The 57671-nt window shown below is 61.7% G+C and carries 44 protein-coding genes; 31 read left to right on the forward strand and 13 right to left on the reverse strand.

All coding sequences use genetic code 11. The annotated features are described in order from the left end of the window. The 5 genes from CDPAHKCJ_RS11485 to CDPAHKCJ_RS11505 form a co-directional block, all read left to right on the forward strand. The coding region (locus CDPAHKCJ_RS11485; RefSeq protein ID WP_205700858.1) for a VCBS domain-containing protein at positions 1-4875 on the forward strand (4875 nt) is incomplete at its 5' end. A 126-nt stretch (positions 4876-5001) separates the two neighbouring features. Then, positions 5002-6633 (forward strand): TolC family protein, encoded by a 1632-nt coding sequence (locus tag CDPAHKCJ_RS11490; RefSeq protein WP_166019926.1) that lies wholly within the window; start codon positions 5002-5004, stop codon positions 6631-6633. A gap of 37 nt (positions 6634-6670) precedes the next feature. Beyond that, positions 6671-7483: an efflux RND transporter periplasmic adaptor subunit gene (locus tag CDPAHKCJ_RS11495; RefSeq protein ID WP_166019927.1), complete on the forward strand. Its 813-nt coding sequence runs from the start codon at positions 6671-6673 to the stop codon at positions 7481-7483. A gap of 74 nt (positions 7484-7557) precedes the next feature. Beyond that, positions 7558-8856, forward strand: a complete 1299-nt coding sequence (locus CDPAHKCJ_RS11500) for an HlyD family efflux transporter periplasmic adaptor subunit (protein WP_166019928.1) — start codon at positions 7558-7560, stop codon at positions 8854-8856. 3 nt (positions 8857-8859) lie between these two features. Further along, a complete protein-coding gene (locus CDPAHKCJ_RS11505) occupies positions 8860-10962 on the forward strand; it encodes an HlyD family efflux transporter periplasmic adaptor subunit (RefSeq protein WP_166019929.1) in 2103 nt (700 codons plus the stop codon). A gap of 329 nt (positions 10963-11291) precedes the next feature. Here the strand turns inward: CDPAHKCJ_RS11505 and CDPAHKCJ_RS11510 are convergent, their stop codons facing one another. Further along, positions 11292-14531 (reverse strand): EAL domain-containing protein, encoded by a 3240-nt coding sequence (locus CDPAHKCJ_RS11510; RefSeq protein ID WP_166019930.1) that lies wholly within the window; start codon positions 14529-14531, stop codon positions 11292-11294. A 229-nt stretch (positions 14532-14760) separates the two neighbouring features. Here CDPAHKCJ_RS11510 and CDPAHKCJ_RS11515 point away from each other — a divergent pair, with 229 nt between their 5' ends. The 6 genes from CDPAHKCJ_RS11515 to CDPAHKCJ_RS11540 all read left to right on the forward strand — a co-directional run bounded on the left by CDPAHKCJ_RS11515 (position 14761) and on the right by CDPAHKCJ_RS11540 (position 20457). Then, positions 14761-15282: a CidA/LrgA family protein gene (locus CDPAHKCJ_RS11515; protein ID WP_166019931.1), complete on the forward strand. Its 522-nt coding sequence runs from the start codon at positions 14761-14763 to the stop codon at positions 15280-15282. Continuing rightward, entirely contained in the window at positions 15279-16007 is a 729-nt protein-coding gene (locus CDPAHKCJ_RS11520) for an LrgB family protein (protein WP_166019932.1), read from the forward strand. The genes CDPAHKCJ_RS11515 and CDPAHKCJ_RS11520 overlap by 4 nt, the downstream gene beginning before the upstream one ends. A 336-nt stretch (positions 16008-16343) precedes the next feature. After that, entirely contained in the window at positions 16344-17234 is an 891-nt protein-coding gene (locus CDPAHKCJ_RS11525; protein WP_166019933.1) for a hypothetical protein, read from the forward strand. Positions 17235-17382: 148 nt separating this feature from the next. After that, positions 17383-18045 carry a response regulator gene (locus tag CDPAHKCJ_RS11530; protein WP_107334631.1) on the forward strand — a complete coding sequence of 221 codons (663 nt, stop codon included), beginning with the start codon at positions 17383-17385 and terminating at the stop codon, positions 18043-18045. Continuing rightward, positions 18042-19460 carry an ATP-binding protein gene (locus tag CDPAHKCJ_RS13540; RefSeq protein WP_166019934.1) on the forward strand — a complete coding sequence of 473 codons (1419 nt, stop codon included), beginning with the start codon at positions 18042-18044 and terminating at the stop codon, positions 19458-19460. Before CDPAHKCJ_RS11530 ends, CDPAHKCJ_RS13540 begins: the two co-directional genes overlap by 4 nt. A gap of 223 nt (positions 19461-19683) precedes the next feature. Next, positions 19684-20457, forward strand: a complete 774-nt coding sequence (locus CDPAHKCJ_RS11540; RefSeq protein WP_166019935.1) for a 3-hydroxybutyrate dehydrogenase — start codon at positions 19684-19686, stop codon at positions 20455-20457. 152 nt (positions 20458-20609) lie between these two features. On the opposite strand, the gene CDPAHKCJ_RS11545 is transcribed toward CDPAHKCJ_RS11540, so the two are convergent. The 5 genes from CDPAHKCJ_RS11545 to CDPAHKCJ_RS11565 all read right to left on the reverse strand — a co-directional run bounded on the left by CDPAHKCJ_RS11545 (position 20610) and on the right by CDPAHKCJ_RS11565 (position 24954). Continuing rightward, on the reverse strand, positions 20610-21146 hold the full coding sequence (locus CDPAHKCJ_RS11545) for a response regulator transcription factor (protein ID WP_166019936.1): 537 nt from the start codon (positions 21144-21146) through the stop codon (positions 20610-20612). Positions 21147-21178: 32 nt separating this feature from the next. Next, positions 21179-22450, reverse strand: a complete 1272-nt coding sequence (locus CDPAHKCJ_RS11550) for an ATP-binding protein (RefSeq protein WP_166019937.1) — start codon at positions 22448-22450, stop codon at positions 21179-21181. 169 nt (positions 22451-22619) lie between these two features. Continuing rightward, positions 22620-24167 (reverse strand): DASH family cryptochrome, encoded by a 1548-nt coding sequence (locus CDPAHKCJ_RS11555; protein ID WP_166019938.1) that lies wholly within the window; start codon positions 24165-24167, stop codon positions 22620-22622. After that, a complete protein-coding gene (locus CDPAHKCJ_RS11560) occupies positions 24154-24321 on the reverse strand; it encodes a DUF2256 domain-containing protein (protein WP_084589600.1) in 168 nt (55 codons plus the stop codon). Before CDPAHKCJ_RS11560 ends, CDPAHKCJ_RS11555 begins: the two co-directional genes overlap by 14 nt. Positions 24322-24435: 114 nt before the next feature. Continuing rightward, complete coding sequence (locus CDPAHKCJ_RS11565; protein WP_166019939.1) at positions 24436-24954, reverse strand: MarR family winged helix-turn-helix transcriptional regulator; 519 nt, start codon at positions 24952-24954, stop codon at positions 24436-24438. A gap of 247 nt (positions 24955-25201) precedes the next feature. On the opposite strand from CDPAHKCJ_RS11565, the gene hmgA reads away from it, so the two are divergent. The 3 genes from hmgA to maiA all read left to right on the forward strand — a co-directional run bounded on the left by hmgA (position 25202) and on the right by maiA (position 28431). Further along, on the forward strand, positions 25202-26539 hold the full coding sequence (gene hmgA / locus CDPAHKCJ_RS11570) for a homogentisate 1,2-dioxygenase (protein WP_166019940.1): 1338 nt from the start codon (positions 25202-25204) through the stop codon (positions 26537-26539). Positions 26540-26615: 76 nt separating this feature from the next. Continuing rightward, the gene (locus CDPAHKCJ_RS11575; RefSeq protein WP_166019941.1) at positions 26616-27635 is read left to right on the forward strand and encodes a fumarylacetoacetate hydrolase family protein; all 1020 of its coding nucleotides are present in this window, start codon (positions 26616-26618) and stop codon (positions 27633-27635) included. Positions 27636-27780: 145 nt separating this feature from the next. Beyond that, positions 27781-28431: a maleylacetoacetate isomerase gene (maiA, locus tag CDPAHKCJ_RS11580; protein ID WP_166019965.1), complete on the forward strand. Its 651-nt coding sequence runs from the start codon at positions 27781-27783 to the stop codon at positions 28429-28431. Positions 28432-28488: 57 nt separating this feature from the next. Here the strand turns inward: maiA and CDPAHKCJ_RS11585 are convergent, their stop codons facing one another. Beyond that, complete coding sequence (locus tag CDPAHKCJ_RS11585) at positions 28489-29388, reverse strand: LysR family transcriptional regulator (protein WP_166019942.1); 900 nt, start codon at positions 29386-29388, stop codon at positions 28489-28491. Between the two features lie 88 nt (positions 29389-29476). Between CDPAHKCJ_RS11585 and CDPAHKCJ_RS11590 the strand changes: the two genes are divergently transcribed. From CDPAHKCJ_RS11590 to CDPAHKCJ_RS11600, 3 genes are all read left to right on the forward strand, one after another. Further along, complete coding sequence (locus tag CDPAHKCJ_RS11590; RefSeq protein WP_166019943.1) at positions 29477-30496, forward strand: TAXI family TRAP transporter solute-binding subunit; 1020 nt, start codon at positions 29477-29479, stop codon at positions 30494-30496. A 144-nt stretch (positions 30497-30640) separates the two neighbouring features. Then, positions 30641-32479, forward strand: coding sequence for a TRAP transporter fused permease subunit (locus CDPAHKCJ_RS11595; RefSeq protein ID WP_166019944.1), 1839 nt, complete (start codon positions 30641-30643; stop codon positions 32477-32479). Positions 32480-32482: 3 nt separating this feature from the next. Further along, a complete protein-coding gene (locus tag CDPAHKCJ_RS11600) occupies positions 32483-34054 on the forward strand; it encodes a sulfatase-like hydrolase/transferase (protein ID WP_166019945.1) in 1572 nt (523 codons plus the stop codon). Positions 34055-34261: 207 nt separating this feature from the next. Here the strand turns inward: CDPAHKCJ_RS11600 and CDPAHKCJ_RS11605 are convergent, their stop codons facing one another. Continuing rightward, the gene (locus CDPAHKCJ_RS11605) at positions 34262-35011 is read right to left on the reverse strand and encodes a cation diffusion facilitator family transporter (protein WP_166019946.1); all 750 of its coding nucleotides are present in this window, start codon (positions 35009-35011) and stop codon (positions 34262-34264) included. Positions 35012-35195: 184 nt separating this feature from the next. On the opposite strand from CDPAHKCJ_RS11605, the gene CDPAHKCJ_RS11610 reads away from it, so the two are divergent. After that, on the forward strand, positions 35196-35591 hold the full coding sequence (locus tag CDPAHKCJ_RS11610) for a helix-turn-helix domain-containing protein (RefSeq protein WP_166019947.1): 396 nt from the start codon (positions 35196-35198) through the stop codon (positions 35589-35591). A gap of 71 nt (positions 35592-35662) precedes the next feature. On the opposite strand, the gene CDPAHKCJ_RS11615 is transcribed toward CDPAHKCJ_RS11610, so the two are convergent. Then, positions 35663-36403, reverse strand: a complete 741-nt coding sequence (locus CDPAHKCJ_RS11615; RefSeq protein WP_166019948.1) for an aspartate/glutamate racemase family protein — start codon at positions 36401-36403, stop codon at positions 35663-35665. 107 nt (positions 36404-36510) lie between these two features. Then, positions 36511-37986, reverse strand: coding sequence for a Na+/H+ antiporter NhaC family protein (locus CDPAHKCJ_RS11620; protein WP_166019949.1), 1476 nt, complete (start codon positions 37984-37986; stop codon positions 36511-36513). A 204-nt stretch (positions 37987-38190) separates the two neighbouring features. On the opposite strand from CDPAHKCJ_RS11620, the gene CDPAHKCJ_RS11625 reads away from it, so the two are divergent. The 5 genes from CDPAHKCJ_RS11625 to CDPAHKCJ_RS11645 all read left to right on the forward strand — a co-directional run bounded on the left by CDPAHKCJ_RS11625 (position 38191) and on the right by CDPAHKCJ_RS11645 (position 45437). Continuing rightward, positions 38191-39021 (forward strand): helix-turn-helix transcriptional regulator, encoded by an 831-nt coding sequence (locus CDPAHKCJ_RS11625; RefSeq protein ID WP_166019950.1) that lies wholly within the window; start codon positions 38191-38193, stop codon positions 39019-39021. Positions 39022-39153: 132 nt separating this feature from the next. Beyond that, the gene (locus CDPAHKCJ_RS11630) at positions 39154-40743 is read left to right on the forward strand and encodes a peptide chain release factor 3 (RefSeq protein ID WP_153635928.1); all 1590 of its coding nucleotides are present in this window, start codon (positions 39154-39156) and stop codon (positions 40741-40743) included. A 398-nt stretch (positions 40744-41141) separates the two neighbouring features. Further along, a complete protein-coding gene (mscL, locus tag CDPAHKCJ_RS11635) occupies positions 41142-41624 on the forward strand; it encodes a large conductance mechanosensitive channel protein MscL (protein ID WP_166019951.1) in 483 nt (160 codons plus the stop codon). A 148-nt stretch (positions 41625-41772) separates the two neighbouring features. Next, positions 41773-42540: a TatD family hydrolase gene (locus CDPAHKCJ_RS11640; RefSeq protein WP_166019952.1), complete on the forward strand. Its 768-nt coding sequence runs from the start codon at positions 41773-41775 to the stop codon at positions 42538-42540. Positions 42541-42614: 74 nt separating this feature from the next. After that, complete coding sequence (locus CDPAHKCJ_RS11645; protein WP_166019953.1) at positions 42615-45437, forward strand: EAL domain-containing protein; 2823 nt, start codon at positions 42615-42617, stop codon at positions 45435-45437. 92 nt (positions 45438-45529) lie between these two features. Here CDPAHKCJ_RS11645 and CDPAHKCJ_RS11650 read toward each other — a convergent pair whose 3' ends face one another. Next, the gene (locus CDPAHKCJ_RS11650) at positions 45530-46666 is read right to left on the reverse strand and encodes a folate-binding protein (RefSeq protein ID WP_240916787.1); all 1137 of its coding nucleotides are present in this window, start codon (positions 46664-46666) and stop codon (positions 45530-45532) included. Between the two features lie 283 nt (positions 46667-46949). Here CDPAHKCJ_RS11650 and CDPAHKCJ_RS11655 point away from each other — a divergent pair, with 283 nt between their 5' ends. From CDPAHKCJ_RS11655 to CDPAHKCJ_RS11690, 8 genes are all read left to right on the forward strand, one after another. Continuing rightward, positions 46950-47141, forward strand: a complete 192-nt coding sequence (locus tag CDPAHKCJ_RS11655) for a hypothetical protein (protein ID WP_054557000.1) — start codon at positions 46950-46952, stop codon at positions 47139-47141. 87 nt (positions 47142-47228) lie between these two features. Next, the gene (locus tag CDPAHKCJ_RS11660) at positions 47229-47663 is read left to right on the forward strand and encodes an OsmC family protein (RefSeq protein WP_166019954.1); all 435 of its coding nucleotides are present in this window, start codon (positions 47229-47231) and stop codon (positions 47661-47663) included. A gap of 66 nt (positions 47664-47729) precedes the next feature. After that, positions 47730-49757 carry an excinuclease ABC subunit UvrB gene (gene uvrB, locus CDPAHKCJ_RS11665; RefSeq protein ID WP_166019955.1) on the forward strand — a complete coding sequence of 676 codons (2028 nt, stop codon included), beginning with the start codon at positions 47730-47732 and terminating at the stop codon, positions 49755-49757. A gap of 648 nt (positions 49758-50405) precedes the next feature. Continuing rightward, positions 50406-51509, forward strand: a complete 1104-nt coding sequence (locus CDPAHKCJ_RS11670; RefSeq protein ID WP_166019956.1) for a branched-chain amino acid ABC transporter substrate-binding protein — start codon at positions 50406-50408, stop codon at positions 51507-51509. Between the two features lie 293 nt (positions 51510-51802). Beyond that, positions 51803-52723 carry a high-affinity branched-chain amino acid ABC transporter permease LivH gene (livH, locus tag CDPAHKCJ_RS11675; RefSeq protein ID WP_043336883.1) on the forward strand — a complete coding sequence of 307 codons (921 nt, stop codon included), beginning with the start codon at positions 51803-51805 and terminating at the stop codon, positions 52721-52723. Continuing rightward, the gene (gene livM, locus CDPAHKCJ_RS11680) at positions 52723-54048 is read left to right on the forward strand and encodes a high-affinity branched-chain amino acid ABC transporter permease LivM (RefSeq protein ID WP_166019957.1); all 1326 of its coding nucleotides are present in this window, start codon (positions 52723-52725) and stop codon (positions 54046-54048) included. The genes livH and livM overlap by 1 nt, the downstream gene beginning before the upstream one ends. A gap of 82 nt (positions 54049-54130) precedes the next feature. Continuing rightward, positions 54131-54886, forward strand: coding sequence for a high-affinity branched-chain amino acid ABC transporter ATP-binding protein LivG (gene livG / locus CDPAHKCJ_RS11685; RefSeq protein ID WP_277343459.1), 756 nt, complete (start codon positions 54131-54133; stop codon positions 54884-54886). Between the two features lie 74 nt (positions 54887-54960). Next, on the forward strand, positions 54961-55662 hold the full coding sequence (locus CDPAHKCJ_RS11690; RefSeq protein WP_043336899.1) for an ABC transporter ATP-binding protein: 702 nt from the start codon (positions 54961-54963) through the stop codon (positions 55660-55662). A gap of 153 nt (positions 55663-55815) precedes the next feature. Here the strand turns inward: CDPAHKCJ_RS11690 and CDPAHKCJ_RS11695 are convergent, their stop codons facing one another. Further along, positions 55816-56175 (reverse strand): hypothetical protein, encoded by a 360-nt coding sequence (locus CDPAHKCJ_RS11695; protein WP_166019958.1) that lies wholly within the window; start codon positions 56173-56175, stop codon positions 55816-55818. 179 nt (positions 56176-56354) lie between these two features. Next, positions 56355-57332, reverse strand: coding sequence for an N-acetylmuramoyl-L-alanine amidase (locus CDPAHKCJ_RS11700; protein WP_205700859.1), 978 nt, complete (start codon positions 57330-57332; stop codon positions 56355-56357). Positions 57333-57671: the final 339 nt, after the last annotated feature.

Below are 57671 nucleotides of genomic sequence, written 5' to 3' on the forward strand. Positions count from 1 at the left end.
GTCGACGCCGATGCCATCATCGATGGCGTCAGCAACGACGGCACCCTGAACTGGACCTTCGATAGTTCCAGCGTCGAAGGCGAGGCGTTCGATCACCTCGCGGTGGGCGAGAGCCTGGTGCTGGATTACACCGTGTTTGTCACCGACAGCCAGGGGGCCACTGCCGAGCAGGTTGTCAGCATCACCATCAACGGCACCAACGATGCACCTGTCATTGCCATCGAAGGCGACGACAGCGCCTCCGAGTCACTGACCGAGACCGACGACACCCTGACCACCGCTGGCACGTTGTCCGTCAGCGATCTGGATACCACCGACGAAGTCACGCCGAGCGTCACCGCCGTGACCACCGACGGCGATGCCGATGGCTTGAGCAACGATCAGCTGCTGAGCATGCTCTCCGTCGATGCCGATGCCATCATCGATGGCGTCAGCAATGACGGCACGCTGAACTGGACCTTCGATAGTTCCAGCGTCGAAGGCGAAGCCTTCGATCACCTCGCCGTCGGCGAAAGCCTGGTGCTGGATTACACCGTGGTCGTCACCGACAGCCAGGGTGTGACCGCGGAGCAGGTCGTCCAGATCACCATCAATGGCACCAACGATGCGCCGGTGCTTGTGGATGGTGAGCAGCCAGTCAATCAAAGCGGTAATGATGGCGACCCCATCACACCATTCTCTGTCGCGGATGCCTTCACTGATATTGATAACGGAGCAGAGTTGAGCTTCTCTGCTGACAACCTGCCGGATGGCCTGGTAATCGATCCGACCACCGGCGAGATCAGTGGCACGCTGTCCCCGGATGCCTCCACCGGCGGTGATAACGCTGACGGCATCTACACCGTCACGCTGACCGGCACCGATGAGAATGGTGCTGGGGTCACCACGACCTTCACCTGGACCGTGGCCAACGTTGCACCGCAAGCCTTCGACAACACTGCCGAGCTGGAAGAGGGCGTCGCGATCAGCGACACCAGCACTACGACCGGCAATGTCCTGAGCGATGGCGATACCAATGGTGACGTCGATGTCGACGGCGGCAACGACACGGATACGCTGGTCGTTAGCGGCATCGGTGCTGGCGCCAATGCCGACACTGGCATCGCCGCAGGCACGCCGGTTACCGGCACCTACGGCAGCGTCACCATCGCCGAAGACGGCAGCTACACCTACACGCTGGACAACATCAATGCGGAAGTTCAGGCGCTCGCCGAAGGCGAGGTGATCACCGAGACCTTCACCTACGAGATCTCCGATGGGCAGGGCGGCACCGACACGGCGCTGCTCACCGTCACCATCAACGGCACCAATGATGCGCCAAGGGCGACCCTTCGAGCTCCGCAGGTAGAGACGGGAAGTGACGGGGAAGAAATTGCACCGATCAGCCTTCAGGATGCCTTCCAAGACGTCGATAGCGGCGCTCAGCTGAGCTATACGGCCGAAAATCTGCCAGATGGTCTGGTCATTGATCCGGTGACGGGTGTCATCAGCGGCACAATTGCCAACGATGCCTCCCAGTCAGGCAACACCCCGACGGACGGTCGCTACACCGTGACCGTGACAGCCACGGATGAGCAAGGCCAATCGGCTGACGTCACATTGAACTTCTTCGTGGCCAACGTCGCGCCTGAAGCCTTCGACAATACCGCCGAGCTGGATGAGGGCATCGCCACCAGCGACACCAGTACCACGAACGGCAATGTGCTCAGCGATGGTGACACCAATGGTGACGTCGATGTCGACGGCGGCAACGACACGGATGCGTTGCTCGTCAGTGGTATCGGTGCTGGCGCCAATGCCGGGACTGACACCGCCGCAGGCACGCCGGTCACCGGCACCTACGGCAGCGTCACCATTGCCGAGGACGGCAGCTACACCTATACGCTGGATAACAGCAATCCAGCGGTTCAGGCGCTCGCCGACGGGGAAGTGCTCACCGAGACCTTCACCTACGCGATCTCCGATGGTCAGGGCGGTACCGACACGGCGCTGCTCACCGTCACCATCAACGGCACCAACGATGCGCCGGTGCTGGTCGATGATGCTCAGCCGGCGGATCAGGTGGCCAATGACGGCGATACCATCACGCCGTTCACCATTGCCGATGCCTTCACCGACGTTGACGACGGAGCGGTACTGACCTACAGCGTCGACAACCTGCCGGACGGTCTGGTCATCGACCCGACCACCGGCGAGATCAGCGGCACGCTGTCTCCGGATGCCTCCACCGGCGGTGATAACGCTGACGGCATCTACACCGTCACGCTGACCGGCACTGACGAGAACGGCGCCGAGGTCACCACGACCTTGACCTGGACCGTGGCCAACGTCGCGCCGGAAGCCTTCGACAATACTGCCGAGCTGGATGAGGGCGTTGCGACCAGCGACACCAGCACCACGACCGGCAATGTGCTCAGTGATGGCGATACCAATGGTGACGTCGATGTCGATGGCGGCAACGACACGGATGCGCTGGTCGTCAGCGGCATCGGTGCCGGCGCCAATGCCGGTACTGACACCGCCGCAGGCACGCCGGTTACCGGCACCTATGGCAGCGTTACCATTGCCGAGGACGGCAGCTACAGCTACACGCTGGACAACAGCAACGCAGCGGTTCAGGCGCTCGCCGACGGGGAAGTGCTCACCGAGACCTTCACCTACCAGATTGACGATGGCCAGGGCGGTACCGACACGGCGCTGCTCACCGTCACCATCAACGGCACCAATGATGCGCCAAGGGCGACCCTTCGAGCTCCGCAGGTAGAGACGGGAAGTGACGGGGAAGAGATTGCACCGATCAGCCTTCAGGATGCCTTCCAGGACGTCGATAGCGGCGCTCAGCTGAGCTATACGGCCGAAAATCTGCCAGATGGTCTGGTCATTGATCCGGTGACGGGTGTCATCAGCGGCACAATTGCCAACGATGCCTCCCAGTCAGGCAACACCCCGACGGACGGACGCTACACCGTGACAGTGACAGCCACGGATGAGCAAGGCCAATCGGCTGACGTCACGTTGAACTTCTTCGTGGCCAACGTCGCGCCGGAAGCCTTCGACAACACTGCCGAGCTGGATGAGGGCGTTGCGACCAGCGACACCAGCACTACGACCGGCAATGTGCTCAGCGATGGTGACATCAATGGGGACGTCGATGTCGATGGCGGCAACGACACGGATGCGCTGGTCGTCAGCGGCATCGGTGCTGGCACCAATGCCGGAACTGACACCGCCGCAGGCACGCCGGTCACCGGCACCTACGGCAGCGTCACCATTGCCGAGGACGGCAGCTACACCTACACGCTGGACAACAGCAACCCAGCGGTTCAGGCGCTGGCCGAAGGGGAAGTGCTCACCGAGACCTTCACCTACGTGATCTCCGATGGCCAGGGCGGTACTGACACGGTGCTGCTCACCGTCACCATCAGCGGCACCAACGATGCGCCGGTGTTGGTCGATGACGCACAGCCGGCTGATCAGAGTGCCAATGACGGCGACACGATCACACCGTTCACCATTGCCGATGCCTTCACCGACGTCGACGACGGGGCGGTACTGACCTACAGCGTCGACAACTTGCCGCAAGGTCTGGTCATTGACCCGATCACCGGCGAGATCAGCGGCACGCTGTCCCCGGATGCCTCCACCGGCGGTGACAACAACGATGGTATCTATACCGTCACGCTGACCGGCACCGACGAGAATGGCTTGGATGTCACCACGACCTTCACCTTCGAGGTAGGGAATCCGGCGCCGCAGGCATTGGATCAGAGCGCGGACGTCTCCGAGGACGGAGTGACGACAGCTGAGGGCAGCCTGCTGGTCGATGCTGATGGCGAGCCGGTGACTGTCGATGGCGATGGTGATTCACTGCTCATTGCGAGCGTCAATGGTCAGGCCGTCGCTGGCAGCGATACCGTAATCCAGGGCACCTACGGTCAGTTGATCATCTCTGTCGATGGCACCTGGAAGTATGTGCTGGACAACGACAGTGATGCCGTCCAATCCCTCGATGATGGTCAGCAGGTGACGGATGACTTCAGCTTCGTGGTCAGTGATGGAGAAGGGGGCACGGCAGCCGGTGAGTTGACGATCCGGGTGGCTGGTCTCAGCGACAACGTCGTTCCGGAACCCGTGGTGCCGGTGACGCCAGTCGAAGGCTCCTCCGGTAATGGTTACCCGGCGGGCAGAGCAACAGCTGGATCTGATGAAGGTGGAGCAGGCTTCCTGCCGGAAGGTGACGAGGAGCTTTTCCAACCGCTCAGCGATTCCACCTTGGTGGATATTCCGAGCATTCAGCCGGTTCAGTTGACCATCATCCTGCGTGATGTCGTGGCCAATGAAGCCGTGTATGAATTTGCGCTGCCGGCGGGCGCATTTGAAAGCACCAACAATGAAGAGATCAAGGTTGAAGCGACGAGAACCGATGGGTCGCCGTTGCCCGACTATGTCGCTTTCGACAGTGATTCCCTCAACTTCCGTGTCAATAGGGCGCTGGCCTTGTCTTTGGGCGTTGAGCGAGTCGACGTCAAGGTCATCGGTCGCGACGAATCCGGCAATGAGGCCAGTACCACCTTCGTCATCTACCTGACGCCTGAGCAGGAAGAGGAAGAGAGTCTCGAGTATTACCGCAACCTCGCCAACGACGGTGAAGAGCAGCCGCCGGCAGAAGGGCAGCAGGAAGACGAAGCAGAGCCGAGCACTGAAGTCACAGGCACACCTGATCTCGAAAATGGTGAGGATCAGGCTAGCGTATCTGGTGCCGTGCCACTGTCCGAGATGCTCAAGGTGGCCGGACGTGACGGGTTCAGTCACGACCATGCAGACGTGCTGGCCGATCTGATGGCGTTGTTGAGTGATGATTCAGAAATTTCTTGATTATCGTTAACAGAATAAACCGCAATGAGCTCTCGATAGCGAGAAAGTGAGCTTATCCAATACAAGGTGTCCGCCTGCCCCATATCAAGGGGTGGGTGAACAAGAGCAAGGGAACGAGGCGAGATCATGACGGGAAACAAAACAACGGAAACCGCCCGGGCGTTGTCTGAGTCGCGCGGGCGGGGTCGCCTCAAGACTCTGGCGACGATGGTTGCCATCAGCGCCGCGGGCATTGCCTTGTCGGCATGTGGCACCGTGCAACCTGAGCCTCTGGATCGTCAGGATATCGCGACCGCCATCCAGAGCGATGAAATGCTCTTCGAGCAGATGACACCGGCCATCACCGAGCCGCTGGATCTCAACCATGCGATGGCGCGCGCGCTGAAGTACAACCTCGACAATCGCGTCAAGCTGATGGAGCAGGCGTTGGCCGAGCAGAGCTTCAATCTGGCCAAGATGGACATGCTGCCGGTATTGGCGGCTAATGCCGGTTTCACCAGCCGAAACAATGAAGATGCCTCCTCGAGCGAGAACGTGCGTACTGGCGTGCAGAGTCTTGCCCAGTCGACCTCTGTCGACAAGGATCGGACGGATGCCGATCTGCGCCTTTCCTGGAACGTGCTGGATTTCGGTGTCAGCTACCTGAAGGCCAAGCAGGAGGCGGACCGCTTCCTGATCGTCAAGAACGCCCGGCGTGACATCATGGCCAAGCTGCTTCAGCAGACGCGCAGCGCCTATTGGAAGGCTGCGGTGACGCAGAAGTTGAAGCCGCGCATCGATGCCTTGCTGATAGATACCGAAAAGGCGCTTGCGCAGCTGGATCAGATCCAGCGCGAACGATTGCGGGCGCCGTTGGATGTCCTGCAGGAGCAGCGCCAGCTGCTCTCCATCATGCGCAATCTGAAAAGCTTGCAGCGTTCCGTCGAGACTTCGCAGATCGAACTGGCGAGCCTGATTAATCAGGCGCCCAATGTCGAGATCCCCTTGCAGGCGCCGAGTGAGTTGCCGGAACTTCCTCCGTTGCCTTCCAATGACCTGGATGTGTTGGAGCGTGTCGCGCTGGCCAACAGCGGAGAGTACGTCGGTCAGCTCTACAATGCGCGCATCGCGCAACGTGAAGCGCGCAAGAGCATGGTGCGACTGCTGCCGGGGCTGGAGTTCTCCTACAGCGCCAATTACGACAGCAACAGCTATCTCTACAACGACACCTGGGCACAGGCGGGTGTGCGAGTCAGCTGGAATATCTTCCGTCTGTTCGCGATCGATGAGATCAAGGCTCAGAACGAGGCGCGTGACCAGATGGTCGAAGCGCGTCGTCTCGCCAGCAACATGGCGACGCTGGCACGGGTGAATCTGGGCTGGCAGCAGTACCACAACTCGCTGGATAGCCTGGCGATCGCGCAGCGCTTCCAGGCATTGGATGAGCAGATCGCGGACTTCAGCAAGCAGGCGCGGGCTAGCCGTGCGATCTCAGGGACGCAATCTCTGCTCAATCAGGCCAAGGCCTTGAACTCCGTGCTGAGCAATTCATTGGCTTACGCTGATGCACAGGACGCCTATGGTGGCTTCCTGTTCAGTCTGGGCTTCAATCCGGTGCCCGAGGATTATCAGCGTTACGACGTCGATACGCTGGCCAGCAATCTGGATGCCTCCTTCCGCCAGTGGTCAGGCGGCAGCCTGCCACTGCAGGACCCGGCACTCTGGCTGGAAGCCCAGTCCGACACAACCCAAGCACAGGACGGTCAGGCCAGTCTGTAAGCTAGCCTCCCGCCATATTTCAACAGGGATGCTGACGATGATGATCGCAGGTAAAGGTATCAATCGCCGCATGGCGAGGTTGGGGGGAACCCTGCTGGTCGCCATGCTGCCCGGGCTGATGGGTGTTGCGCACGGGGCGGATCAACCGACCGTTCGCGGACAGGTCAGTGCTGTCAATTCCACCATTCTGGCGGCGCCTCTTTCGGGGCGCCTGCTCGAAGTCAATCGGCGTGTCGGGGAAGAGGTCAACAAGGGCGATGTGCTGGTGCGCTTCGATTGCCGTTCGCTGAAGGCGGAGCGGGCAGTCGCGAGTGCACGTCTGTCCGGTGCAAGCTCCCAGTACAAGGTCAACAAGCAGCTGGCGCGCTATGACAATGTCAGCCAGCTGGACGTGGATCTGTCGCGAGCAGCGGTCAATGAGGCCAGTTCCTCGGTCAAGCTGTCGGATGTTTATCTCAGTGATTGCACCATCACGGCGCCCTTCGATGCAGAAGTGGTCTCGCGTGCGGTCAATCCTCATCAGTTCGTCTCCAATGGCGAGCCGATGATGGAGCTGGTGAGTTCCGATGAGCTCGAGATCGAGGCCGTCATTCCCGCCATGTGGCTGGGGCAGGTCGGCGCAGGCACACCGATGACCTTCATCGCAGATGCCACGGGAGCGGAACTTTCCGGCAAGATCGTGCGCGTCGTCGACAACATTGACCCGGTCAGCCAGACCCTCAAGGTGATCGCGCGGCCGGATGCCAAGCCGGATGGCGGCATCAAGCCCGGCATGAGTGGTGAGGTGCGTTTTCCCTCTCTGAGTCCTTCCAGCCTCGATGATGTGGATAGTGGAGAGGCGGCACAATGAATCGGCGGGTCGAAATGCCAGGCAATGTCACGACAGATCGCCTGGCGGGGCTCATCACCTTGCAGAAGCGTTTGATGAGCGCCAAGGGGCGCAAGGAAGCAGAGTATGTGCTGGTCAATGACACAGGCTACCTCTTCCCCGCGCGCCAGATGTTGCTGGTCAGCAATGGCAAGCTCTCGTCACACTCCGGTGCCACTGATGTCGAGCAGCAGAGTCCCTACTTGCACTGGGCAAGACGCGTCATCAAGGCATTTGATCTCGATCGTCAGGTCGCCTCCACCAAGGCAGGTGACTCACAGGCGGCCAGGCCCGAGCAGGTCATGTCACTGACGCCGGAGCGCCTCAAGGAGCGTGATGCCTCTCTTGCCGAAGACTGGAGTGAGTATTGGCCGCGTGAAGGACTCTGGGTGCCCATGGTATGGCGAGGCCGTATCGAGGGTGGCTTGCTGTTGTTGCGCGAGAAGCCCTGGAATGAAGCCGAACAACGCCTGCTGACCCATTGGGTGCAAGGTGCCGAGAACGTGCTGGCACGTCATTCGGGGCGCAGGCGCCAGCCGGTGGGCAAACGTCTGCTGTGGGGTGCGGCCTTGGTGGCGATCGCTCTGCTGATGTTGGTGCCGGTACGCCTTTCCGTACTGGGGCAGGCGGAAGTGGTGCCGGAGGTCAGCAGTATCATCCGCTCGCCCCTGGATGGCGTGCTCAAGGACTTGTCCGTGGCGCCCAATCAGGTGGTGGAGAAGGGCCAGTTGCTGGCGAGTCTCGATGATGCCGAGCTAAAGGGGCGGCTGGCAGAAGCCAATCAGGCCATGGCGGTGGCACAGGCGGAATATGCGCGAGCCCGGCAGCGCTCCTTCACCGAGCGCGAGGCCAGTGCCGAGGTGCCGCTGTTGAGGGCGCGGGTGGACCAGGCGCGTGCCGACGTCGAGTTTCTTGAAACACAGCTGACGCGTGTACGGGTTGAAGCGCCGCGGGATGGGGTCGCGATCCTCGGCGATACCAGTGATTGGGCAGGGCGCCCGGTCAGGCTGGGTGAGCGTCTGCTGGAAGTGGCTGACACCCGGGGCGCTGAGGTGGAAATCTGGCTGCCGAGTGCCGACAACATTCCGCTGCCGGAAGGCGCCGAGGTCTCGTTGTTCTTGAACGTCGACCCCTCACAGGTTCGTGAAGCGCGGTTGACGCATGTCAATTATCGGGCCGAGCTGGCACCGGATGGCGAGCTCGCCTATCGCGCGCATGCCGTGTTGAGCGATGCCGAGAACCTGCCGCGCGTCGGCTGGCGGGGGACGGCCAAGGTAGAGGGTGAGCAGGTCACGCTGGGTTATTACCTGTTCCGTCGCCCGTGGGCCACGCTGCGCAGCTGGAGCGGGTGGTAAGGCATGATCTCACAGACTCCCCCGTTGGCCGTGCTGCGCGAAGATCTCAAGTTGCACCCCGTCGAGCAGGATCGCGATGGCAAGCGGCGCTGGTTGCTGCATGACCCGGTCGCCCAGCGCTTCTATCGGCTGGGCGAGGCCGCCATCGAATTGCTGCCCTTCATTCGCGGTGGCCAGGAAGCGGCAGCCGCCAAACAGGCCAGTGCCAGTCTCGGTCGTGAAGTGCCTGGTGAGCAGTTGCGCGCCCTATCGGAATTTCTGCGTCAGCATGATCTGGTGCGCGGGGACCCCGGGCAGCAGGAACGCTACCAACGCCGTCTTGAGTCGCGCCCCACGGGGCTCAAGTGGTTGATGCATCACTATCTCTTCGTGCGCATTCCGCTGGCCAATCCGGATCGCTGGCTGAGCCGGCACGTCAACAAGGTACGCTGGCTGGGCAGCCGCGGCTTCTTCTGGAGCCTGGCGGTCCTGTTTCTGGTAGGCCTATGGCTGACGGTACGCCAGCTGGATACCTTCATCGCGAGCTTCGCGGCACTGGGCGCTGTCGGCGGCTGGCTGACGCTGGGGCTGGCGCTGGTCTTCGTCAAGATACTGCATGAGCTGGGGCACGCTTTCGTCGCCAAGGCCAAGGGCGCGCGCGTCCCGACCATCGGTGTGGCCTTCATCGTCGGCTGGCCGGTGCTCTACACCGATACCAGTGATGCCTGGCGACTCACCCAGGCCCGAGACAGAGTTGGCGTCGATATCGCGGGTGTCGCGGTCGAGCTCTCGATCGCGGTACTGGCGTTACTATGCTGGCATCTGTTGCCGGAAGGCTTGCCGCGCACCCTGTGTTTCTGGCTGGCGACGACGACCTGGATCATGTCGGCGCTGGTCAACTTCAATCCCTTGATGCGCTTTGATGGCTATTATCTGCTGTCCGATGCCTGGCGACAGCCCAATCTTGAACCCCGCTCCCAGGCGTTGGCACGTTGGCAGCTGCGTGAATGGCTGTTTGCCTTCAAGGAAGCGCCGCCTGAGCGTCCGCAGCGTGCCCTGGTGCTGTTCGCGGTGGGCGTCTGGGTATATCGCCTGCTGCTGTTTCTCGGGATCGCCCTGGCGGTCTATCACTTCTTCTTCAAGCTTCTCGGCATCGTGCTGTTCGCCGTCGAGATCTGGTACTTCATCATGCGGCCAATCGTGAATGAAATTCGGCGCTGGTTCAGTGAAGGTCGCAAGCCACGCGCCAATCTGGCTCTGTTGCGTACCGGGGTGATCGTCGTGGCGCTGGGAGCCTTGCTGATCTGGCCCTGGCAGAGTGAGTTGCGCCTGCCGGGGTGGCTGGAGCAACCCTCGGCTCGTCTCGAAGCGCCCTTCGGTGGCCGGCTGAGTCTCGATGTCGCCCAGGGGGACGAGGTGAGCGCCGGTCAATCGCTGGCGACCATCAGTGTCCCGGAAGTCACCCAGCGGCTTGCCAGTGCCGAGCGTCGCGTGGAACAGCTGGACTGGCGCCGCTCCGCCAGTGGTCTGGATCGCAGGTTGCTGCAGGATAGCCCGGTGGTGCAGGCCGATCTTGACGTGCAGCGCCAACGGGTCAGCGCGCTGCAAGCCGAGCAGGCGACCGGTCAGCTGGAGGCGGCATTCACCGGCAAGGTGCACTCGCTCAATCCTGCCTTGAAAGCAGGGGGCTGGGTCGGTGAAGGGGAGTGGGTGATGACGCTGCGCAATCCCCGGCAGGTGACTCTGACGGCCTGGGTGGAAGAGGAAGAGGTGTTGCGCGTCGATGAGGGAGCCGCTGCCTGGTTCTATCCGCTGGCGCCGGTAGGCAAGCCGCTGGAAATGCGTGTGGTCAGCGTCGAGCCTCAGGCAGTCGCAGTGCTTGAGCAGCCGGAAATGGCCGCGCCCTATGGTGGGGACTTGAAGGTTCGCGAGGGTGATGAAGGGCAGCTGGAACTGATGCGCAGCCTCTATCGGGTTACGCTTGAGCCAGTGGACTTCTCTCAGGCGCTGGCACTCTCGATGCCTGGCCGGCGCGGCATGGTCAATGTCGAGACTGAGCCGCGCAGCCTGTTGAGCCGAACCTGGCGTGAAGTGGTGGGAGTCTGGCGTCGCGAATCCGGTTTCTGAAACCACTAACCTTCCCTCCTGCACCCAGCCTTCTGAAACAGTGCAGAGAAGCCCAGCCTCTGAGTAGCGTTTGCCGCTCTGAGGCTGGGCTTCTTTCGTCTGGTTCTGCAGAGCGGACTTTTGGCGACAGGGCTTATGGAAAAGGCTTTGGAAATAGGGCTTTGGAAATAGGGCTTTGTGAAGAGGGCTTTGTGCGACTTCGTAGAAAGGCCGCGCTCTGCTCTGTGGGTTGCCCATAAGGTGCTCCGCCTTGATTCGGCAATCCTCCGGCTCAGCAGCCCCTGGCTCAGCAAGCCCTGATTCAACCAGCCCTGGGAGCAAGAGGCGCACTATTCGAGCGTCATTGACCCTGGATGCCGGGCTGGAGACCGCTCCGTCAACATGTTCTTGCCGTGGTCGTCATCGGTATTGGAGCAGATGGCGATGGTCTCGAGTGGCTCCGGCATGCCCAGCGCATAGCCCTGCACATAATCGGCGCCGATCGTGGCAACGGAGGCAAGCACCTGCGCACTTCCCACGAATTCCGCCACGGTCTTCATGCCCATTTCACGTGCGACCTCGGCAATGGCGCGGGCGATGGAGTAGGAGACACGGTTGGTGTCCATGTCGCGAATGAAGGCGCCATCGATCTTCAGGAAGTCGACGGGCAGGTTTTTCAGATAACCGAAGGAGGAGACTCCACTCCCGAAGTCATCCAGCGCGAAGGAGCAGCCGAGTGCGCCGAGTGCCTCGAAGAAGGCGCGAGCGTCGCCCAGCCGCGTGATGGCAACGGATTCGGTGATCTCGAAACACAGCTTGTCACCCGGGATGCCACTGTCGCGGACCAGCGTGACCAGCAGGTCGCGAAAGCTCGGGCTGCTGATGGAGTGCCCAGAGAGGTTGAGTGACACCATGGTCAGTCGCTGGGCATGCGCAGGGTGCGCCGCCAGCCAGCTCAGGTACTGGCGAATGACATGTTCATCGATGGCGGCTGACAGGCCATATCGCTCCGCCGCAGGCAGGAAGGCGCCCGGCGCAATGATGGTGCCATCCCGGCCTTTCAAGCGCACCAGCACTTCGTAATGTAGAGCGCAGTCAAGCTCGCAGTGCGGACCCTCGTCTGGCTCTGCGTTGATGGCTTGTGCAGTGGCGAGGGTGCTGACTATCGGCTGTTGGTAAAGCACCAGGCGCTGCTCTTCGATGGCTGCGGTGATTTCTGTCAGCCAGTGCATTTCCTGCATGCGTCGTGCTACTTCATCACCGGATTCACTGTGACGATGGATGCGGTTGCGCCCGGCATCCTTGGCTTCATAGCAGGCAGCATCGGCGGCACTCAGCAGCTGATGCGGGTCGTTGTGATTGCTGTCGATGCTCACCAGGCCAATGCTGGTGCTGATGGTGAACAGCTTGTCATCCCACATGAATCGGAAGTTGGTGACGGACTGGCGCATCTCTTCGAGCAGCGCCTCGGCGGCGTCCAGCGTCATGTCGGGCATCAGCAAGCCGAATTCATCCCCTCCCAGGCGTGCGAGACGATCCTGCTTGCGCATGCCGGCGGCAATGACGTCGACCAGCTGGATCAATAGCGCATCGCCGGCCGAGTGGCCACAGGTGTCGTTGACGACCTTGAACTGGTCCAGATCGATGTAGGCGAGACAATGCAGAGCGCGGGTGGCGCGCGCATCATCACAAAGTGTCGTCAGTTCACGCTTGAAGGCGCCACGATTGAGCAAGCCCGTCAGGCTGTCGTGGTTGGCCTCGTGGGCCATGCGCTGCGACATGGTGTGATTGAGCGTGTTGTCGATCAGCGCCAGCAGCGTATAGCCATCCTGGTCTGGCGTAGCCTCGACCGCAGAGACACTGATCTCTGCATGCACCGAGTTGCCGGAGGCATGGATGAAGCGACATTGCTGGGTGAAGAAGTCCTTGCGCTGCTCGATCAGCGCCTGATGTTGTTGCAGGAAGCTTTCCAGGTCCTCTGGTTCGATCAGTTCGCGTATCACACTCTGGGACAAGGTGGCGGCGGTGTAGCCCAGGATGCTCTCGAGTCGTTGATTGACGCGCAACAGCTGGCCACTGGTGCTCAGGTGCGCCATGCCGACAGCTGAGTGTTCGAAGGTGGCGCGGTAGCGTCGCTCGCTGGCACGCAGACGTTTCTGAGAGGCCTGTTGCTCGAATTCGGTCATGAGCTGTGAGACGTGATCCGCCACCGAGGCCAGAAACGCCTGCTCATCATCTGCCCATTCGCGCGGGGCATTGCTTTCCGTACAGCAGATGACGGCCACCACCTGGCCCGCCACTCGAATCGGGCTGTCGATGATGGCCTTCACGCTGCAGCGGAAGGTGCCATCAAACAGCAGCTCTTGATTGGCCTTGGTCACATCGGCCAAGGCGAGAGCATGTCCGGCATCCAGGGCCTCGAAATAGACTCGGTTATGGGTGCGGGTAAGGCGAGTGGGGACTGTGTCATGCGTGGCATCGTGCGGCGGTGGAACCCATGCATCATGGACATGGGCAAGCGAAAGACAGTCGCGGTCTTCATTCATGTACCAGAAGCTTACCTTGCGTATCTGCAGGCCCTTGGCGACTTGCTCACATAACCACGGCAGCAGGCTGTCGAGCTGCGCGCTCTCATCATGGCGGGTGTTGCCGAGCTCGATCAAGGCCGCCTGCTGACGTTCATAGCGGCGCAGCTTGTCGGCCTGGGCATCCTTGGCCAGATGCTGCTGATGGATATCCAGCAATGAGCCGATGAAGCGGTAGGGCGCGCCGTTTCTGACCTCGAATTGAGCGCGCAGCTCGAACCAGCGATGATCTCCCTGCTGGGTGCGGATCAGCAACTCACAATTGAAAGGCGTTTCGCTCAGTCGCTTGGCGTTGATCAAGGCCTTGAAGTCGTCACGCATGTCGGGCGCGACTCTCTCATGCAACGCCTCGAGTGCAGTGTCGAGTGTGCCGGCTTCATACCCCAACTGGTTTTCCAGGCGGGTAGAGATGGTCAGTCTCTCGTTGCCGGTTTTCCATTCGATGATGCCATCGGAAATGCTGCGCAATATCCAGCTGGCGCGTGACTGACTGTCTGCGAATTCTGCATTGAGGTAGCTTTGATTGACCTGGCGTTTCAGCGCCTCGGTCGCCAGGTCCGCGAGCTTGTCCAGCCGGGCGAGGACGTCCGGGCTGGGCAATTGTTGACGCGGCTCAGCATCCGCCAGGCTCATGCAGCCGATTATCTCGCCATTGTCTGCCTTGAGAGGCAGGCCGATGTAATAACGTATGCCATCGAAAAGGACCGAACAGCAACCGGCGAGTTCCGGATGTTGACGGGCGTCACACGTGATGAGGGGGCTGGCCTGCAGTACCGCCGCGCCACACAGCGCATCATTGATGGGGACGGACTCATGCACGTTGTCGTCCAGACTCAACCAGCGCTTGAGCTGCTCGCCATCACGCAGGTTGATCATCGCCATGGGAGCGCCAGCCAGGTCGGCAGCCAGCTCAAGGATCATCAGGGCCTGATGATCCTCTTCATGCCGCAATGTCTTGATCCAATTGGGAATAATGGATGTATCAAGCCCGAGAGAATCTGGCATCGTGTCGCAGCCTTCCCTGTCTGTAACGGTGATGGGAGATCAAGATTGCAGACTATCACAGTAAAGCGTTGCCTCACCGTTGTTGGCGTCGGGAGCACTGGAGGGAGCAAGGACGCTGGGGTCAAGAGGATGCAAGGGTGGAGAGGTAAGGGCGTCAGGGATGGCTGTGACATAATTGTCAGCATGGCGGCCTGACGGGCTGACACGGTCGAGAGGAGTCTGCAAGGAAATGGCGTTGATCAAGGGGTTCTGTATTCTGCTGCTTTGCCAGTTTCTCGGTGAGGTGACGGGGCGTGCGTTGTTGCTTCCGGTGCCGGGGCCAGTACTGGGAATGTTGTTCCTGCTGCTGGGGTTGATGTTGCGAGGGCGACTGCGCAAACGGTTGTTGCCTGCCCCGGACATAGAGGGGGAAGGAGTGCTGCGTGTTGACGAGAATACCGATCGAGACCTCGGTCAACGTCAGCTGGCCCGTGCGCTGCTGCGGGAACGTGTGCCTGCCAGTCTCAGGCTTGCCAGCAATGGTCTGCTCTCTCATCTGTCGCTGCTGTTCGTGCCTGCGGGCGTCGGCGTGATGGTGCATTTCGAGCTCATCGCACGTGATCTCACTGCCATCGCCATCACGCTGGTCGCGTCGATCGCGGTCACCCAGTTCGTCACGGCGTGGCTGTTGCAACGTCTGATCGATCGAGGTTCTGCGACACCGAGTGGAGCAGGGGGCAAGTCACCCAGCGCCGATGAGGTGTCTTCATGAATCTGGCCCCGCTTGATGCCCTGTGGGTGTACCTGAGCGCTTCACCATTGCTGCATCTGCTGTTGACGTTGGTGGCCTTTCTGCTGGCGACGGCGATCAATCGTCTTGCCCGGGGCGCATCGCTGGCGCACCCGGTGCTGGTCTCCATCGCGCTGATCATCGGATTTCTGTGGCTGACGGACACTGACTATCCCACCTACTTCGAAGGGGCCCAGTTCATCCACTTCCTGCTCGGGCCGGCCACCGTCGCGTTGGCGGTACCGCTGTTTGACCATCTCGATCGCGTCAAGCAGATGCTGTGGCCACTGCTGACGGCCTGTTGCGTCGGAATCGTCACTGCCGTGACCACCACCCTGGGTCTGGCACTGGCATTGGGGGCACATACCCAGGTGGCCTTGAGCCTGGCACCCAAATCCGTCACATCGCCGATCGCGATGGGGATCGCCGAAAAGCTGGGCGGCATTCCCTCGCTGACGGCAGGGCTGGTGCTGCTGACCGGCACCTTGGGCTGTGTGGTAGGCCCCGTTGTCATGCGGTTGGCAGGGGCGCGAGACGATACCGTCAAGGGCTTCACCATGGGCTTGTCGGCGCATGGCATCGGTACTGCGTTCTGCTTCTCATCGGTGAGCACGCTGGCGGGCGCCTTCGCTGGCATGTCGATGGGACTGACCGGTCTACTGACCGCCTTCATCGTGCCGCCTATCGTTGGGCTGTTCGGCTTCTGAGCACGAGGGGGCATTCGTGGAGAGTCGAGCTGGGGGGGGAGCTAGAGACGAGCAAGCGGCAGGCAGGAAGCAGGAAGGCCAGCGCTATCCTGGCACTGCCTTCTGTGGGCTTAAGTTTGCGTTAAGCGCGGCCGTTCATGCTGGTGATCAATCCATGTTTCAGCTGAGCGCTTGTGTGTTTGCCAAGGCAATCGCCAGCATGTTTCGTGAAGATGTCACCTCGTTGCCACATGTCTGTCAGTGAGCTGATCGATCATGCTCCTACGCAGGTCCACCAGGCGTGGTATCCACTCGCGCCTGTGTGGCTGGCCATGCCTCGACCCAAGGAAAGCCCTCATGTTCACTTCTCTTGCCCGCACAGTTCTTGAACGCACTGGTCTTGCCCGCATTGGTCTTGCCCGCACCGCTGCAAATCTCAAGCCCGCTGGCCTTGCCGGGCATCGTGTACTGGTCGAGGCGCCGATGGCCTCCAGCTGTCGAGAGCTCTGTTGGCAGCTGGCGGCAGCAGGGGCTGCATTGACTCTGGTCGAGCGAGAGGGGGATGACCTTGCCTTGCTGTGCAGGTTGTTGCCCACCCCGAAAGGCCAGCAACATCGCCGTCTCTCACTGACGCACGCAGATGTGAGGGGTGAAGCGCTATGCACCCAACTGCGCAACATCCCGGCTTCGGAGCGCCCCGATACCTTGCTGAGCCTGCCGGGCGATGGCCGCTGGCATCTGGAGAGTGGCCGCGCCTGGCATGTGCTCGAACGTGGGGGATGGCCGACTGAGGTGCGCGCCAAGGTACTGGAGTGTCTTGAGCTTCATGGCTCGGCGGATAGCCGACGCCCGCTGCTGGAGCTGATCGTGCAGGCAGACGGCGACTTTTTCGTTCCGCTGCCAACAGCGAAACACTCACGTATCCGGTTGCATACCCCGGCGCTGATCACCGGCGAAGAGGACCCTCTGTTGATGCGTCTGGCGCGTCATCAGGGCAATCATCCTGTCAGTGTGGCGCGTCAGTCGCGCAAGCTGATCTTCCGACTGCGTCTGGCGCGGGCCAGGCACCCGGTCGCGTATGGCTGGCTGATGGCGGGTGAGGCGTTGCGGCGTGTCATCGGCGGGCCGCGCCGCATGCTGGAGCGTGGCGCGCTCGGGCTGCGCGAGCAGAGGATGCTGCTGACGGCGCGTCTGACCAGGTGGCGTCATGCTCGACACCAGGGGCGTCGCGCACGCAGCGGTGTGTGATGGCTGGCTGATCCATCGATACAGGCGATGTGCCATCCCGTAGTAGGCTTGCAACGTCCGTCACCTTTCGGGTGGCGGACGTCTTGTCTCATGTCCCCTCATGTCCCGATATGACATGGCAGAATCAGAACGATTTCAAGGAGTCCAGATGCGAGTTCTGCTCGTCGAAGATGATCCGTTGTTGGGCGAGGGAGTCAACCATACCCTGCGCCGCGAAGGCATGAGCACTGAATGGTTGAAGGAGGGCGCCAACGTTGCCGCCACGCTCAAGCATTCGCCCTTTGATGTGCTGGTGCTGGACCTTGGCCTGCCGGATCTCGACGGTCTGCAGGTCTTGAGTCACCTGCGCCGTCAGGGCCAGACGTTGCCGGTATTGATCCTGACGGCACGTGATGACATCAGTGATCGGGTACGTGGTCTGGACGGCGGCGCGGATGACTATCTGGTCAAGCCTTTCGACATTGCCGAACTGGTGGCGCGCCTGCGTGCGTTGGTGAGGCGCCATGCCGGACAGGCCAGCGGTTGCCTTCAGCTGGGGCCGTTGCGCATTGATCAGGCTGGCCGCACTGTCACGCTCTCCGGTAGTGAGGTGGCGCTGGGACGGCGCGAGTTTGATCTGCTGGAGTTCCTGCTGTTGCATCCCAGTCGTGTCTTCAGCCGGGATCAGCTCGTCGAGCAGCTCTATGGCTGGGATGGCGATGTCGAGAGCAATGTCATCGAGGTACATGTGCACCATCTGCGCCGCAAGTTCGGCACCGGGGTCGTCAAGACCGTACGCGGTGTGGGTTATCGGCTGGGTGAGCTCACGTGAAGTCCATCCGCAGTTTCCTGCGGCGCAACCTGATCGGTGGCGTCGTGATCGTGCTGGGGACGGCCGCCGCCTGGAGCTACTTCGATTCCCGCGAGCAGATTGATGAGCTGTTCGACGCTGAGCTGGCCCAGAATGCACGTATGCTGGGGCGACTCTATCAGTCCCAGCTCGCATCGTTGACACCGACCGCCCGTCAGGAAAAGTTGCAGCAGATGACATCGGGCCAGTTCAGTCTGCGTCCACCCTCCCTGAGCTTTGCCGATGGCCACGAGAAATCCCCGCTGGGACATGTCTATGAAGACAAGTTGATCTTCCAGATGTGGGATGCGCTGGGCCAGCCATTACTTGGCCTCTCGTCAAGCTCCGTGGCGCTCGATTACCTCCCGGTGCCCGGCTATGGCAGGCAGCATGACAATCACCATGACTGGTTCACCTTCACGTTGTATTTCCCCGAGAGTGGCATCTGGGTCACGGCGGCTCAGCGTGAAGATGTGCGTGATGAACTGACCGGCCAGATTGCGCTGCACAACGTGCTGGCGCTGGTGGTCGGGCTGCTCGTGATCGCCTTGCTAATCGGTGTGGCAGTCTCGCGGGGTTTCCGTCCCGTCTTGCGCATCAGTCATCAGATCACGGCCCGTCAACCGGGGTACCTTGAGCCGCTGGATGCCAGCGAGGCGCCGGACGAGATACGTGGCATGGTGGATGCTCTCAATGGGCTGTTGGCGCGCCTGGCGGACACCCTGGACAAGGAGCGGCGCTTCACGGCCAATGCTGCCCACGAATTGCGGACTCCCCTGGCGGGTATCAAGGTGCATGCCCAGAATATGGAGGCCGATGCCAGGGATGAGGCCTCTCGGCGCTCGGCACGCATGATCGTGGATGGCGTCAATCGCATGACGCGAGTGGTGGAGCAACTGTTGACCCTGTCACGACTGGAAAGTGGTGCAGAAGCACCGCGTCGCCCGGTCGATCTCGCCCAGCTGACCAATGAGCTGGCGCGGGACCTGGGACCCATGGCTCGCCAGCGAGGCATCAAGCTGCATATCGAGGTTACCCCGGGCGCTCAATTGGTCAGTCACGAGAACGGCCTCTACGTGCTGCTGCGCAATCTGCTCGACAATGCGCTGCGCTATACGCCAGAAGGCGGGCAAGTGCGCCTGGATATCCGCCGCAACGATGATGGATGGCGTATGGAAGTGGCCGATACAGGCCCCGGAATCCCGCTGCGTGAACGCGAGCGCGTCTTTGAGCGCTTCGTGCGTCTGGCCGGCCAGAAGACTCAAGGCTCGGGGCTGGGCCTTTCGATCGTGCGCGAGCTTGCTGAACGTCTAGGCGCAGAGCTGGCGCTGAAGGAGAGTCCCTTGGGAACGCCGCAGGCGCCGGGGCTATTGGTGCAGGTTCGCTTCACGACATAGCAGGTTCGCATCACGTCAAGGACAGCGACTGGTAGCCGGGTTGCGTCGGCGGATGCCATGATTGCGTCGAATGCATCATGCGGCCGTGATGCTGGCTGGCGCTCGATAATGCCGGCGGGGAGTGCAACTCGGCGATGGTCGGGTGGCAAAGATGGCTAGATTAGCGCTATCTTCATTATATGTTGCAGAGCAGCATGACATTCCCCTCTGTCAGGAGATTCGCATGAGTGAACAACAGTCTTCCCCTGTCCGTGTTGCACTGGTGACCGGCACCGCCAGTGGTATCGGTGCCGCCATCATGCAAGCGATGTGCGATGCCGGGCATCAGGTGCTGGCGGTCGATTTCAGTGATGAGGGGGCAGAGGTCGCCGACAAGGCAGGGGCTGCCTTCTTCAAGGCCGACCTGACGGATGCCGAACAGTGTCGCGCGGCGGTGGAAGAAGCCGTGTCCCGTTTCGGACGCCTCGATATCCTGGTCAACAATGCCGGCATCCAGCATGTCGAGCGCATCAAGGACTTCCCCGAAGCCAAGTGGAATCAGATCATCGCCTTGATGCTGAGTGCGCCATTCACGCTGATCCAGGCGGCCTGGCCGCACATGGAGAAGAACGGCTATGGGCGTATCGTCAACATGGCGTCCATCCATGCGCACGTCGCGTCGCCGGGCAAGGCGGCCTATGTCAGTGCCAAGCACGGCTTGATGGGGCTGACCAAGACCGCCGCGCTGGAAGGGGGGGAAAGTGGTATCACCGCCAATGCCATCTGCCCGGCCTACGTGCGCACGCCGCTGGTCGACAAGCAGATCGCCGAGCAGGCCAAGCTCAATGACATGCCCGAAGATGAAGTGATCGAGAAGATCATGCTCAAGGGCGCGGCGATCAAGCACATGATCGATCCCTCCGAAGTGGCGGACATGGCGGTATGGCTGGCCTCCGACAAGGCAGGCTCAGTGACCGGCTCCAGCTTCAACATGGACCTGGGGTGGACGGCGCAGTAACGACGTACCCTTGAGCAACGGCTCATTCCAGACAGTGCAGAGACACGAAGCCCTCACCATCGATTCGCGCTTGCGAGCGAGGATGGTGAGGGCTTTTGCTTGCTCGGCAACAAGATGTCGCCTGGGACGCAGACCAGGGCAGCGCCGCTGTCTCAGCGCTTGACCGGCCGCTTCTGCAGCTTGCGTTGCAGGGTACGGCGGTGCATGCCAAGGGCGCGGGCCGTGGAGGAGATATTGCCATCGTGCTCGTTGAGCACCTTCTGGATGTGCTCCCAGGTCAGGCGGTTGACCGACGGCGGATTGTCGGAGATCTCGGCGCCAGGGTCGCCGTCTTCGCGGTTGAAGGCATTGAGAATCTCGTCGGCATCGGCGGGCTTGCACAGGTAGTTGACCGCGCCGAGCTTGATGGCTTCCACCGCGGTGGCGATGCTGGAATAGCCGGTCAGCACCACAATACGCGCGTCAGGCAGCAGGGCGATCAGCTCGGGCAGCAGCTTGAGGCCGGAGCTCTGCTCCAGCTTCAGGTCCAGCGTGATCAGCTCCGGGCGGTGGCTGCGCGCCACGCTGAGTGCCTGGGCTTCATCACGGGCCACTTCTACCTCATAGCCGCGACGCGTCATGGCGCGCGCCGTGACCTGGCAGAAGAATTCATCATCGTCGATGATCAGCAGTCGGGTTGCATCGCTCATCAGGGTTCTCGCTTGGGCGGTCTTTGCCGCCATCATGTCAGATGAAGGGGGAGGCGCACTTCCGTCAAGGTGCCGCCATCTTCGTGGTTGTACAGACTGACGCCGCCACCGAATCGATTGATGGTGGCATGCGTGAGGAACAGGCCGATGCCCATTCCCTTGGATTTGGTGGAGATGAAGGTCTCACCCAGCTGATCCGCCACCGCCATGGGCACACCATCGCCATGATCGCGGATGTCGATCAGCACTTCCTGATCGCGTTGTTCCAGGGTGATCTCGATATCATCCGGGCAGGCGTCGGCGGCGTTGTTGAGCAGGTTCATCAGTGCCTGCTCGAGCGTGGTGTCCACCAGCATGGAGGCCTGTTCAGCACCGGGCGTCACCTCGACGCTATGCTGCACATCCGGGCGTACCACCAGCCAGCGCTGCACGATTTCCTCCAGCCATTGGGCAGCATTGATGGGTTGAGGCTGCTCCATGCGGCGGCGGTCGGCCGCGGCCACCATCGCCTGCAGGCGTTGCTTGCAGGTATCGACCTGACTGCGCAGCAGGGCAAGATCCTCCTCCAGCTGAGGGTCATTCCTGTCCTTGGCATCCTCGCGCATCTCGCTCAACAGCACCGCCATGGTGGAAAGTGGGGTGCCCAGCTCATGCGCGGTGCCGGCGGCCTGACTGGCCACCGCCAATACCTGTTCACTGCGCAGGGCGGCCTCACGCGTGGTGGACAGCGCCTGATCCCGGGTGCGCAGGGCATGGGCCATCTTGTAGATGAAGTAGGTGACCAACGAGGCCGAGAGTCCGAAGTTCAGCCACATGCCGATGACATGCAGGCTGATGCGTCCTCCCAGCTCATAGGTCGCCAGCTGCGGCACCGGCTCATAGAACACCATCAGGAAGCTGTAACAGCCCATGCCTACCGCAGCGACCACCCATGCATAGCGCCACGGGAGTGTCGCCGCCGCCATGGTCACCGGCACCAGATAATAGGGCACGAAGGGGTTGGTGGAGCCACCGGTATGGAAGAACAGCATCGTCAGACCGGCGATATCCACCAGCAGGTGAATCAGGTTCTCGGTGTCGGTGACAGGATGTGATTGCCCGAGACGCCACCAGGTCGCGACATTGACCAGCCCCATCGCGATGATGATCGAGATGACGGGCAGCACGTTGAGCTGAAAGCCGATGATCTCGATCCCGAAGATGATCAGGATGAGAAAGCCGGTCCAGGTGATGCCGCGTGCGATGGTCAGACGAATGAGATTTCGGTGCGGCGTGGACAGTGGTGGCGGTAGCGGCTGATTCATGACGACTCCTGCGAGGAATGCGGCCATGATAGTGAATAAGGCTCATAAAGTGCAGCCCTGACGGCCAGTTAGCGCCAAGGCGCTATGGAATTCCCTTCGTTGTTTCCTCTGCGTTGTTTTCTCTGAATTGTGCCCGCTTTGTGGCGCTCTCTTCCTGGATCAATGGATATCAGCCTCGCTCGAAGGAACCACTCAGCCACGGCGTCACGCGTGTCGGTGTGATGTCGGCCAGATGGGCCTTCCAACCCTCGACATGCGTGAGAGGCTGACGCGGGTAGTGACCTGTTGATCTGTCGCGTCCAGTGCTGATTGGCCAGGCGAGCCAGGGCGCATGGCGCTGCATGCCGGCGGGCAGTGTCGCAAGCTCCGGTATCCAGCGGCTGACGTAATGGCCGAGCGGATCATGCTGGCGTGCCTGTTTCATCATGTTGAAATGGCGGTCCCCGCGCGGATCACGTCCGATACCCGCCAGATAGCGCCAGTTGCCCCAGTTGGAGGCGACGTCGTGATCCAGGAGCTGATGTTCGAACCAGGCCGCTCCCTGGCGCCAGTCCACTCCAAGGTCCTTGACCAGAAAGCTCGCTACGTTCTGGCGTATACGGTTGCTTAGCCAGCCGGTAGCCGCCAGTTCGCGCATGCCGGCATCGACCCATGGCACTCCGGTCATTCCGGCCTGCCAGCGCTCAAGCGCTTCTGACGTTTGCACAGGGCTGGTCGACTGGGCCACATCGTGGCTTGAGGACTCGCCCAAGAAGGTGTGTCTGCCCAGCCGCCGTGCATCCCAGTGGAAGTATTCGCGCCACAACAGCTCGACGCGGATCCAGTCGCTGTCCTTGAAGGCGGCCTGCGGATGTTCACAGTGCTCGGGCAGCGTGGTCTGGAAGGTATGCAACGCGTCCAGTATCCGTCGCGGCGACAGGCTTCCCAGTGCGAGCCACACGGAGAAGCGGGTCGAGAAATCTCTCCCACTGAGGCGATTGCGAGTGGTCTTGTACTGGCCGGCTCGCGCTGGAGTCAGGTACTCCTGCAGTCGTTGTCGGCCGGCGGGCTCTCCGGGGGCAAAGGTGTAGTCGCCGCGGGAGTCGGCCTGCCAATGACGTGCCTCGAACAGTTGCCTGGCCGCGCCCTGAAAGCCACGAGGGGCGGCCTCTGGCCAGCCGGGGAGCCGGGATGGCGCTTTTAGCGGGGCAGGCATGTCGGGGAGGCTCGGACGGGCCTTCTCCAGCTTGCGCCGGAAGGCACTGAAACTCTCGGGGAGTGCGGCGAGCGGTTCCGGCAGCTCGTCTTCGTCCAGCAGCAAACCACTGTTCAATTGCCGCAGGCGACATTGGCTTGCCACCGCGTGTTGCTGGCGTTGTTCCACCACCCCCGTGGCGCGGCGCGTGATGACACCTCGGCAGCCATATTGCCTTGCCAGCTGCCCAATCAGCTGTGCCGGATCCCCGTGGAGGATCAGCAGGTCACTGCCCAGTGCTTGAAGTCGTGTGCGCAGCGATTCAAGACTCCCGAGCAGGGCATGTTGCCGTCCCGTGCTTAGCGGCTGCAGGCATGGCGCCGCGGGGCTGACGCTACCGAAGGGCTGGAAGGTCGTTTCCGCCAGAACATGCACGACCAGCAGGTGCGAGGCTCGCTCCTCGAGTGCGGCTTGCCATAACGGGTTGTCATCGAGGCGCAGGTCCTCGTTCAACCATACCAGCCAGGGGTCAGTGGACGTCATCGCGCGCCTCCCGTGCCAGCTGGCGTGCATTGCGCCGACAGCGCTGGCTGCAATGACGTACGTCGTCCCAACAGTCCTGCCACTTCTTGCGCCACGTGAAGGGGCGCTGGCAGGTCTGACACAGCTTGCTGGGCAGGTGCGGTTTGCGATGCATGCTGGCAAGGCTCCATTAAAACAATACACAACCTATACCATATTTATACATCGCACGAAATGGCGGCCAGACAGTCCTCTGTCATCCTGCTTGCGAGTCCCTTGCATGCCTGCCTCAGTCGCTGCCCGGCAGTTGATCCAGTTGTCGCTCAAGAGTCTGCATGGTGATCAGCAGATCACGGTATTGGCGTGCGTCGACGGCCCCGAGCAGCTCATCCTCGAAACGCCGCGCTTCGGGAATCAGTTCGGCGAGCATGGTCTCACCTTCAGCGGTGAGGGCGAGCAACTGCGCGCGCTGGTCCTGTTCGCTCGGACGACGCAGGATCAGTTCGCGACTTTCCAGTGATTTGACGGCGCGCGAGACCCGTACCTTGTCCATGTGGGTGCGCAGACTGACTTCCCGCGCGGTCATCGGCACGCCGCGGCTCAACCAGGCCAACAGACGCCACTCGGCGACATTGATGGCGAAGCGCTCGCCATAGCGGGCGAACATCGCCTCACTGGTGCGCTCGGCCAGTCGGTTGAGGCGATAGGGCAAAAACTGGTCAAGATCCAGCTCGCAACGGGAGCGGTCCTGTGAGGTTTTCCCGTCAAGGGCATCGTGAACTTCGGGAGTGTCATCGGTGCGTTGCATCGAGAGTTACCTGACTCGGTGAGAGGGTTGGCATACGGCGTCGGATTGAAACATTTCAGACGGATGATGTTACTGATGTTACCACTTGCGACAGAAGACAAGACAAAAGTCTAGCAATCAGGCGATTGCCAAGGTATGGGGTTGTCTATATGGTTTCATTTGTAACCAGTTGGACCGGTGACGGCATGTCGTGCCGTCAATGCCCCAGGTCATCAGGAGCCGCGAGCCCACAAGGAGATGAATCGTCATGCGCGAGCGCAATGCTGAGTGTCATTATCACGCCGGTTTTCGAAATCATGTCTCCAGCGAGGCGTTGCCTGGCGCCTTGCCGCAGGGCCAGAACTCTCCCCAGCGTTGCCCCTATGGCCTGTACGCGGAGCAGTTGAGCGGCTCGGCCTTCACCGCGCCGCGTAGCCACAATCTGCGCAGCTGGCTTTACCGCATTCGGCCCTCGGTGGTGCAGGGCGCCTATCAGCCCATGGAGATGCCGCAGGTCGCCACCGCACCGCTGGCCGAGAGAATGCCGGATCCCAACCCGATGCGCTGGGACCCCATTGCATTCTCGACAGGGGACTTTCTGGACGGCCTGATCACGCTGGCGGTCAATGGGGATGCCCAGGCGCAGCAGGGCTGTGCCACGCACCTCTATGCCTTCTCTCGCGGCATGCAGCAGCGCTTTTTCTACAATGCCGACGGCGAATTGCTGATCGTGCCGCAACAGGGTGCCATCGAGGTGCGCAGCGAGCTGGGCCTGCTGGAAGTCGCCAGCGGCGAGATCGTGGTGATCCCGCGTGGTATCAAGTTTCAGCTCAACCCGCTGGCGGGACACGCGCAGGGCTGTCGAGGTTATGTGGCCGAGAACTATGGCGCGCCTCTCGAGTTGCCCTCTCTGGGGCCTATCGGCAGCAATGGGCTGGCCAATCCGCGTGATTTCCTCGCGCCATCGGCGCGTTTCGAGGACGAAACCGGTGACTTCACGCTGGTGGCCAAGTTCGGCGGGCGTTTCTGGTGCGCGAGTCTGGATCACTCACCACTGGATGTCGTGGCCTGGCATGGCAACTACGCGCCCTACAAATATGATCTGGCGACCTTCAATACCATCAACACGGTCAGCTTCGATCATCCGGACCCCTCGATCTTCACCGTGCTGACATCACCCTCGGACACCGTCGGGGTTGCCAATCTCGACTTCGTGATCTTCCCGCCGCGCTGGATGGTTGCCGAGAACACCTTCCGCCCCCCGTATTTCCATCGCAATCTGATGAGCGAGTTGATGGGGCTGATCCATGGTGAATACGATGCCAAGCGCGAAGGCTTCCGTCCGGGAGGCGCGAGCCTGCACAACGCCATGACCCCGCATGGCCCTGACGCTGCCACCTTCGAGGCCGCCAGTCAGGCGGAACTCGCCCCCCGCTATCAGGGCAATACGCTCGCCTTCATGTTCGAGAGTCGCTATCTGTTCCAGCCCACCCCACTGGCGATGTCGTCGAGTGCTCGTCAGCGCGACTACGGTTCGGTCTGGCAGGGGTTGGCGTCTCACTTCGCTCCTCACTTCACTCCTCACTTCACCCCGCATCAGCGATGACACCTGATTTTTCTCCGTCATCCGATTCCAGGCAATTCCCACATTCTTGCTCATGTTGCTCTTCAAGGAGGCACCCATGAAATTCGCTACTTACCAGGATGGTTCTCGCGATGGAACACTGCTGCTGGTCTCCCGTGATCTGACCCGTGCCGTGAAGGTCGCGGATGTCGCCACGACGCTGCAGGCACTGCTGGAAGACTGGACGTCGCTGGCACCCAGGCTCGAGCAACGCTATGCGGCGCTCAATGAGGGCACGCTGGCGGATGCCTTTGCGCTGGAAAGCCAAGCGCTGCATTCTCCGCTGCCGCGCAGTTATCAGTGGGCAGACGGCTCGGCGTATCTGAATCATGTCCAGTTGGTGCGTCAGGCACGCGGCGCCGAGATGCCCGAGACCTTCTGGCACGACCCGCTGATGTATCAGGGTGGCAGCGACAGCTTCCTGGCCCCCAACGCCGATATCGTGTGTGTCAGTGAGGAGCATGGCATCGACTTCGAAGGCGAGATCGCCGTCATCACCGATGATGTGCCGATGCACGTCAGTTCGGAGCAGGCCGAGAACCACATCCGCCTGTTGATGCTGGTCAATGACGTCAGTCTGCGTGGGTTGATCCCCGGCGAGCTGGCCAAGGGCTTCGGCTTCTTCCAGGCCAAGCCGTCGTCAAGCTTCTCGCCCATCGCCGTGACGCCGGATGAGCTGGGGGATGCCTGGCAGCAGGGGCGCGTGCATCTGCCGCTGAGCGTGCATCTCAATGGTGAGAAGTTCGGTGAGCCCGAGTCCGGGCCAGACATGATCTTCAGTTTCCCGCAGCTGGTGGCGCATGCCGCGAAGACTCGTCCGCTGGGCGCCGGTGCGATCATCGGCTCCGGCACCGTGTCCAATCCCGGCAAGGATGGCGGCCCTGGCAAGCCGATCAGCGAAGGGGGCGTGGGCTACAGCTGTCTGGCCGAAGTCCGCATGGTCGAGAAGATCCTGTTCGATGAGGTTCGCACGCCCTTCATGCGTTTCGGTGATCGCATCCGCATCGAGATGTTCGATCGCGATGGCCAGAGCATCTTCGGCGCCATTGATCAGCAAGTGACGCAGTTGGACGCCTGAGGGCGGCGTCGTGAGGGAGAACTACTCAGAGACCCGTCTCGGGAAGGGGTCGTGTGCCGGTAAGCCTCAAGCCAACTGGAATCGAGGCAGGGGGGTGGGGCGTCCGGCATCCAATCGCGCCACAGGAGAGTGCGGCATGAGTTCGATGAGTCTGTATGGCTATTACCGTTCATCTACCAGCTATCGGGTAAGAATCGCGCTGGCGCTCAAGGGGATTGAGGTCGCTCAGGTGCCGGTCAACCTGCTCAAGGGGGAACAGCGCAGCGAGGAGTATCTGGCCATCAATCCCCAGGGGCTGGTGCCGACCCTGAGGGTAAGAGATACGGACACATCAGTAGCGCTGACCCAGTCGCTCGCGATCATGGAATATCTGGAGGAGCGCTGGCCCACCCCGGCGTTGTTGCCCTCGGCGCCGGAGGCGCGTGCGAAAGTGCGCGCACTGTGCCAGTTCATGGCCTGTGAGATGCATCCGCTCAACAATCCACGCGTGCTCAATTATCTGACCGATCGGCTAGAGGTCACCCAGGAGCAGCGCCTTGAGTGGTACCGCCACTGGGTCGCCGAGGGTTTCGCGCGTCTGGAAGTGATGCTGGCGGAAAGTGCAGGGCGTTTCTGCCATGGCGATAGCCCGGGCATGGCGGATGCCTGCCTGATGCCTCAGCTCTACAATGCGCGGCGCTTCGAGTGTGAACTCGAGGACTATCCGAGAATTCTGGCCATCGAGGCAGCCTGCCTGTCACTGGAAGCTTTCCAGCAGGCCCACCCTGAACGTCAGCCAGACTGTCCGGCCCCCTGACCCTGGTGATAGCCAGACTCGACAGCGCCTCACCCGACAGGGTGGGGCGCTGTCGTTTCAGGAGGCCCCTCGACACCGGAACCTGTCTATCAACCATGTGGCGCCTTCATCGAGCTGGGCATTGCGACGTGTCGACAGCCCGATGGGACGATGAAACAGTGGATGATCGAATTCAAGGAATTTCAAGCGGTCTTCAAGATGGGGGAGCGTCATCTTGACCGGCATTGCTGTCAACAGATCAGTCGAACTGACGATCTCGAGGGCAGCGCTGATCGCGCCTACTTCACAGACGATATCCAGTGTCTCGACACCGGATTCCAGCAATGCCATTTCCGTCTGCTGTCGCAACAGACTGTCGCGGGAATGTGCCAGCCATGAGTGAGATTGAAGGTCCTTAGGTGAGACTTTCGTCTGGTGAACCAGGGGATGATCTGCCCGACAGAGTATTCCTATCCTGTCCTCCACCAATGGTGAAAACGAGATTCCCGTATCGGCATTCATCACATCACGCGGACCAATCACGATATCAACTCTTCCTCGCGACAACATGGACCGCAATTCAGGGACCAGTCCCACTTGCAGGTCGACGCGCCAGCCGGGTTTTTCCTCCAGAAACTGAATCAGAATCTGTGTCAGATAGCGCCCAGCCACGATGGGAGGGGCGCCAATGCGTACGATACCGCGCTTGCCTTCGGCCATCAGGCTGGCATCCGTCTCGGCCTCGGCCTGTGCGGCACGAATCGCCATTCCGGTTCTGGCCAGGCGTTTTGCCAGTGCCGTCGGCAGGGAACGCTTGCCTGAACGCTCGAACAATGGTGAGCCGAGTCTTGCTTCCAATCCGCGCATGTTTCGACTTATGGCGGGTTGTGTCAGCCCCATTCTTTCGGCAGCCAATTGGAAAGATTGCTCTTCCACAATGGCCGAGAGTTGAGCCAGATGACGCGGATCGATATTCATATCAACCTGCTATGCAAGATGTCGGAATTGATATTTTTCATCATAAGACAACGAGGCTAATCTGACGTTACAACAATAGGAGTACGCCATGAAAAGCCATGCTGGACGTGCACGCTTTCTCGCCATCACGTTACTTTTTACCACCTTTCTTTCCTCTGGATTCGCCGAGGCCAGGATCTACAAGGGAGAAACCGCCGGGGCGGGGGACTCGGTGCATACCATGTTCGTATCATTCGTCAATCAGGCGCGATTGGCCGATGTGGATATCCAGGTCAATGCAGGCCAGACGCTGACGAAATCCATGCTCAATGGCGCACGCGGCAGAGTGGACTTCTTCTCTTCCGTCCCGTCGCTGGTCGACATGATGGCAGAGGGAGCCGGGATGTATCAGCCGATCACGAACGCTCCGGAGCTTTCGACTCACCTGCGCGCCATTCTGGGCTTTCAAAGCGGTGTCTATCACCCGGTGACACTGGAAGGCTCGGGAATCACTGACTGGGACGATATCGCGGGCAAGACAGTCTTTACGGGCCCGCCTGCGGGCTCGGCCGCTGCCACTTCCGAAGCGCTCATCCGCGGTATTACCGGCTATGAGCCGGGCAAGGACTATACCGCCGTTCGCCTGAGCTGGGGGGAAGCCTACGAGGCGCTGGCGGATGGCAAGATCGACATGATGATCCGTCCCTCGGAAATCGGTTCAGCCAATATCGAGCGTTTCGGTCTCACCGATGAATTCAGAATCCTTTCCATCCCTGACAGTGCCATCACCTCCCATCGACTGGATGACCTCATCGGCCAGGCTGGGCGGGGCACGACGAGCTTCGACGGTGATCTCTACGATGGTCAACTGACCCAGGGCAAGATCACGGCTCTCGCCTATTACCAGTTCATCGGCACCAATGACAGCGTCTCCGATGACGTGGTATACCACGCGACCAAGGCGTTCTGGGAGCACCTGGCCAGCGTGCAGAGCAGCGCCTCCTTTCTGAAGACCGTCACCCCGGATACGGCGTTCGCCGGTATCAACGTACCGCTGCACCCCGGTGCACTGCGCTACTACCAGGAGCAGGGCTACGACATCCCTGCGGCCTTGAAAGTCACACAATAACAATCGCCTGGAACGGCCACGTACATGTGACCGTTTGCCTGACTGTAGAAGGAACTCGCCATGAACGAACAGGCCACGGTGTCACATCCCTTATTACGTATATTGTTTTTCGCCTCCGTCGCGTGCTGCGGAGTAATCGGGGCGATGTCGCTCTACTCGGCCGGTATCGGTCTGATAGATCCCACATGGCACCGCACGCTGGGGTTTGGCCTGGCGCTCGTGATCGGCGTTGCCGCTGCGCGCCGCAAGCAGCTTTCCGCCGCACCGCAAGGCTCGGGTTACGGCATCCGTCATATCGCGGTGGACCTGCTGTTGCTCGGTGCCGGTTGCTGGGCAATCGTCAGCTTCTTCGTGGTCCAGAGTGAAATGCAGGTGGTGCTCTACGACGTGACCCGCCAGGATGCCTGGCCGGCGCTGGCCGGGTTGTGTGTATTTCTCGAGCTGTGTCGGCGTCTCTGGGGCTGGGGGCTCTTCGCTGTCGGGGCGCTGGCCGTGCTCTATCTGCTCTTCGGTCAGAGCCTGCCGGGCATTCTGGCGCATTCTGGCTTCACGCTTGCGGAAGTGGCTGAGAACCTCTGGTACAACACCAACAAGGGCGTGTTCGGTTCCATCACCAATATCGTGCTGGGGACCGTCTTCATCTTCATCATCTTCGGTGTGCTGCTGGAAGGCACCGGTGCCGGGGATACGCTGCTCAAGTTCGCCTTCCTCGCCACTCGTCGCTCGCGTGGCGGGCCCGCGCACGCCGCTATCCTGGCATCTTCGTTGTTCGGTACGATGTCAGGCTCCACGGTCGCGAACATCGTCGGTACCGGCACCTTCACCATCCCGATGATTAAGAAGCGGGGCTTCACGCCTGCCTTTGCCGCAGGTGTCGAGGCAACAGCCTCCACTGGCGGTCAGATCATGCCGCCGATCATGGGGGCAGCCGCACTGGTCATGGCGGATCTGACCGGCGTGGGCTATCTGAACATCGCCATCGCGGCGCTGGTGCCGGCTCTCTTCTATTACTTCAGCCTTTTCACTGCGGTCACAATCGAGGCACGTCGCCAGGGCGTCCAGGTGCAACCGCTGGAAGTGAAGGACAGAATCACTCGGTTGGATATCTTCAACTCGATCCTGTTCGTAGGGCCGATCCTGACGGTGATCATCTCGCTGGTCATGGGCGTGTCCACCTCGGCTTCCGGCTTCTATGCCACCCTGGTACTGGTCCTGCTCTCCGTCATCAATCCTAAGGTTCGCCGTGACCCGATGCGCCTGGTGCGCTCGTTCATCACCGGGAGTGCCAGCGGTGCCTCGCTGCTGATCGCGATCGCGGCCATCGGGATTCTGGTCGGTGCATTGGATTCCACCGGTCTTGGACTCAAGCTGGCCAACGTGATCGCGATGCTACGAGGCGACAGCCTGTTCTCGGCACTCTTCGTCGCCATGATGGGGGCACTGGTGCTGGGGATGGGCATGCCGACCCTGCCGGCCTATCTGATCATCGTTCTGGTCATGGGGCCTGCCATTCAGGCGCTCGGGCTATCGTTGCTGACGGCGCACATGTTCGTCTTCTACTACGGGGTCGCCTCGTCCCTGACGCCACCGGTGGCGATCGCCGCCTATGCCGCCGCTCCCATCGCGGGCGCAAACCCGCTCAAGACCTCGCTGGTGGCATTCCGCCTGGGGCTGGCGCAATTCATCATCCCCTTCATCTTCGTCTACTACCCGACACTGCTGATCGTCGAGGACTTCTCCCTGGCGTCCTTCCTGTGGATCGCGGCTCGCACCGCCTTCTGCATCTGGCTGTTCTGCTCGGCCATGGCGGCCTTCGATCGGGAGCGCCTCTCCGTCGCCGAAGTCGTGCTGCGTTTCCTGGTGGCATTCCTGTGCCTGGTGCCGGACCCGCTGATCCATCTTCCAGCTGTTGCCATGGGCGCCTTGCTGGTGGCCTTCCATCTGCGCCGTACCCAACCCATCGCCAACGTGACCGGAGCCTGAATCATGACTGCACGTCCGAACTTTCTCTTCATCATCACCGATCAACACCGCGCCGATCATCTGGGGTGCTATGGCAATGGCGTCGTCAAGACGCCCAACATCGATCAGCTGGCGGCGAAGGGGACACGCTTCGAGCGCTTCTATGTCGCCAACCCGATCTGCATGCCCAACCGTGCCTCGATCATGACGGGGCGGATGAGTTCGCTGCACGGTGCGCGCCACAACGGTATTCCTCTCTCGCGCAACCACACCACCTTCGTGGAGCTGCTCAAGGATGCAGGCTATCGCACTGCGCTGATCGGCAAGTCCCACCTGCAGAGCTTCACGGGGCTGCCTGCCACCAATGTCTTCACGGCCCAAGAGGGCAAGCAGGCACCGTCCGCCTCGCTGCGTGATGCCTTCAAGGACAATCGACACACCGATGACTATGAGCTGGAGAATACCCGGCATTGGGAAACGCCTGTCGCGGAGCGACTCTCGGGAGATTTCTACGGGTTCGAGCATGTCGAGATCGCCGCCGGACATGCCGATGAGGCCAGCGGGGACTACCTGCTGTGGGCGCGTCAGCAGCGGACGGATTTCGATGACCTGGTCGGGCCCGAGAATGCCTTGCCGGATCATCGCTACCAGGCCCCCCAGGCATGGCGAACATCCGTGCCGGAGGAGCTTTATTCCACCAGCTGGATTGCGGAGCGCAGCCAGGCATGGCTGGAGGAACAGGCCGCTGGCGACCAGCCATTCTTCCTGCAGATGTCATTCCCGGACCCGCATCACCCCTTTACTCCGCCGGGCAAGTACTGGGGCATGTATAGCCCTTCCGATATCGACCTGCCCGCGAGCTTCGGCAAGGGAGATTTGCCGCCGCTCCTGGCGATGCGCAAGGCGTTGGAGGAGGGGACCGACCCACGAGACAATCAGAGCCCCTTCGCGGTGACCGAGGATGAGGCGCGCTCCATCATCGCGCTGACCTACGGCATGATCCACATGATCGACGATGCCATCGGGCGGGTGATGGCATCACTGGAATCGCTGGGGCTGGCGGAGAATACCGTGGTCGTCTTCACCTCCGATCACGGTGATTACATGGGCGATCATGGTTTGATGTTGAAGCTTCTGCTGCACTACCAGGGGCTGGTGCGTACGCCCTTCATCTGGCACGACCCCCAGCGGCCCCGGGACGCTGCCTGTTCCACCGAGCTTGCCTCTTCGGTGGATATCGCCTCGACGATACTCGCCAGAGCAGGAATACAGGAGTTCAACGGCATGCAGGGGCGCGATCTGCTGTCGACATCGGCCCCGGAAGCCGTCCTCGTCGAAGAGGACAGTCAGCGCACCATGACCGGCTTCGAACGTCCGCAGCGGGTGCGGACGGTGATCACCGAGCGCTATCGGATGTCGGTCCGCCATGGAGAGGACTGGGGCGAGCTCTATGATCTGGAGAACGATCCTGATGAGCTGGTGAACCTGCACGATGACCCCGACCATGCGGCGGTACGCGCCGAGCTGACCGATATCATGCTGCGACGCATGATCGAGCTTCAGGACCGCGCTCCGCTCCCTGCCTACCGTGCCTGAAGGCTGCCGATCCAAGCCTTGCAGCGCTGATGGCCCGCGGGGCTGAGAGCTCTCGAGGCCTTGTCTGTCGGCGTGCAGGCATCTGTCTCATGGCATGCTTTGGAGGGTGACTCCTCCCTTTGGTCTCAATCACTTACGAAAGCGCCCCGTCGATAATGACGGGGCGCTTTCGTGTTGCTGGCAGTCATGGGTCAGCCACGTGGTACTTCAACCACAGCGCTTGCTTGAGCAGCAAGTACTGGCGTGAGGCTGCTCAATCACTACGGCAGCCGTCGGCGGGGTGCAACAGCTGCTGGTGCTGGAAGCGTCCTGGTCGTCAGGTATCTGATCGTTCTCGGCCTGCCTGGCCTCGCGCAGTTCCTCGCGCGCATCGCGAATCACCTGCCAGGCGGATTGCAGGAAGAGTGCGGCGATCGCAGCGCCCAGCAGCACGTCCGGCCAGCGAGAGCCTGTCCAGCCCACCAGTATCGCAGCGCCGAAGACCGAGGCATTGGCGATGATGTCATTGCGTGAACATAGCCAGGTGGAGCGCATGTTCAGATCATCCGACTTGAAGCGCCACAGCAGTCCGAAGCAGATGAGATTGACCGCCAGCGCCAGCAGGGCGAAGGCACCCATGCCGTGGGCGGCCGGTGCCACTCCATTGAGGGCTTGATAGCCTGCTTCGCCAAGGACGATCAGGCCCAGCGCCAGCATCACGATGCCCTTGATCAGTGCGCTCATTGCGCGTTCACGCACACTGCGGTGCAGGACGTAGAGGGTCAGGGCGTAAACGCTGGCATCGCCGAACATGTCGAGGGAATCCCCCAGCAGCGCGGTGGATCCCAGCCACCAGGCCGCGGTGAATTCGACGAAGAACATGCTGGCATTCAGCGCCAGCAGAATCTTCAGGACCTTGCCCTGTGAGGCTCTGAGCTCTGCCAGCTCGCCGGATTTGCTTTCGCAACAGCTTTTCATGGGTCTTGGCCTCCTGTCGTGTTGATGACAGCATGGAGGTTATAGTCACTATAAGGTCAAGTCGGCTGATGAAATGGTTGATGCATCGACATGCAACACATGGCGAGAGGAGAAGTCATCGATGACCGCAAGAGATTTCACACGGAAAGGGGAATCGTCCACGTCATCGCACGGCGAGGTGACGATGGGCATCGGCCAACTGGCCAAGGCATCTGATGTCCAGGCGGTGACGATCCGCTATTACGAGAAGCAGGGGCTGTTGGCCCCGATGCGACGCGCGCCCAATGGCTATCGTGAGTATGGCAATGCACAGCTCAGGCGTTTGACCTTCATCCGCCGTTGTCGGCGGCTGGGATTTTCGCTGGATGACATCCGCGCCTTGCTGGGCCTGGCGGATCAACAGGCCTTGCCGTGTCATCAGATAGACGCGCGTATCGAGGCGCAGCTGGCCGAGGTGCGCAAGCGCCAGCGTGACCTCGCTGTCATGGAGGAGGAGTTGCAGCGCCTGACGCACTGCTGTGCCGGCGGGGTGATGGCACAGTGCCATATCGTCGAGACACTGTCCGAGGTCGAGGAGTAAGGCCCTGACAGACAGTTCATCTATCGCCAGGGCTGGGTCACGGGTTGCAGGTCGGGCGGGGGCAGGGAGGATCAGACGCCGCAGGACTTGCGAGCGAGTTCCTCCGCGACCAGCTCGGTGACATCGATCAGTGTCCTGGCGGGGGCTGCGTCGTTGTCTGACGAGCTGACGGTGTTGACGGGAATCAGTGGCAGCTCGGTACAGGCCAGCAGCACGGTGTCTGCCGACAGGCTCTTCAGCAGCGCATGAAAGCGCTGGACCACGTTCGGGTCATCGCCGCCATGCGCCTTCACGTCATAGATGATCTGGTGCAGCAGGTGTGGGTCGGCGGGTACCTCGACTTCCACCACCTCCGTCAGTGCCCGATAGGGTGACCAGTCCCCCATGTCCGTCACGGACTTCGCGCCCAGCAGCGCCAACTTGCTCAAGCCGTCGCGCCGCACCCTGTCGATGACGACATCACTGAACGACACCAGCCGGGCATTCAGCGCCAGAGCCTCCAGCTGGGACTGATAGTAGTTCAGCGTATTGCAGGCGATGGCGTAGTAGTCGACATGCTCGGCGAGTTTGAGGGCGCTGTCGGCCAGCGCCTCCCACACCTGTTGGTCATGGGTCTCGAGTTCCATGGACAGCCCGAGCGCCGGCTGGGAGATCAGATGGACGTGCGGGGCATCCAGATCTCCCCGATAGCCAGGCCCGATACGGGCCTTGTTGGCGATCAGCAGCTTGTTCCAGAGATCCAGACCGGCATCCGGGCCGGAGCCGGTGAGGATGCCGATCACGTTGCGTTGGCGCAGCTCAGTATCTTGCATGGCGGTGTCCGTCGTCTTGTTGCGGGGCAGGCGGTGAAGGTTCAGTCGAGGGCAGCTCAGTCAGGAGCAGCTCAGTCAGGGGCAGATCAGCTGGCTGAGCTTGAGATTTAACTTGAGACTGACTTTGAGGCTGACGCTGACAGTGAGGACCGCCCAGCGGGCACCTCGGTTGCAGCCTCGTCCTGAGCGCTCGCCTGGTCTGCCGGGCTGAAACGACGGCCCCAGCCGGTGGCGATGGAGACACTCATCACGGCCAGCAGGATCCAGGCGTAGAGCACCCAGGGCGTCAGATCGAGCGGCATCAGGGCCGGCACGCCGGGGAAGGTCTCGGCGGCTTTCACGGACAGCCCGGAGGCGAACAACAGCGCGGCGGACCAGGGCAGCGAATAGACCAGGGTGCAGGACATGCTGTCGATGATGTTGGCGCGGCGGTAAGGGCTCAGGCCAAAGCGTTCGCCGACCGGTTTGGCGTAGGACAGTCCGACCGCGAGGATCGCCGGGGCATTGATGCTCATCAGCGAGGACATCAGCAGCGAGAGCCCGGCGGAGGAGGCTTCCGCACCACGTGGTGTGCGCACGACACCCTTGAGCGCATTGATCAGCCTCTCACTGCCACCGCCATCGAGCATCAGACGAATGCCCGCCGACAGCAGGATCACCAGAATCGACAGGTCTGCCATCCAGCCGGCCACGCCATTGATCAGCGCACCATTCTCGACCGACACGAAACCGCTCAGGGTGTTGAGGCCGGTAAGTATCGCCACCAGCATGCCGGACAGAATTCCCACGCTGGTGGCGAAGATCACATCGCCTTTCTTCATGGCCACGTAGATGGCAGCCAGGGCGGGCAGCAACATCACCAGGCCCTTGGGGTCCATGTGTTCGGCCAGCTGTTCATGCGCGATGATCAGCGGCGTTGTTTGCTGCGTCAGGCTGATCAGCACCATCACCACCAGCGTGATGCTGCCGGCCACCAGCGTGAAGGGCAGTCGGGAACGAACCACGCCACCGATATCAGCGCCCTGACTCGCCGCCGAGGAAATGGTGGTGTCGGAGATGGGCGCCAGGTTGTCGCCGAAGGCACCGCCTCCCACGATGGCCCCTGCCAGCAGCAACGGGTCGGCTCCCAGCATGACGCCCGCGGGATAGAGCACGCCCATGCCCGCGGCGATGGTGCCGAAGCCGGTGCCTGCCGCGGTCGCGAACAGGGCGCAGGCGAGGAAGGTCACGACGAGGAAGGCCGTGCCGGTGGCGCCGGTGTGATAGGCCGCCCACAGAATGCCATCCACCAGTCCTGAGGAGCGCAGCACCGTGGCGAAGATGCCGGCAAAGATCCACGCCGCCACCGGGGCGATGGCCACCATGCTGGCCATGCCCTTCATGATGGTGTCGCTGTAGACGGACTTGTCACGGGCAAACAGGAAGGTGACCAGCAGGCCGGCGAGAATGCCGACCCACATGCCCTGGATGGTCGGCTCCTCCAGGCTGGTGGCTACATGAATGGCTGTGGTGATGAAGCACAGGATGGGCAGGAACGAGACCCAGGGCCCGCCGTGGAACGTGAGTTTGGATGCAGGAGTCATGCGATAGCCTCTTTTATGGTTGTTACTATCTGCGTGTGAGGGACTTCTGCATTGCATCATTCGCTGGTCAGCCGCGGAATTTGACGACCTGACTCAAGGTGGCGCACTCAGACGCACTATCTGGTGCAGGCTGCGCCTGTCGCACTCTGGGTCATGGCGGGTGGGCGGCGTAGACTGAGGCTCTATCCCGCGCGAGACAGACCCATGAACGAAGACCTGGCCCTCAATCTGCGGCTGCTGTGCAGCTACTACCGATCCATCGCCGAGGTGAGTCGGCGGCTCGAGATCAGTCGGCCACAGTTCAATCGATATCTGAGCGGTCAATACCGGCCTGCTGCACATACACTGCGGCGGATCTGTGAGTTCTTCGGGGTGGAGGAGCACGAGATCCTGCTGCCCAATCGTCAGTTCCAGCGTCTGGTGCAGGTGCGTCCCAAGCCGCGCGAGAGTGAGGCTACGTCTGTGGAGAGCGAGCCGCTGGCGCAGTTGAGACGCTCGGGCGCCTCCAAGTTGGGCCGCTATGTGGGCCACTACTATGAGTACTATCTGTCGATGTCGTCGCCGGGGCGGATACTGCGGGGGCTGGTGTCCATCATCCAGCGCGAGGATGGTGTCTATTACCAGCGTCTTGAGCGCCTGGTCGAGCGCGAGTCGTCCGGTGTCGGCGTGTCACATTGCAAGTATCAGGGGATGGCGTTCTATCTGAGCGATCGCATCTTCATGACCGACTACGAGTCGATGACCGGCAATGAGATCACCCAGACCATTCTCTACCCGACCTTCACCAGCCGTGTGTCACGCCTCAAGGGGCTGCGAATCGGGGTATCGGCAAGCGGTGATCGCACGCCGGCCAGTACTCGCGTGCTGCTCGAATATCTCGGGCGTGACATCCGGGTTCGCTGCGCGCTGAAGCAATGCGGGCTCTATCCCCTGGACAGCGACGAGATCGAGGATGCCATCCGCCACGAGATCCTCAATGACCAGGCGCCGGCGGGCGAGGGACCCTGGCATTTTCGCGCACGCAAGGATGACTGAAGGCCGCTGATCGCGCTCGCCTCTGTTGCCGCGCCGCGCCAGCCGCTACAATGCGCGCCATTCGTATTGTTCTGCTTTTCACCCAACAGTGCGCGCGGCGTGCCTCACGTCGGGCCGGATGCCTTTCAGCTCATGTCAGATTCCCAGATTGCCAAGGCGGCGGATGTGCGCCGTACATTCGCCATCATCTCTCACCCGGATGCCGGTAAGACCACCATCACCGAGAAGCTGCTGCTGTTCGGGAATGCCATCCAGATGGCCGGCTCGGTCAAGAGCAAGCGGGCCGATCGCCACGCGACCTCCGATTGGATGAAGATGGAGCAGGAGCGTGGCATCTCCGTGACCACCTCCGTGATGCAGTTCCCCTACAAGGACCGCATGGTCAATCTGCTGGATACCCCCGGGCACGAGGACTTCTCCGAAGATACCTACCGGACGCTGACGGCCGTCGACTCGGCACTGATGGTCATCGATGGCGCCAAGGGTGTCGAGGACCGCACCATCAAGCTGATGGAAGTCTGCCGCCTGCGCACCACGCCGATCCTGACCTTCGTCAACAAGATGGACCGCGAGACGCGTGACCCCATCGAGGTGATGGATGAAGTCGAGACGGTGCTCAACATCCAGTGTGCGCCGATGACCTGGCCGATCGGCGTCGGCAAGGGCTTCAAGGGCGTCTATCACCTGCTCAATGACGAGATCCATCTCTACAAGCAGGGTCAGGGCAACCGCATTCCCGACGACGTGCGCATCAAGGGTCTCGACAGCCCCGAAGCCATCGAAGTGCTGGGTGAGGATCTGATCGAAGAGCTGAGCATGGAGGTCGAGCTGGTGCGCGGCGCCTCTCACGAGTTCGATCTCGAGGCCTATCGTCGCGGTGAGCTGACGCCGGTCTACTTCGGTACCGCCATGGGCAACTTCGGCGTGCGCGAGATGCTCGACGGCTTCGTCGAATATGCCCCGCCGCCCCAGCCGCGCGATACCGATACCCGGGAAGTCACGGCCCATGATGAGCGCTTCACCGGCTTCGTGTTTAAGATCCAGGCCAACATGGACCCGAAGCACCGTGACCGTGTCGCCTTCCTGCGTGTCTGCTCCGGCAAGTACGAGAAGAACATGAAGATGCGCCATGTGCGCATCAACAAGGACGTCAAGATTCCCGACGCCCTGACCTTCATGGCGGCGGACCGCTCCCATGTGGAAGAGGCCTGGCCGGGCGATATCATCGGCCTGCACAACCACGGCACCATCCAGATCGGTGATACCTTCACCATCGGCGAGGACATGCGCTTCACTGGCATTCCGCACTTCGCGCCGGAACTGTTCAAGCGTGTGCGCCTGAAGGACCCGCTGAAGATGAAGGCGCTGCAGAAGGGCCTTCAGCAGCTCTCCGAAGAGGGGGCGACTCAGGTCTTCCAGCCGTTCGACAACAACGATCTGATCGTCGGTGCCGTCGGAACGCTGCAGTTTGACGTGGTCGCTCACCGCCTGAAGGAAGAGTACAAGGTCGAGTGCATCTATGAGGCGATCAACGTGCAGACCGCGCGCTGGATCTACTGTGATGACACCAAGATGCTGGAAGACTTCAAGCGCAAGGCCAGTGCCAACCTGGCCTACGACGGCGGCGGCTGGCTGACCTATATCGCGCCGACCCGCGTCAACCTGCAGCTGACCCAGGAGCGCTGGCCGGATATCACCTTCCGCGCCACCCGTGAGCACTGAGATAGTTGCCACAACGGCGTTGCCACAGCGGCGCTGTCTGGCGGCAATGTCGCAATGGTGCTGCCATAGCGACGCAGCGGTAGCGAGACTGTCGATCACGGCCTGAAGAACGCCACCCCTCGGGGTGGCGTTTTTTCATGCCCGGATAAAAGTGGCGTTTTTTGTGTCCAGACATCCATGTAACCCTACGTTTACACAGCCAACCCATGGCGCGGCATCAGCACGGCATAATGTTAGGGTCATGTTGTCTTGCTGGCATCCGCGTGATGAAGCTTGCTGTGGCGAAGGTCGGTAGGGCGCAGACAATGACAACAACAACGGCGTGGGATGTGTTCAGGGCGGGCCATGTTTGATGCATGGCAATCCACCGGATGGACAGCGAGTAAAGGAGATGACAGATGTCCGGATTCATGCAGGAGTTTCGTGATTTTGCCGTCAAGGGTAACGTTGTCGACATGGCCGTCGGCATCATCATCGGCGGGGCATTCACCCTGATCGTCAAGAGTCTGGTGGGGGACATGCTCAACCCGCTGATCGGGCTGCTGATCGGGGGTGTCGATTTCTCTAACTTCTTCATCGTGCTCAAGGAAGGCGCTCAGGCTGCCCCCTATGCCAGCCTGGATGCCGCGAAGGAAGCGGGAGCCGTCACGCTGAATTATGGCCTGTTCATCAATGCCATCATCAGCTTTGCGCTGGTGGCGCTGGCGGTCTTCGTGTTGATCCGCCAGATCAACAAGCTTAAGAAGGAAGCCGAGGAAGCGCCGGAAGAGGTCACCGACAAGGATTGCCCGTATTGTCTTTCCAAGGTACCGCTGGCGGCGACCCGTTGTGGTCATTGCACCTCCGAGCTGGCACCGGCAGCGCCGGTGGAGGCGGCCTAGGCACTTGGGTCACCTGTGGCAGTCGCGACGGCTGACAGGGCAACATCGGCAATCGTCCTCAAGGGACCGGTCACCAGGCCGGTCCCTTCGTTTGTCTGTCACACGCTGATATAGCACGATGGCAGTTGGGCCATCACCGGGAGATTTCATGCTGATCGACAGCCATTGCCATCTGGATTTCGCTGACTTCACGCCGGATCGAGAGGCGGTCATCGCGCGTGCCGAGCAGCAAGATGTCTCGGCCTTCGTGGTGCCTGCCACCACGGTGGCAAGCTTCCCGGCAGTGCTGGAACTGGTGGATTCATCGGCGCCTATCTTCGGTGCCCTGGGGTTGCATCCCTATTTTCTGTCCGAGCATGGTGATGATGCGCTGGCGGCGCTTCATCAGGCTCTCGACCAGCATGCGGGCCAGATCGTCGCGTTGGGGGAATGTGGCTTCGATGCGCGACTGGCGGATCATGACGCCCAATGGCAGCTGTTCGAGGCCCAGCTGAGCATGGCACGCGAATTCTCCCTGCCTGTCATCGTGCACTGCGTGCGCGCCAATGATGAAGTCGCCAAGCGACTCAAGCAGGCACGACTCACCCGTGGCGGCATCATCCACGCCTTCGCGGGCAGTCAGGTGCAGGCACAGCGCTTTCTCGAGCTTGGCTTCGTGCTGGGGCTTGGCGGCAGCGTGACCTACCCGCGTGCCAACAAGTTGCGCACAGTGGTGGCGTCACTGCCAGACGATGGCTTCGTGCTGGAAACCGATAGCCCCGACATGCCGCTGTACGGGTTTCAGGGCCAGCGCAATGAGCCATCGCGAGTGGCGAAGGTCGCGGACGTGGTGGCGGAACTCCGCTCGAGCAGTCGCCACGATATCGCGTTATCCACGACGGCGAATGTGCAGCGTATTCTTCAACTGAACGTCTGATCTAGACTGACCTCAACGGCCAGGCGACAGCCTGCCGACCCGGTTCAGGAGGTCGCCTCATCATCGGTAAATCAATGTCAGATTCTTCAGCATCGCGTTCCTCCTCTCGTGTGCCGGCACACGAGTCTTCTGCTGTCTTCGCACACGCCTCACTGCCTGCTGGCCCTCGCTATCGGATGTATCTGCTGCCGCTGCTGTTGCTGGCGGCATTGCTGGCCACCGGCTGGTTGACGGCCAGCCAGATATCCCAATCCCGCGAGGCGGATCGCGAGTCCGACCGGCAGCGGCTGGCCTTGTGGGTCAAGAGTGAGCAGCGCCTGCTCGCGGGACAGCTGCAGGAGAACGGCTACTGGGAAGAGGCCGTGACCAGATTTCTACGTGAGCCTGAGCTCGACACGACCTGGCTCGAGTACATGTATGGCCCCGAGTTCGCCATCAATACCGGCATACATCTGATCTCTGCCGTGCGTGGCGATGGGCAGGTGGCCGCCTGGGTGCAGCACAACGCCGGGTCGCCGGGGGCCGACTGGCTGGGCAAGCAGCCGGTGAGCTGGCGACGCGCGCTCGCCCCCGTCATGCAGGTTGCTCGCCAGTCACCGACACAACCTCAGCTGGCCTGGTTGATCGTCGACAACCAGCCATGGCTGATCGGCATGCAGGGGCTCTACGAGGATGAGGAGGCCCTGCCGCCGCAGGCGGAGCAGGGGCTGTTGATTCTGGGCATGCCGCTCACGGCAGACCTGCTGGACGAGCAGGCGGCCGTGCTGGGCTTGAAGGGACTGCAAGTGGTCAGCAACGCCATGCCACAGCCCATCGCGACGCAGCAGGTCTGCGTGGCCTTGCCCGCGTCTGGCCGTGCGGATCGCTACAACCATGCCAAGGCCTGCTGGCAGGATGAAAATCGCGTCGCTCAGCTGCTGCAGGAGATGGGCACTCCGCTGGCAGCGCTGCTGTTGATCATTTTGCTGGCGGGCATGGGGACCCTGGGCATGCTGGTACGCGACAGTCGGCGCCGCAGGGCGAGTCGGGCCTATGGCGCCTATCTCGAGCATCAATACCAGCGCCACAGCATTCTCAATCAGCAATTTCTGAGCGTCCCCTACGAAACCCACACGCCTCAGAATGCGCGTGCGTCTCTCGCGCAGTATCTGCAACGTGTGCGCGAGATGCTGGGGGCAGAGATCATCATCTATCGGCGCGAGGTGGGGAATCCCAACGCCGGCTACCTGATTCTGCAGAGTCATGATGAGCGTGAGTGGTTGAGTGAGGCATCGTTGCGGCGCGATCCTCTCTGGCGTCTGCCGGTGGGGCGCGTGTGCGTGTCAGCCGGTGATGAGAGCGTTGACAGGGATGTCGATGAGCAAGAAGACCGTGCGCTGCTGCTGTGTCAGCGACTGGGTGCCAGCCAGTTGATGGGCTATTCGGTCTCGCCGCATCCCGGGCGCAGCGAATTGCTGCTGGTAGCCAGCCGCGGCCATCGACTCAATGCCACCGAGATGATGCCGTTGCTGGACATGACACTCGATACCTTGGTGGTAAGAGGGCTGGAGCAGGAGCGTGTGCTGCTCCAGCATCAGTTGTTCGAGGAGCGCGAGACGGATCTCGATACCGGTCTGCTCAGCCGAGAGGGCATGCTGCGCCTGATCAAGGTGCGGATTGACCAGCTGGGAGAGGTCGCGCCGATGGAGGGCTTCGTGCTGTTGGCACTGCGGATCGGTGGCTTGCAGGTGCTCTATGATCATGCCGGCGCCGAGCCGGGCAATCATCAGCTGGAGCAGGTTCAGAAGCGTATCGCTCCCTTGTTGGGAAATTCCGGCGACGTGGCGCGCCTCGAGACCGACAGGCTGCTGATCATGGTCCAGCGCCGGCTGCTGGAAGCCACGCGTGGCGGTATCAGCGGCTGGCTGGACAACCTGCTGAATGCCGTACGTGACAAGGTCACGCTCGATGATGAGGTGATCTATCTGCAGCCGAGCCTGGGCATCACGCGCTATCCCGAGGATGGCCATCAGGTGGATGCGCTGGTCTATCGCGCCGAACGAGCCTTGCACGATACCCAGCAGTGCCAGCGCGAGTGGCATTTCTTCGATGAAGAAGCGGAGCGTGAGTTGCGTCGCCTCAAGCAGCTGGAGGCCGAGTTCACCGTCGCGCTGCGCGAGAATCAGCTCAGACTCTTCGTGCAACCGATCGTCGATGGACGTACCGGCCGCTTGCAGCTGTCGGAGGCGTTGATTCGCTGGCAGCACCCGGAACATGGCTTGATGGGCTCGGCGGACTTCATGGCGATCGTCGAGTCCGCACGTCTGGATGTCGCACTGGGGCGCTGGGTGCTCAAGGAGAGTATCGCGACCTTGATGCGCGTCCACGAAAGCGGTCATGAGCTGCATCTGAGCGTCAACGTGACCGTGCGCCACATGATGGACAAGCGCTTCCTGTCAGACCTGGAAATGCTGTTCCGGCATCCGGAGCTGTGTGAGCGCCTGACGCTTGAACTGGTCGAGAGCCAGCTGCCGGATGACATCCAGGCCCTCGCCGTGCTGTTCCAGACCATCCGGGCTCACGGCGTGGCGTTGGCTCTGGACGATTTCGGTACGGGCTACTCCTCGCTGTCTCAGCTGCAGCGGCTGCCGTTCGACAAGCTCAAGATCGATCGACAGTTCGTGACGGCACTGGGCTCCAGCAAGGGGCAGGCCATGATCGAAGCGATGCTGGGGCTGGCGGAGGCCTTCCATCTTGCAGTGGTGGCCGAAGGCATCGAGACGCCAGAGCAGCGAGCGGAATTGCTCGCGCATGGCTGCTCGCTGCATCAGGGCTATCTCTATGCACGACCGATGCCGGTGCAGGAGCTGATCGAGCACCTGATCGCAGGGGATGGCTGGCTGCCGGAAGGGCTGTAAGCCCCGGCAGGCCCTGAAATCAGCAATCCGGGACAGACAAAAGCCCCGCACGTTGGCACGTGCGGGGCTTTGCTGTGGCGTCCATGAAGCGATCAGCTCTTGAGCTGCTCCGGATCGCGACGCTCGACGGCATAGGGCAGCGCGCTGCGCTCAAGCTGGGTGCCATCTTCCAATGCCAACGCGATCTCTTCATCGCGCAGGCTGATCACGGCCAGCAGCTCCAGACGTCCCTGTTCATCATGGGCTGCCTGCAGCACTTCGCCGAGAGACTTGCCGTCGGGGCTGGTGACCTTGCTGCCCACCGCCGGCAAGTCGGCCGGCTGCACCGTCGTCAGGCGTTGCAGGCGCTTCTTGACCTGGCCGCGGAAGTGAGCGCGTGCCACGACTTCCTGACCGGTATAGCAGCCCTTCTTGAAGCTGATCGCGGCGAGGGCTTCCAGATTGAGCATCTGCGGCAGCCAGCTGTCAGTCTGCGCGGAAGTGACCCACTGCAGACCGGCGCGGATATCTTCCAGGCGCCAGCGGGTGTCATCGCTGGCGGCCACCTCGCGTGCGAAAAGCGTTGTCGCGAGGTCTGCCAGGGCGGCATGCGGACCGACCAGTATCGCGCGCGGGGTATCGCCTGACGGTTGGCGTGCCAGCGCGCAGGTCTGCGCTTCATCGTCCTCGCTCGACTGCATGGGCGACGGGAGGACCGAGCGCATGGCCAGGTCATGCTCGGCCAGCGCAGGTGCCGCGAGCGCATCGGCACAGGCCGCCAGAGTCTGCTCGCCGAGCAGGCCGAGCACGCTCAGCTCGCTCGATACCTCCAGCGTCACCTTGTAGAAGGGCGCGAACTTGGCCAGATGGACGCGCAGCGGTTCGGCGGTGCCCGCCGGCATCACCAGCCACAGGCGCTCTTCGCTGACGCGCAGCAGCTGGGCCATGGCCAGAATGCGTCCCTTCGGGGTGCAGAAGGTCGTCAGCGGCGCCAGCTCGCCATCGACCAGACTCAGCTGCTGTGAGGTCTGTCCCTGCAGAAAGCGTTCGCCATCCTTGCCGCAGACTTCGAGTACCTCGAAATTGCCCAGCGGTATCAGTGCATTCTCGGCCAAGGCGCGGTCGGCCAGGTCAGCGTGAGGCATGTCAGCGAGTGGCATGGAGGCGTCGGCTGGCTCACCCAGCGTCAGGCGGCCATCCTCGCCGAGCTGGTAGCCGTGGTCTTGCATCAGGGTCTTCAAGGGATTCATCTACCACCATCCTGTTGCGAAGGAGTGAACTGCCGGTGGCGCACTGGCAACCATGCGGCATGTCGAATGCCCGCATTGTCACGCGCCAGCTGGCGGCTGTCAGCCCCTTGTGCTTCATGTGGCCGTAAAAGAACGGGCAAATCAGTGTTCCCGTCCTGATAGCCGCTTCTCAGGCCTGGCGCGCGACGAGGCTGACCCGCGCTGACTGTCAGGCAACCGTGCTATTCTTGACGGCTGCAATGCGCTGCGGCGCCCCTTTTTACTGCATGACAGGAATGACACGATGGCCAGCTTTTCTCTTACTCTGATCGGCGTCGAGAGCGTCAAGGACGTCAACAAGGTCACCACGGCGCTGATGATGATGGATGGCGTCAAGGAAGCCGAGGTCGGGCGTGGCTTTGCCGAAGTCGACGGTCAGGTGCGTTATGACGCGCTGGTCAAGACGGTCGAGAAGGCCGGTTACAAGGTCAAGTGACCGCGGTGCGGTGACGCTGGACAGGCGGGAATCAGACAACGTCTCACGAGCGGGATCACGGACAGATCAGCGACAGGGAGGTGACGAATGAGCATCGAGGTAATCAGCCGTCGGTCAGGCAGTTTCGTGCAACGTGTACAGGTGGCAAGCTTCGATGAGTTGCTGGTCGATGTGCCGGCGGTGGTCGGCGGCGACGAGAGCGCCCCGGACCCGCATGACTACTTCGATCTGTCGCTGGGGGCCTGCAAGTCGATCACCGTGCAGATGTACGCCCGGCGCAAGGGCTTGCCGCTGGCGGGGATCATCACCACGGTGGACCGGGACGACAGCGACGAGCGGCGTGGCAGCAACAGCGAATATCGCCTCACGGTCAGCATGCAGTTTCTGGCCGAGGAGGGCCATGAGCTGGACGCCGAGACCCGCGCGCGCCTGCTCGAGATCTCCGAGCGTTGCCCCATCCATCGCCTGATGACCAGCACCCGGGTCTCGGTGACCAGTCGAGAAGCGCCCGCGAGCGAATGATACCGTCGGGCAATCATCTGCCTGTCGTCAGTTGAAGACCCGACTGACTGCCACCATTGAGAGCGCATGAGCAAACCATTTCGCATCGATTCCAAGTTTCAGCCGGCCGGTGACCAACCGGCGGCCATCGAGAAGCTGATCACCGGCCTGGACGCGGGCCTGGCGCATCAGACCCTTCTGGGCGTGACCGGCTCCGGCAAGACCTTCACGGTGGCCAACATCGTGGAGCGCCTGCAGCGTCCGGCCATCGTCATGGCCCCCAACAAGACGCTGGCGGCGCAACTGTACGGCGAGTTCAAGTCGTTCTTTCCCGACAACGCCGTCGAGTACTTCGTCTCCTATTACGACTACTACCAGCCCGAAGCCTACGTCGCTTCCTCGGACACCTTCATCGAGAAGGATGCCTCGATCAACGACCACATCGAGCAGATGCGTCTGTCGGCGACCAAGGCGCTGCTGGAACGCCGCGATGCGATCATCGTGGTTTCCGTCTCGGCCATCTACGGCCTGGGTGACCCGGATCAATATCTGAAGATGCGTCTGCACTTCAATCGTGGCGAGCAGATCGACCAGCGCGGCTTCCTCAGGCGTCTGGCGGAGTTGCAATACACCCGCAACGACATGGATTTCCGGCGCGGCACCTATCGGGTGCGCGGCGACGTGATCGACATCTTCCCGGCCGACTCCGAAGAGCAGGCGGTGCGTGTCGAGCTGTTCGATGACGAGATCGATTCCATCCGGCTGTTCGATCCGCTGACCGGTGAAGTGGCCGAGTCGGTGCCACGCATGACCATCTACCCCAAGAGCCACTACGTGACACCGCGCGAGACCATCGTCGCCGCGGTCGATCACATCAAGGAAGAGCTGGTCGAGCGCCTCGATTACCTGCGCAAGCACGACAAGCTGGTCGAGGCTCAGCGCCTGGAGCAGCGCACCCTCTATGACATCGAGATGATGATGGAGCTGGGCTACTGCAACGGCATCGAGAACTACTCGCGCTATCTGTCCGGGCGTGATCCCGGCAATGCGCCGCCGACCTTCTTCGACTATCTGCCCAAGGACGCGCTGGTCTTCATCGATGAGTCCCACGTCAGCGTGCCGCAGGTCGGCGGCATGTATCGCGGTGACCGTTCGCGCAAGGAAACGCTGGTGGAGTACGGCTTCCGTCTGCCGTCGGCGCTGGACAACCGTCCGATGAAATTCGAAGAGTGGGAGAGCATCCTGCCGCAGACTGTCTTCGTCTCGGCGACGCCTGGCCCCTACGAAGAAGAGCATGCCGGCCAGGTGGTGGAGCAGGTGGTGCGACCCACCGGGCTGCTTGATCCGGTCATCGAGGTGCGTTCAGCCTCGACTCAGGTCGATGATGTGCTCTCCGAGATCAAGGCGCGTACCCAGGTGGGCGAGCGCGTGCTGATCACCACGCTGACCAAGCGCATGTCGGAAGACCTGACCGAGTATCTGGGTGAGCACGACGTGCGGGTGCGCTATCTGCACTCCGATATCGATACCGTCGAGCGCGTGGAGATCATTCGTGACCTGCGACTGGGCAAGTTCGATGTGCTGGTCGGCATCAACCTGCTGCGTGAGGGTCTCGACATTCCGGAGGTCTCGCTGGTGGCGATTCTGGATGCCGACAAGGAGGGCTTCCTGCGCTCGGAACGCTCCCTGATCCAGACCATCGGTCGTGCGGCCCGTAACGCCAACGGCAAGGCCATCCTGTATGGAGATCGCATTACCGACTCCATGCAGCGGGCCATCGCCGAGACCGAACGGCGTCGCGAGAAGCAGATGGCTTTCAATGAGGAGCACGGCATCACGCCGCGTACCATCACCAAGTCGGTGGCGGATATCATGGAAGGTGCCCAGGCGCCGGGACGCAAGAGCAGTCGTCGCAAGGGCAACGAGCGACAGGTGGCGGAAGAGACGCCGGACTATGCGGCTCTGGCGGCCGAGGGCCCTCAGGCGCTCGAGAAGGAAATCAGCCGACTAGAAGATGCCATGTTCGCGGCGGCCAAGAACCTCGAGTTCGAGGAGGCCGGTCGTCTGCGCGACCAGATCAACGATGTCCGCAATCGCCTGATCGCGTTGGGCTGACATTATTCTTCAGCCCTCAGCATTCGCGTGACTGAAGGCATGACCCCACGCGCCCGACGATGTCACCCATCGTCGGGCGTGTGGCGTTCAGGGCTGGCGGGTATCTGACGGGGAAGTGCCATTGGCAGGTTATCCCGTTATCTTGGCTGATTCCTTGCAGATCATCACATTGCAGCTCAGTGCATGACTCAGGGGCAACCGGTTGCTCGGGGAGGGCGGCAGGATTGCTTCTGTTACAACCTTGGGTGTAGCCGAGCGGGGTGCCGTGGTGCGTCCTGATGGTGCAAGAGGAGAGGGAAATCCTGTTATCCGCGTGTTGGCATGTGCCAATGACTGGCTTTGATCGTGATTTCCGAGGATTGTCTGGCCACATTGAAAAGCGTGGTGCTTTTCGCTATTGGCGGGCTGCCGAGCCGCATTCATGAGCGCCCAAACGGTCACTTTACATGCGTATTCGCTGCTGCCAATAATGCTTTCAAGGCATTCCTGACGTGTCGACCCCCTGCCTGCAGGCTGGCAATGGCGCACAAGGTCAGCGAATGACAGACACTGTCGCCAGCCTTTTCGGTCAGCCCTGCGCTGACACCAGGCGTCAGTCAGGTCTGCCCGGCCGTAGTACAACAATAATCGGGAACAGGAATTCTCATCATGATGCGCAGGTCTCTTCTCGCTCTCGGTATCGCCGCGGCGATGTCCACCCAGGCTCAGGCAGATATCACCATCGCCATGGCAGGCCCGGTCACGGGGCCGGTCGCCCAGTACGGTGACATGCAGTTCATCGGTGCCGAGATGGCCATCGAGCGGATCAATGCCGCCGGCGGCGTCGACGGCGAGATGCTCAAGGGCGTGAAATACGACGACGCCTGTGATCCCAAGCAGGCGGTGGCGGTCGCCAACCAGATCGTCAATGACGGTGTCCAGTACGTGATCGGGCACCTGTGCTCCAGCGCGACGCAACCGGCCTCGGACATCTATGCCGAGGAAGGCGTGATGATGATCACGGCGGCTTCCACCAGTCCGACCATCACCGAGCAGGGCTATGAGCTGGTCTTCCGCACCATCGGTCTGGATTCGCTGCAGGGGCCGGTTGCGGGGCGCTATATCGCCGAGACGATCAAGCCCAAGCACATGGCCGTGATCCACGACAAGCAGCAGTACGGGGAAGGCATCGCCACTGGCGTGCGCGACACCGTCGAGAAAGCGGGCATCGATGTGGTGCTGTTCGAGGGCATCACGGCGGGTGACAAGGATTTCTCGGCGCTGATCTCCAAGCTCAAGAAGGAGAACGTCGACTTCGTCTACTACGGCGGCTATCACCCGGAGCTGGGCCTCTTGCTGCGTCAGTCGCGTGAACTGGGCTTTGACGCGCCCTTCATGGGCCCTGAGGGGGTCGGCAACCCGGATATCTCCAAGATCGCTGGTGAAGCCTCCGAAGGGCTTTACGTGACGCTGCCGCCGGCCTTCGAGACCGACCCGAAGAATGCCGATCTGGTCGCGGCCTTCAAGGCCAAGGATCAGGACCCCTCCGGTCCGTTCGTCATGCCGGCCTACACCGCAGTGGAGTTGATCGCCGATGGCATCAAGGGCGCCGATTCCACCGACCCGTATGACGTTGCCGAATATCTGCGCGCCAACAGCTTCGACACGCCCATCGGCAAGGTCGAATACGACGAGAAGGGCGATCTGAAGGACTTCAACTTCGTCGTCTACAACTGGCACGCCGACGGAACCAAGAGCGAAGCGGCACATTGATCATCGGCTGGCCTCTGCTCGTCTGAGCCCAGCTTTCGCCACGGCCATGTGACATCAACATTCGATACCTCATCTGAGCGATCATTTGAGACCTTGTTCGAGACTTTATGTGGCCGTGGTGGATCAACCCCGAGACGCTTCCCGTCATGCCACTTGGCATGGCGGTCTTCTTCGTTCGGTCGAGTCCACGGTGATGCAACATCGCCGTGCCTTCCCGTTGTCGTCGCGCATGCGGCATTTCCCTGACGGTCACCGGCCACAAGCCGATGATCGTCGCGGCCAAGGGTCGTTCCATGGAAGACATCCTCTACTTCCTGCAACAGGTCATCAATGGCCTGACCATCGGCAGTACCTATGCCTTGATCGCCATCGGCTACACGATGGTCTACGGCATCATCGGCATGATCAATTTCGCCCACGGCGAGATCTACATGATCGGCACCTACGTGACCTTCATCGTCATCGCGGCGCTGGGCATGCTGGGCATCGCCAACCCCTTCTTTCTGATGGCGGCCGCCTTGCTGGTGGCGGTGCTGGTGTCCTGTGCCTACGGTTTCGCCGTGGAGCGGGTGGCCTATCGCCCGGTGCGAGGCTCCAAGCGTCTGATCGCGCTGATCTCGGCGATCGGCATGTCGATCTTCCTGCAGAACTACATGCGTCTGGCCCAGGGCTCGCGTGACATGGCGATCTCCAGCCTGATTCCGGGCGGTTGGGAGTTCGGGCTGGAAAGCTTCGCGGTCAATCTGTCCTACATGCAGGTGATCATCTTCAGCGTCACCCTGGTGTGCATGCTGCTGCTGTCGTCCTTCATCTCGCGCTCGCGCCTGGGGCGTGCCTGTCGGGCCTGCTCCCAGGATGCCGGCATGGCGCGTCTGCTGGGCATCAATACCGACATGATCATCTCGATGACCTTCGTGATCGGGGCGGCGCTGGCCGCCGTCGCAGGACTGCTGCTCGGCATGTACTACGGCGTGGTCAATCCCTACATCGGCTTCCTGGCCGGGCTCAAGGCGTTCACGGCGGCGGTGCTTGGCGGTATCGGCAGTATCCCCGGCGCCATGCTGGGCGGCCTGCTGCTGGGTGTCGCGGAGGCACTGACTGGCGGCTATCTGTCCACGGAATACAAGGACGTGGTGGCCTTCGGACTGCTGATCCTGATTCTGCTGTTCCGTCCCTCCGGGATTCTCGGCAAGCCCGAAGTGGAGAAGATCTGATGCCCAAGCTTGCGAAACAGACTCTGAAGACAGCGGGCACCTCGCCCGCCGAGACGATTCCGCCACAACCTTCCTATCGTCGTCCCTGGTGGTCGGCACTTGCGGCCGCCGTGTTGACTCTCGTGCTGGGTGGCTCGGTACTGGGGGTGCAGCTCGAATCCACCGGCATCACCACCACGGTACGCTTGATGGGCATGGATACCTGGGGCTGGTTGCTGGCCGCCGCGCTGGCCGTCTTCCTGCATCAGCTGGTGCGGCCACAGATCGAGGAATGGCGTGCGCGTACCCGCAAGCCATCACGTTTCCGCGTCCCCGACGTGATGAGCGGTCAGAAGCGACAGCTGTGGATCATGCTGGCCATCGGTGCGCTACTGATCTTCCCGTTTCTGTCCAACCGCTCGGCGGTGGATCTCGCGACCCTGACGCTGATCTACATCATGCTGGGCCTGGGGCTCAACGTGGTGGTGGGTCTCGCCGGGCTGCTGGATCTCGGCTACGTGGGCTTCTATGCCGTCGGCGCCTACACCTATGCGCTGCTCAACAGCTATCTGGGCTTCAGCTTCTGGGAAGCGCTGCCCATCGCCGGGTTGATGACGGCGTTGTTCGGCTATCTGCTCGGCTTCCCGGTGCTGCGATTGCGCGGGGATTACCTGGCCATCGTGACACTGGGCTTCGGCGAGATCATCCGAATCCTGCTCAACAACTGGACGGAGCTGACCGGCGGCCCGAATGGCATCGCGCGCATTCCCAAGCCGACCTTGTTCAATCTCGAGTTCTCGCGGCGAGCCGATGAGGGCAACATCGCCTTCCATGAGTTCTTTGGCATCGACTACGACCCGGCTTTCAAGGTGATCTATCTGTACCTGCTGGCCTTGATTCTGGTGCTGATCACGCTGTTCGTGATCTATCGGCTGCTGCGCATGCCCATCGGGCGGGCGTGGGAGGCGCTGCGCGAGGATGACATCGCCTGCCGTTCACTGGGCATGAATCCCACCGGCATCAAGCTCTCGGCCTTCACGATCGGGGCGAGTTTCGCGGGCTTCGCCGGTGCCTTCTTCGCCGCGCGTCAGGGCTTCATCAGTCCCGAGTCCTTCACCTTCATCGAGTCGGCGATCATTCTCGCCATCGTGGTGCTGGGCGGAATGGGCTCGCAGTTGGGCGTCATCCTGGCGGCGATCGCCATGACGCTGTTGCCGGAGCTGGCCCGTGAGTTCAATGAATATCGCATGTTGCTGTTCGGGCTGATGATGGTGCTGATGATGGTGTGGCGTCCTCAAGGCCTGGTGCCGCTCAAACGACCGCAGATGGAGCTCGACCGTGGCTGACGCACATGACAAGCAAGCATTCGACAATGAGGCGCCAGCCGCTTCCTCACACCGCCAGGCGCGCGCCGAGGGCGGGGCACCGCTGCTGGACGTACGTGATCTCACCATGCAGTTCGGTGGCCTCAAGGCCGTGGACGGCGTGACGCTTCAGGTACATCCGGGCGAGGTGGTGTCAGTCATCGGGCCGAATGGCGCGGGCAAGACCACCGTCTTCAACTGTATCTCCGGCTTCTATCAGCCCACCGGCGGCGAGGTGTATTTCCAGAATAGCGCCATGCATCGCTTGCCGGGGTACCGGATCGCCCAGGCTGGCATGGTGCGCACCTTCCAGAACGTGCGGCTGTTCAAGGAGATGACGGTCATCGAGAACCTGCTGGTGGCGCAGCACATGCACGCCGAGCGCAATCTTCTCAAGGGCCTGTTCAAGACGCCGGGCTATCGCCGCAGTGAAAAGGCGCTGATGCAGCATGCCGGTGACTGGCTGGAGCGAGTCGGTCTGCTCGAATTCGCCAATCGCGAGGCCGGCAATCTGGCCTATGGGCAGCAGCGGCGACTCGAGATCGCGCGATGCATGGTGGCCAGGCCACGGCTGCTGATGCTGGATGAGCCGGCGGCCGGCCTCAACCCCAACGAGACCCGGGATCTCGATGACCTGATCGTCAGCCTGACCCGCGATGAGGGCATCTCGGTGCTGTTGATCGAGCACGACATGAGTCTGGTGATGGGAATCTCGGATCACATCTACGTGGTCAATCAGGGTCAGCCGCTGGCGGATGGCTGCCCGGATGACATTCGACGCAACGATGCCGTGATCAAGGCCTATCTGGGGGAGGAATGAGCATGAGTGAGCATGTTGATGCAGTCATGCCAGAGACTGTGCCTGCCAGCGAGGCACTCGCGCCGCAGGATGCCATGCTGGCGCTCGAGCATCTGACGACACATTACGGACCGGTGCAGGCACTCAATGATGTCTCGCTGGCCGTGGGGCAGGGCGAGATCGTGACGCTGATCGGTGCCAACGGTGCCGGCAAGACGACGCTTCTGATGTCGATCTGTGGCGATCCGCGTCCGACCAGCGGACGGGTGTGGTTCGAGGGCGAGGAGATCACCGGCACGCCCACGGCGCGCGTGATGCGCGGTGGGCTGTCGGTGGTGCCGGAAGGTCGCCGCATCTTCACCGGCATGACGGTGGAGGAAAACCTGGCCATGGGCGGCTATTACCAGAGCAAGGAGGAGAACGAACGCAGCATCGAGCACGTGCTGGGGCTCTTCCCGCGCCTCAAGGAGCGCTTCCAGCAGCGCGGCGGCACCATGTCCGGCGGGGAGCAGCAGATGCTGGCCATCGGGCGTGCCCTGATGAGTCGGCCGCGGCTGTTGTTGCTCGATGAGCCATCGCTGGGGCTGGCGCCCATCGTGATCGGGCAGATCTTCGAGATCGTCGAGCAGCTGCGCGAGCAGGGCACCACCATCTTCCTGGTGGAGCAGAACGCCCATCGTGCCCTGTCGATCGCCGATCGTGGCTATGTACTGGAGCACGGTCGCGTGGTGCTGGCGGACAGCGGCAAGGCGCTGCTGGCCAACGACGATGTACGCCGCGCCTATCTCGGCGGCTGAGAGGCCTGGCACGTGATTCGCTGTCGCGTCTCACCAGAGGATGGCAATGCAACAGAACGCGCCCCTGTCACTGAACCCTCGGTGGCAGGGGCGCTTTCTTGAGGACGCGATGCAGGGTGCGAGCCAGGGGCGGGTAAAAGTGGCGTGAATGGCTTACGCCGAGAGAGGTGTCACGAATTCTTCCGGAGCATAGGCGACGCCGTCATGGATACGGTAATGATCGGTGGGACCCGAGGCCTGGCAGCTGTTGACGCATGCCTGGCTGGCGGGAAGCTGGCGCAGGGGGTAGCGCACGCCGGCTTGGCACAGTTCCAGCATCTTCTTGAGTGCGCTGCGTTCACAGTAGCCACACAGGCACTCGAGGGCGTTGTCGAGGCAGTCCTCTTCGCTCATGCCTGCCCCATAGATGCGCTTGTCATCACAGACGACGAACCCGAGCGCGCCGGGGGATGTGGCGGGTGTTGTCATGTCTGCTGCCGTATCAGGTACTGCACTGAGAATGTTGTCAGCCATGATGAACCTCATTGGAATGGGGTATGCCGGCTTCTGCGAGCCAGTGTCAGGTCCGAGAGTGGTGCCCCTCCTTGGCCATGCCTCTCCCAGCGTAGACGTCAGATGCCAAAACGCCATCTCTGTCCTTGTCATATCTCTGGGGCTCCCTGATGCTGCGACAGAAATATGACGAAGGGATGTCAACTGGATGACAGTGCGCCCTGTTGAAAATCGTTGCAGGTCGCGCCGTCACGGTAGCGAGCATTGAGGGCCAGCAATATCGCGACACTCTCGGCGTCAAATACGCCAGTGATGGCTCCCGGGCGGAAATGCGCCTGAAAGGCGGCGATGGCAAGCCAGGGACGCTCGGCCTCCACTGGATAGCCATAGCGGGTGAGAGTCGTGATCAGAATCCGCTTCTCTGGCAATCCTGTTGTGGCCAGCTGCCGCTGGAAGCACAGCACGTCAGAGGTGCGTGGCCAGGCACCGATCCCGGCATCATGCAGCCGTTTCCAGGGAAAGCGCGGGCCGGGATCGGTCTTGCGGTCCGGCGCGATGCCGGAATGACCGATGACATCCACCGCCTTGATGCCATGGCGCGCGATGATGGGCTTGAGCAGCGTGATCAAGGCGGTGATCTGCGCTTCGCTCCACGGTGCGAAGTCACGTGAGGGAGCCCAGCGCCTGGCGACCGCCGCCGTGGCGTCTTCCTGCTCGCCTGCCTGCAGGGGTACCAGTACCTGCGGCCCGGCATTGACGATCTCGATGCCGATGGAGGTGTCATTGAGGTTACTGCGCTCTCCCCACTGACTGATGCCCGCATGCCAGGCACGGCGGTCCTCCGGCACCAGCGGGTAGACACTGGGCAGCGCTTCGCCATCTGCAGGCGCCGACACAAGATAATGCGCGCTGACGTCCTGTCCGGTCAGGCTGCTCAGAGAGCCCCTCAGATCATCATCGGTGTAGTGCAGCACCAGATGGCGCACCCGCGAATTGCTCTGGCTCTGGCCAGACGGCGTGGCCCACGCGAAGGTCTCGCTGGCATCCGCCGTGACCGTCTTCTGCGTTGCGCTGCAACCCGCCAGCAGCAGGGCGAGGGTCCCACCGCCAAGCAGGACCAGCAGGCGCACGATGGCGGGCCGTGAACGGAGGGGGCTTGAGAATCTGCGTGGCATCATTGGGCAATCTTCGTGGCCTGGGTGGGAAAGGAGCGCATGAGTGACAGGAATGCCTTGTCATCGGTCGTCAGGGAAATGCAGTGGTGGCCCTTCCTGCTTCACACGGCAAGGCGCGTTCTGAACGGGGCAAAACATCAGCGATATTGTGACATAACCTGCTGAATTCTCGTGTCTGGCGGGTTGCAGGATTCGCTCTGCCGCCTGGTGGTCGCTTGAGGTATAATCCCGCGCACCTGACCTGACGCTCGCCCGCGGCGGCGCGATCGCCGCCCCTGACAACGGTGATTGCCCTTTACCCTGATCGCCGCCGCGCCCCGTGTGCCAGCATGTCTGTCTTTT

Origin of the sequence: Cobetia sp. MB87, from assembly GCF_011319755.1 — a bacterium.
Taxonomy (GTDB): Bacteria; Pseudomonadota; Gammaproteobacteria; order Pseudomonadales; family Halomonadaceae; genus Cobetia.

Bases quoted from the DNA above. Each gene is read 5' to 3' on its own strand.
- CDPAHKCJ_RS11490 (WP_166019926.1), top strand. From the start codon at position 5,002: ATGACGGGAAACAAAACAACGGAAACCGCCCGGGCGTTGTCTGAGTCG.
- CDPAHKCJ_RS11495 (WP_166019927.1), top strand. From the start codon at position 6,671: ATGATGATCGCAGGTAAAGGTATCAATCGCCGCATGGCGAGGTTGGGG.
- CDPAHKCJ_RS11500 (WP_166019928.1), top strand. From the start codon at position 7,558: ATGAGCGCCAAGGGGCGCAAGGAAGCAGAGTATGTGCTGGTCAATGAC.
- CDPAHKCJ_RS11505 (WP_166019929.1), top strand. From the start codon at position 8,860: ATGATCTCACAGACTCCCCCGTTGGCCGTGCTGCGCGAAGATCTCAAG.
- CDPAHKCJ_RS11510 (WP_166019930.1), bottom strand. From the start codon at position 14,531: ATGCCAGATTCTCTCGGGCTTGATACATCCATTATTCCCAATTGGATC.
- CDPAHKCJ_RS11515 (WP_166019931.1), top strand. From the start codon at position 14,761: ATGGCGTTGATCAAGGGGTTCTGTATTCTGCTGCTTTGCCAGTTTCTC.
- CDPAHKCJ_RS11520 (WP_166019932.1), top strand. From the start codon at position 15,279: ATGAATCTGGCCCCGCTTGATGCCCTGTGGGTGTACCTGAGCGCTTCA.
- CDPAHKCJ_RS11525 (WP_166019933.1), top strand. From the start codon at position 16,344: ATGTTCACTTCTCTTGCCCGCACAGTTCTTGAACGCACTGGTCTTGCC.
- CDPAHKCJ_RS11530 (WP_107334631.1), top strand. From the start codon at position 17,383: ATGCGAGTTCTGCTCGTCGAAGATGATCCGTTGTTGGGCGAGGGAGTC.
- CDPAHKCJ_RS11540 (WP_166019935.1), top strand. From the start codon at position 19,684: ATGAGTGAACAACAGTCTTCCCCTGTCCGTGTTGCACTGGTGACCGGC.
- CDPAHKCJ_RS11545 (WP_166019936.1), bottom strand. From the start codon at position 21,146: ATGAGCGATGCAACCCGACTGCTGATCATCGACGATGATGAATTCTTC.
- CDPAHKCJ_RS11550 (WP_166019937.1), bottom strand. From the start codon at position 22,450: ATGAATCAGCCGCTACCGCCACCACTGTCCACGCCGCACCGAAATCTC.
- CDPAHKCJ_RS11555 (WP_166019938.1), bottom strand. From the start codon at position 24,167: ATGACGTCCACTGACCCCTGGCTGGTATGGTTGAACGAGGACCTGCGC.
- CDPAHKCJ_RS11560 (WP_084589600.1), bottom strand. From the start codon at position 24,321: ATGCATCGCAAACCGCACCTGCCCAGCAAGCTGTGTCAGACCTGCCAG.
- CDPAHKCJ_RS11565 (WP_166019939.1), bottom strand. From the start codon at position 24,954: ATGCAACGCACCGATGACACTCCCGAAGTTCACGATGCCCTTGACGGG.
- hmgA (WP_166019940.1), top strand. From the start codon at position 25,202: ATGCGCGAGCGCAATGCTGAGTGTCATTATCACGCCGGTTTTCGAAAT.
- CDPAHKCJ_RS11575 (WP_166019941.1), top strand. From the start codon at position 26,616: ATGAAATTCGCTACTTACCAGGATGGTTCTCGCGATGGAACACTGCTG.
- maiA (WP_166019965.1), top strand. From the start codon at position 27,781: ATGAGTCTGTATGGCTATTACCGTTCATCTACCAGCTATCGGGTAAGA.
- CDPAHKCJ_RS11585 (WP_166019942.1), bottom strand. From the start codon at position 29,388: ATGAATATCGATCCGCGTCATCTGGCTCAACTCTCGGCCATTGTGGAA.
- CDPAHKCJ_RS11590 (WP_166019943.1), top strand. From the start codon at position 29,477: ATGAAAAGCCATGCTGGACGTGCACGCTTTCTCGCCATCACGTTACTT.
- CDPAHKCJ_RS11595 (WP_166019944.1), top strand. From the start codon at position 30,641: ATGTCGCTCTACTCGGCCGGTATCGGTCTGATAGATCCCACATGGCAC.
- CDPAHKCJ_RS11600 (WP_166019945.1), top strand. From the start codon at position 32,483: ATGACTGCACGTCCGAACTTTCTCTTCATCATCACCGATCAACACCGC.
- CDPAHKCJ_RS11605 (WP_166019946.1), bottom strand. From the start codon at position 35,011: ATGAAAAGCTGTTGCGAAAGCAAATCCGGCGAGCTGGCAGAGCTCAGA.
- CDPAHKCJ_RS11610 (WP_166019947.1), top strand. From the start codon at position 35,196: ATGGGCATCGGCCAACTGGCCAAGGCATCTGATGTCCAGGCGGTGACG.
- CDPAHKCJ_RS11615 (WP_166019948.1), bottom strand. From the start codon at position 36,403: ATGCAAGATACTGAGCTGCGCCAACGCAACGTGATCGGCATCCTCACC.
- CDPAHKCJ_RS11620 (WP_166019949.1), bottom strand. From the start codon at position 37,986: ATGACTCCTGCATCCAAACTCACGTTCCACGGCGGGCCCTGGGTCTCG.
- CDPAHKCJ_RS11625 (WP_166019950.1), top strand. From the start codon at position 38,191: ATGAACGAAGACCTGGCCCTCAATCTGCGGCTGCTGTGCAGCTACTAC.
- CDPAHKCJ_RS11630 (WP_153635928.1), top strand. From the start codon at position 39,154: ATGTCAGATTCCCAGATTGCCAAGGCGGCGGATGTGCGCCGTACATTC.
- mscL (WP_166019951.1), top strand. From the start codon at position 41,142: ATGTCCGGATTCATGCAGGAGTTTCGTGATTTTGCCGTCAAGGGTAAC.
- CDPAHKCJ_RS11640 (WP_166019952.1), top strand. From the start codon at position 41,773: ATGCTGATCGACAGCCATTGCCATCTGGATTTCGCTGACTTCACGCCG.
- CDPAHKCJ_RS11645 (WP_166019953.1), top strand. From the start codon at position 42,615: ATGTCAGATTCTTCAGCATCGCGTTCCTCCTCTCGTGTGCCGGCACAC.
- CDPAHKCJ_RS11650 (WP_240916787.1), bottom strand. From the start codon at position 46,666: ATGAATCCCTTGAAGACCCTGATGCAAGACCACGGCTACCAGCTCGGC.
- CDPAHKCJ_RS11655 (WP_054557000.1), top strand. From the start codon at position 46,950: ATGGCCAGCTTTTCTCTTACTCTGATCGGCGTCGAGAGCGTCAAGGAC.
- CDPAHKCJ_RS11660 (WP_166019954.1), top strand. From the start codon at position 47,229: ATGAGCATCGAGGTAATCAGCCGTCGGTCAGGCAGTTTCGTGCAACGT.
- uvrB (WP_166019955.1), top strand. From the start codon at position 47,730: ATGAGCAAACCATTTCGCATCGATTCCAAGTTTCAGCCGGCCGGTGAC.
- CDPAHKCJ_RS11670 (WP_166019956.1), top strand. From the start codon at position 50,406: ATGATGCGCAGGTCTCTTCTCGCTCTCGGTATCGCCGCGGCGATGTCC.
- livH (WP_043336883.1), top strand. From the start codon at position 51,803: ATGGAAGACATCCTCTACTTCCTGCAACAGGTCATCAATGGCCTGACC.
- livM (WP_166019957.1), top strand. From the start codon at position 52,723: ATGCCCAAGCTTGCGAAACAGACTCTGAAGACAGCGGGCACCTCGCCC.
- CDPAHKCJ_RS11690 (WP_043336899.1), top strand. From the start codon at position 54,961: ATGCTGGCGCTCGAGCATCTGACGACACATTACGGACCGGTGCAGGCA.
- CDPAHKCJ_RS11695 (WP_166019958.1), bottom strand. From the start codon at position 56,175: ATGGCTGACAACATTCTCAGTGCAGTACCTGATACGGCAGCAGACATG.
- CDPAHKCJ_RS11700 (WP_205700859.1), bottom strand. From the start codon at position 57,332: ATGATGCCACGCAGATTCTCAAGCCCCCTCCGTTCACGGCCCGCCATC.